This window comes from Streptomyces sp. NPDC019937 (assembly GCF_040631655.1).
In the GTDB taxonomy this organism is placed as follows: domain Bacteria; phylum Actinomycetota; class Actinomycetes; order Streptomycetales; family Streptomycetaceae; genus Streptomyces.
Map to the genome: position 1 here is coordinate 55,552 of NZ_JBEYAL010000021.1, position 57,411 is coordinate 112,962.

A 57,411-nucleotide genomic window follows, 5' to 3' on the forward strand; every position below is an offset into this window, starting at 1 on the left:
GCGCCGCGCGCGCTTCGCCCGGCTGCTCACCCCGGTCGGCAAGGGGGCCCTCAGGCGCCAGGTGCCCGACCCCGAGCTGCGCGCCCGGCTGACACCGGACTTCACCATCGGCTGCAAGCGGCTGCTGCTGTCGAACACCTACCTCCCGGCCATGTCCCGGCCCAACGTCCGGCTCGTCCCGCACGCCCTCGCCGGGGCGGACGGCAGCGAGCTGATCGCGGCGAACGGCGACCGGGTGGAGGCGGATGTGATCGTGTTCGCCTCGGGCTTCGAGATGCGCCATCCGCCGATCGCGTCACGCATCCGGGGGCGCGACGGCCGGCTGCTGTCCGAGACCTGGAAGACCAAGAGCCCCGAGGCCTACCGGGCCACCACCCTGCCCGCCCTGCCCAACGCCTATCTGCTGCTCGGCCCGAACATCGTGATGTACAACTCGCTGCTCGCCCTCGCCGAGGCCCAGCTCGACTACATCGTGGACGCGATACGCACCGCACGCGCCCGGGGCATCGACGCCCTGGAGATCCGGCCCGAGCCGTTCCGCTCGTTCAACGACGAGGTGCAGCGCGGCCTCGCCTCGACCGTCTACAACACCGGCGGATGCAGCAGCGTCTATCTCGACGAAAAGGGCAAGAACTTCGTCACCTGGCCATGGTCCACCAAAAGGCTGCGCAACGACCTGGCCCGCTTCGACATCGAGAATTACGCGACGACCCCTGCGGAGCGCTGAATGTACGACTACACCCAGCCCTTGAGCCGGAGCGAGGCGAGCCGGGCCAAAGTGCGGCAGCAGACCGATATCGACGTGGGCGGCGCGCGATGGGCCCTGCTGCCGGATGTGTTCTCCCCGGCGGACTCCAAGTCCAGCCTGGCCCATCTGTCCCTGCTGGAATTCCCGGTCGGCGGCACGTTCCTCGAAATCGGCTCCGGCATCGGGCTGATCGCCGTCCAGGCCGCTCTCGCCGGCTGCCGTTCCGTATATGCCACCGATCTCAATCCGGCGGCGGTCAAGAACACCGAACTCAACGCCGAGCGCTTCGGCGTCGCGGACCGGGTCACCTGCGTCCATAGCGATCTGTTCGACGCGCTTCACGACGACGCACCCGCGTTCGACGTGGTCTACTGGCACTCCAACAATGTGTGGGCGCCGCCGGAACTCGACCTCACCGCGCACGAGCTGGCCTATGTCGACCCCGGATACGAGGCACACCAGCGGTATTTCCGCGAGGCGAGGAATCATCTCGCGCCCGGGGGCCGGGTGCTGATCGCGCTGAGCAGCCGGGCCGGCCGCGCCGAATTGGACGAGCTGGCGGCGGCCGAGGAACAGCGGCTGATCACCCTCGACTCCACCACCGTGGACGAGCCGGAAGGCCCCGTGGTCTACGAACTGCTGGAACTCGTCACACGGTGACCCGGTCATCCGGAAACCCGGCCCATTCCGAGAAGAGGCCCACCCTTGATCTTCGACAAGCTGCTGAGTCTGCCCAGTGACGCCGAACCCTGGATCGTCGACCACCAGCCGATCGCCGTCCCCGCCGAGGACGAGAAGATACGGCCGGGCGATGTCGCCGACGCCGCCGCCCGGGGCGCGACCGCGCTGCGGTCCCACGGCGTCGAGCCGGGACGGCGGTGCGTCGTCTGGCTGGAGTCCCCGACCGACATCATCGTCGCCTACGCGGCCATCACCGCCCTCGACGCCGTGCCCATCCTGATGAGCCCGACCCTCTCCGGCCCGGACGTCGCCGCCATGCTGGGACACGTCTCCGACGTCACCGCCGTCCTCTCCACCGACGACCGGCTCGCGACGAGCGAGAAGACCTTCCCCGGCATCGGCACGTTCATCGACTGGCGCGACATCGCCGCCGAACTCCCCACCCACAAGCGGATATCCCGGCCCCGCGAGGTCGCCTCCGACGCCCCGTACGTCATCGTCCACACCTCCGGCACCACCGGCACCCCCAAGCTGGCCGAATGCTCCAGCGCCAGCATCCGGTTCAACGCCCGCGTCCAGGCCGTCATCCACTGGCTGTCCCGGCTGGACGGCCATCTCGCCCTCGTCATCTCACCCGTGCACGGCCGGACCGTGGTCGGCATCCTCGCCGCCCTCATGCGCAAGGCGCCGCTGATGCTCCTGGAGGACGACTCCCCGGACAACGTGGACCGGATGCTCAAACGGCACCGCCCCAGCTATCTGGAGACCCACCCCAACACCTTCCGCGCCTGGCAGCACCTCGCGCCCGGCGGCGCGTTCCGCTCGATCCGCTTCTTCGGCGCCGGATTCGACGTCATCCACCCCGACACGGTCAGCGCCCTGCTGAAGGGCTCGGACCACCGCTTCGCCGTCTGCGTGGAGGTCTACGGGCAGAACGAGACCGGGCCCATCGCCATCCGCAGCCACCTCAAGGGCACCCAGAAACCGCTGCGCGCCCTGCGCCGGCTGCGCCGCGGCAAGCTGCTGCGCGGCCACCCGGCCGGGCCCCACTTCCCGTTCTGCCGGGTCCGCATCGTCGACGACTCGGGGCGGCCCGTACCGGCCGGCACCCCCGGGCGCATGGTGGTGCAAACGCCCGGCGTCTTCTCCGGATACATCAACCGGCCCGATCTGACGTCCAAGAACTACCCCGACAAGCGCTGGTGGGACACCGGCGACTGGGGCACCAAATCCCGCACCGGACGCATCACCCTGATCGACCGCCAGGTCGACAAGGTCTCCGGAGCGGTCAGCGGCATCGGCATCGAGGACATCCTGCTGGAGAAGTTCCCCGAATTCCTCGAACTCGTCGTGCTGGAGATGGCCGGCACCCTCCAGCCCGTCCTCTCCCTGCGCCCCGGCGCCGCATTCCGGCGCAGGGCCTGGGAATCGGCGTCCCACCGGCTCGCCCCGATGGCCGAGCCCGTGGTCATCCCCGACAGCGAATTCCCCCGCACCGTCACCGGAAAGATCAAACGGGAGCAGCTGAAGAAATCGCTGACCGCACGGCGCCTTTCCGCCGGCGTCTGAGGGAGGGGTTTCACATGACCGCCACCAGCGCGCCCGACACCACCAGGACACCGGTCGCCACCAAACTCATCGGCTACGTCCAGCTCGGCAAGGTCCGGATCTACCACCACGCCTACGGCTGGATCCTCGCCCTGCTCCTGCTGCGCCTGGACGGCCGGGTCGGCGGCGACACGGCGGCCGCGCTCGCCCTGACCCTGCTCATGGTGTGCGCCACCCAGTGGAGCGGAGGCGCCGCCGACGACCTCGGCGGCTTCCGGGACGGCAGCGACGCCCGCAACTACGCGGGCCGCCCCGCCTCCACCGTCGCCAAGAAGCCGCTGCTCACCGGGGTGCTGACGGAAGGGGAAGCGGTCCGGTTCGGCGTCGTGATGTGGCTGATCGCCATCGCCGCCGGGCTCGGCGCCGTGGCCAGCCTGGACGGCACGGCGCCCCTGGCCGCCGTCCTGGTGATGCTCGTGGGACAGATCGCCTCGGTCCAGTATTCGATCGGACTGAAACTCAGCTATCTGCCCGGCGGCCTGGAAGCCACCATCTTCTACGTCATCGGCTGCATCGGCCTGGTGCCGTACTGGCTGATCGCGGGCCACGTCACCACCGAATCCCTCATCACCAGCGCACTGGTCGGCCTGTGGTTCCTGCTGATCGTGTCCTACGGAAACGCGTCCGACAAAGAAGGCGACTCCGAGGTCTCCCGCTACACCATGGCGGTCCTTCTCCCGCCCAAGGGATTCAAGGTATTCCTCACCCTGCTCTTCGCCGCCAGCGTCACCCTGCTGACCCTGCTGTTCACCACCACCCGATTCGACCCGCTGCTGGGGCTGGCCGTCGTGCCCGTCGTCGTGCTCCACGCCGTACAGCTCTATTACGGTGCCGGAAAGGAAGAGTGGCGAAAGGCGCGTTTCATCGGACTCAGCTCGGTCGACCTGGGATGTCTGGGACTGGCGCTCGCTTTCGTTCTCGCATGACCGCTTCGAGTGGGAGAGCAGTGCAGTGAACGGCGATATGACGGCGGCCTACATCACCGGCTTCGGCGGGGCCGACGACATCCGGACCGGGCCGCTGCCCCGTCCCGTACCCGGGCCGGGCGAAGCGCTCGTCCGCGTCGAGGCGGTGGCGGCCAACCATGTGGACACCTTCGTCCGCTCCGGCGCGTACGCCACCGAGGTGCCCTTCCCGTTCGTCATCGGACGCGACCTGGTCGGTACGGTCGAGTCCGGCGCGGGCTCCTTCGCCCCCGGCGACCGGGTGTGGTGCAACAGCCTGGGCCACGACGGCCGGCAGGGCGCGTTCGCCCAGTACGCCGCCGTCCCCGTGGACCGGCTCTTTTCCCTGCCCGCCGGGGCCGACCCGGTAGCGGCCGTGTCCGTGCTGCACACCGCAGGGACCGCACACCTCGGCCTGTTCCGGGAGGCCCGCCTGCGGGCGGGGGAGACGGTCCTCGTCGAGGGCGCGGGCGGCGGCGTGGGCAGCGCCGTGGTCCAGCTCGCCACCGCGGCCGGGGCGCGCGTCATCGCCGTCGACCGCGCCGAGAACGCCGAGTGGTGCCGTGGCTGCGGCGCGGACCAGGTCCTGGACCGCGCCGATCCGGAGGTGCACGCCGCGGTGCGCCGCCTCGCCCCGGGCGGGGTCGACGTGCTGTGGGACTGCTCCGGGCGCCATGACCTCGAGACGACGATTCCGCTGCTCGCCCGGGGCGGCCGCGTCGTCCTGATGGCCGGGCTGCGGGCGCGCGCCGTACTGCCCGTCGGCGCCGTCTACACCCGCGACATCAGCCTGCACGGCTTCGTCATCAGCAACGCCTCGGTGGCGGATCTCGCGGAGGCCGCCGGGACCATCAACCGCGAACTGGTGAGCGGCCGGCTGCGCGGCCGGGTCCGCGCCCGGCTTCCGCTGACGGAGGCGGCGCGGGCCCACCGCCTGCTGGAGGGCCGCGAGGGCGGCCCCGGCGGCCCGGGCCGCATCGTGCTGATCCCCTGACCGGAAGAGAAAGGAAGGCCGTAGGTGTCCCGTCCGAACAGCAAGCCGCGTCTGCTCAGCAAGGAATGGTGGGAACAGCGAGTCTTGCGGATGTACGACTCCTGGCGGGACCCGGTGACCTGGCATGTCACCGCGACCCCGAACGGCCCCGGTGATCTGCGGCAGTTCAGGCGCCGCCGGTTCGCCCTGCTGGTCACCTACAAGCGCAGCGGCGACCCCGTTCCGTCGGCGATGTGGTTCGGCCTCAAGGACGGCCGCGCCTATCTGCGCACCGGCTGCGACTCCTGGAAGGTGCGGCGGATGCGCAACAACGACCAGGTGCTGTTCGCGCCGTCCAACATCCGCGGCAAGCCGAAGGGCGCGGTCATCCCGTGCACCGCGCGCATCCTGCCGGACGAGGAGAAGCCGGGCGCCGCACAGATCATCGTGGACTCGTACGGCAAGGGCCGGAAGCTCTACGACCGCACGGTGGCGACCGTGTACGAGGAGGCCGCGTACATCGAGATCACCCCGAACACCCTGCTGAAGGCCGAGGCCGAACGGAACGCCCAGCGAGCCCGCGACACCCCCTAGGCGTCCGCGCCTGGGTATCCACCAAGCGCCGGGCGCGTCCGGGACCTCCCCGGACGCGCCCGGCGCTTTCGTACGCCGCCTACTTCTCCCGCAGGCCCACCTTGGCGTGCAGCGCCCGCAGCGGCTTCGGCGCCCACCAGTTGCCCTTGCCGACCAGCCGCATGAAGGCCGGGACCAGGGCGCCCCGGACCAGCGTGGCGTCCATCAGCACCGCGAGCGCCAGCCCGATCCCGATCGCCTTGAGATAGACGATGCCGGAGATCAGGAAGCCCAGGAACACGATGGCGATCAGCACCGCCGCGGCCGTGATCATCGAACCGGTGCGCTCCAGGCCACGGGCGACCGACGCCACGTTGTCCCCGGTTCTGTCGTACTCCTCCTTGATCCGGGACAGCAGGAACACCTCGTAATCCATCGACAGCCCGAACGCGATGCAGAACAGCAGCACCGGCACGGTCCAGGTGATCGAGTCGGTGACCACGAAGTCGCCCACGATCCCCTCCAGATGGCCGTCCTGGAAGCCCCACACCAGCACGCCCAGCGTGGCGCTCAGGCTCAGGCAGTTGAGGACCAGCGCCTTGAGGGGCAGCAGCAGGGAGCCGGTGAAGAGGAACAGCACGGTGAAGGAGCTGGCGGCGATCACCGCGAGCGCCACCGGCAGCCGGGCGTTCATCGAGTCGATGGAGTCGGTCAGCTCGGCCGCGGGCCCGCCCACCTGGACGGGGTAGGGCGCCGGGAGGGCCCTGATGTCCGCGACCAGCGCGCGGCCCTCCTCCGACAGCGACTGGCGGCTCGGCACCACGGACAGATAGGTGCTGTGGCCGGAGCCGAAGCGCGCCGAGAGGGCCGACGGCCGCTGCACCAGCCGCCCGTGGGCGAACGTCCCGGCCTCGCTGTCCACCCGCGACACATCGCCGAGCTTCGACAGCCGCTCGGCGTACGGGGCCACCTTCCGGTCGCCGGGCCCGGACGCCCCGTCGAGCACCACGTTGAGCGCCTGGGTCTCCTGGGCCGGGAAGGCGTCCCGGATGTCGCCGCCGACCTGCCGGGCCTGGCTCGCGGCGGGCAGCACCCGCTCGTCCGGCAGGCTCAGCCGCAGATCGAGGAAGGGCGCGCCGAGCAGCAGCAACAGCGCGGTGACGGCGCCCGCGACCGGCAGCGGGAACCGCATCACGCCGGTGGCCAGCCGGTGCCAGAAGCCCTCCCCGGAGCCCTTTTCGGCCTCAGGTGTGCGGCGGCGCAGGACGCGCCCCTTCTCGATGCGGTGGTCCAGCACCTTCAGCAGCGCGGGCAGGAAGGTGAGCGAGACGAACGCGGCGAGCAGGGCGGTCGGGATCCCGGCGTACGCGAACGAGCGCAGGAAGTAGAACGGGAACACCAGCAGCGCCCCGAGCGCCAGGGTCACCGTCACCGCGGAGAACAGCACGGTGCGGCCCGCGGTGCGCAGCGTCGTGGCGATGGCCTCGTCGGTCCGCGCACCCTGGCCGCGCTCCTCCCGGTAGCGCTTGATGAGGATCAGGCTGTAGTCGATCGCGAGGCCGAGCCCGAGGCCGGTGGTGACGTTGCCGGCGAGCGCGGAGACCTCGGTGAACAGGGTCAGGATCCGGATGACCAGCAGGACGGACAGGATGGTCAGTCCGCTGACCATCAGCGGCACCAGGGCGGCGACCACGCTGCGGAACACGAACAGCATCACGATCAGCAGGACCGGGAAGGTCACCGCCTCGATCTTGATGAGGTCCTTCTCCGTGGTCTCGGACATCTCCTTGTCGGCCAGCGCGTTGCCGCCCACCCGGACGTCGAGCCCTTCGGCGCGGTGCTCGTAGTGGCTCTCCAGCCGCTTGAAGGTGTTCTGGACCTGGTCCTCGTCGCCGGAGATCCGGGCCATCAGCAGCGCCTGCCGGCCGTCCTTCGCGCGCAGCGGCTCGGCCTTGCCCAGCGACCAGTACGACGCGGCCTGCTCGACCCCGGGCTCCTGGGCGACGCGTTGGGTGAGCCGGGCGCCGGCGGCGGCCACGGCGGGGGAGTCCACGCCCCGTTCGTCGGATATGAGCAGGACGAAGTCCGGGGCGCCCGCCCGGAATCTTTCGTCCATGACCTTCGCGGTCTTCGCCGATTCCGTCGAGTCGTCGACGAACCCGCCGGCGGACAGTTCCTGGATCACTCCGCCGCCCAGCGCGCCCGCTATGACCAGCAGCGCTCCGGACAGGTACAGCACCAGTTTGCTGCGGCGGCAGGTGAACCGGGCCAGTGAGGCGAACAATGGGGCTAACCCTTCTCGCGCTGCGGCTTCCCTTGCGAGCGGTTGACGCGCAGGGCGCGCAGCAGCGTGGACGGTGCGGCCAGGGAACTTGGATGGGTGCGCATGTACGTCACCGAGTTGAACCGCACGGCGACGGACCGGTCCGTGATCGAGGCGGCGGCGATCTGCTCGGCGAACCACTTCGAGAGGCGGTAGCCGCGCGGGTACGGGCCCATCACATCCGGGCGGGCCAGATCGGCCGCGGTGGATATCTGCCAGGCCGCGTCCACCACCACGCGCTGCCGGGCGAAGAAGCCGCGGGCGGGGGCGTCGAGGTCCGGCCGGGAGCGCAGGTACTCCGACAGGGCGGAGGCGTGCAGGGTCGCCGAGGACATGCCCTGCCCGTAGATCGGGTTGAACGAGGCGACCGCGTCACCGACGCTGATCAGCCGGGCGGGGAACCGGGTGAGGAGATGGAAGTCCCGGCGGCGGCTGTCGGCCTGGTGGTACGGGAGGATCTCGCCCAGCTGGTCGCCCGCGACCGCCTCGCGGTAGACCGGCGGCAGTTCGCCGCACAGCTTGCGGAACTCCGCCACGTCCCGGATCGGCGGCTGCTTCCCGTAGTTGGCCAGGGTGATCAGCCAGCGGTCGCCCTCGATGGCGGTGATCGCGCCGCTCGCCACCCGGGGCGGGGTCGCGGTGGGGGTCCGGTAGGCGATGGCCGCGGCCAGCTCCGGGTCGGCATCGGTGCGCCGGAAGTAGCCGGTGGCGTAGTCGATGTCGATGGCCATGCGCCGCATCGCGGGCCGCTGCCAGCCGTTGCGCTCCAGCCAGTCGCCGAGCTTGCTGGCCCTCCCCATGGCGTCGACGACGAAGTCCGCCTCCTCGGTCCACTCGTCCCCGTCCGCACCGCACCGCACCCCGGTGACGGCACCCGCACGGAATTCCAGGCCCCGGGCGCGGCAGGTGAGGACCTTCACATTGGGCAGGGCCAGGGTGCGCCGCCGGACCAGCGACTCCAGGAACGGGCGGCTGCTGGAGATCAGCCCCATCGTGCCGTCGCTCACCTTCGGGACGCCGTCGGCGTAGGCGCGGATGGTGTACGGGGACGAAATGATCGCGCCGCCCGCCCGCGCCTCGTCCTCGAACCCCGGGAACAGCCGCCGCAACTGCATCCGGCCGCCGTGCATCAGGGTGTGCAACTGCCCGTCGTGCGGGGTGCCCGGCCGCGGGGCGGCGGTGCCGGGTAACACGTCCCGCTCGACGATCACCACGCTCTCGGCGTGATCGGACAGCACCCGCGCCGCCAGCATTCCGGCCAGACTCCCGCCGAGCACCACGGCCTTGCCCATCAGGACGTCGGTATTCGTGATCGGTTTGTCGGTACTGAGCCGGGCGAACACACGTGCGGCAGACTCCATCACGAAACCTCCAGACTGGTTATATGCATCAACCAGGCACTGCTGGGTAGGCGCACGAATCCGTCCGAGGAAGAGAGAGAAAAGCTTGTGCCTGCCCTGACCGATTCCGATGCCCCCGCCGCAGCCCGGCACCCCATGCTCCACCGCGCCATCAAGCGGCGCAAGAACCCTCCGCTGCGGCGCAGTGACATTACGGTCACCAAGGAGAAGGACGTTCACCGCGCGGTCAAAGCCGCAGCTCTGGGCAACGCCATGGAGTGGTTCGACTTCGGGATCTACAGCTATCTCGCGGTCACCATCGGCAAGGTCTTCTTTCCCGGCGGCAACGCCACGATCCAGGTCCTGTCCTCCTTCGCGACGTTCGCGGTGGCCTTTCTCGTACGGCCGCTGGGAGGTATGTTTTTCGGGCCGCTCGGTGACCGCATCGGGCGGAAGAAGGTGCTGTCCTTCACCATGATCATGATGGCGACGAGCACGCTCGCCATCGGCCTCATCCCGGGCTATCACTCCATCGGCTACGCCTCGCCCGCGCTCCTCATCCTGTTCCGCATGCTGCAGGGATTCTCCACCGGCGGTGAATACGGCGGCGCGTCCACGTTCATCGCCGAATACGCCCCCGACAAGCGCCGCGGCTACTTCGGCAGCTTCCTCGAATTCGGCACCCTCATCGGCTACACCGCCGCGGCCGGACTGGTCACCATCCTGACCGTGACGCTGTCCGACGACACGATGAACTCCTGGGGCTGGCGCATCCCGTTCCTGGTCGCCGCCCCGATCGGACTCGTCGGCCTGTATCTGCGGCTGAAGCTGGACGAGACCCCCGCCTTCCAGAAGCTGGAGGAGGAGGCGTCCGCGGCGCAGGAGCGCACGACGCTGCCGTTCTGGCAGGTGTTCCGGACCCAGTGGCGCGCGATGGTGCTGTGCATGGCGCTGGTCGCCGCGTACAACATCACCGACTACATGCTGCTGTCGTACATGCCGACGTACCTCTCGGAAACCCTCCACTACAGCAGCACCAGCGCCCTGGTCTCGATCATCATCGTGATGCTGGTGCTCATGGCGGCCATCACCTTCGTCGGCCGGCTCTCCGACCGCATCGGCCGCAAGCCCGCGCTGATGGCCGGGTCCATCGGCTTCTTCGTCCTCGCCGTGCCCTCCTTCCTGCTCATCAAGCAGGGCGGCATCGTCCCCGTCTTCGCCGGTCTGCTGCTGTTGGGCATGTGCCTGCTGCCCTACGTCGCCGTGATGTCGGCCTCCCTGCCCGCGCTCTTCCCGACCGACGTGCGCTACGGCTCGCTGTCCATCGCCTTCAACATCTCCGTGTCCCTCTTCGGCGGCACCACCCCGCTGGTCGTCGAGGCCCTGGTCAGCGGCACCGGCGACGATCTGATGCCCGCGTACTACACGATGCTCGCGGCGATCGTCGGCATCATCGCCTCGGCCGTGATGAAGGAGACCGCCCGCAAGCCGCTGGAGGGCTCGCCGCCCTCGGTCGCGACCAAGGAGGAGGCCATCGCCCTGGTCGAGTCCCAGTCCCAGCAGGTCAACCAGCGGCCCTGAGCCGGGCGCCCCGCCCCGACGGCATTACCCCCGCGGTAATCGACCCCCTCCCACCTCCGGCGGCACAGTGAAGGCATCGGGTTCCGGGCCGGCGCACTCCGGCCCGGGACCCGGATCCGAGACGTCGCACAGGCCGCTCGCGGCCGCCCAGGAGGGGACGACATGACCGACTACGACACCGCCGTGGCCCGCTACTTCGAGGCGTGGAACGCCACCGGGCCCGAGGCCCTCGCCAAGGCCGTCGCCGCCGCCTGGACGGAGGACGGCGGCTACACCGACCCGCTGGCCGACGTACGGGGGCACGAGCGGCTGGCCGCCGTCATCGCCGGGGCCCACGAGCAGTTCCCCGGCTTCGAGTTCCGGCAGCTGGGCAACGCCGACGGGCACCATGACATCGTCCGCTTCGGCTGGGAGCTGGTGGCGCCCGACGGGTCCGCGCCGGTCGCCGGATTCGACGTGATCACCCTCGCCGAGGACGGCCGCATCCGCTCCGTCCTCGGCTTCCTGGACCGGGTCCCTACGGCAGCGTGATGCCCTTGAGCACGGCGGCGGTCTCCGGGTCGGCCGGGAGGAACGTCTCGATGGCCAGCTCGGAGACGGTCACGTCCATGGGGGTGTTGAACGTCGCGATCGTCGAGATGAGCGACAGCACCCGACCGCCGTGCTCGATCACCATCGGCAGCGCGATGGGCGCGTGGGCGCCACCGGTGGCCGGCTCCCGGCCGCCCGCTTCGGGCAGCGGATAGCCGGCCACCTCGTCGTACAGCTCGCGCAGCGCGGAGGAACGCATCAGCGCGAGCTGGCGGTCCATCTGGTCCAGCAGATGGCCGCGCCACTCCCGGAGGTTGCGGATGCGCGGGGCCAGCCCGTCCGGGTGGAGGGTGATCCGCATCGCGTTCAACGGCGGGGTCAGCAGATGGTCCGCCACGCCCTCCAGCAGCATCCGGACGCCCCGGTTGGCCGCCAGCACCTGGTACGTCCCGTCCAGCACCAGCGCCGGATACGGCTCGTAGCCGGTCAGCAGCCGCTCCATCCCCTCGCGCAGCGCGCCCATCGACGGATCGTCCACCGCCCGCTCCGGATAGTGCGGGGCGTAACCGGCCGCGATCAGCAGCGCGTTGCGCTCCCGCACCGGCACGTCGAGGTGGTCGGCGAGCCGCAGCACCATCTCCTGGCTCGGGCGGGACCGGCCGGTCTCGATGAAGCTGATGTGGCGGGCCGAGGAGTCGGCGCGCAGCGCCAGCTCCAGCTGGCTGATCCGCCGCCGGTCCCGCCATGCGCGCAGCAGCGCGCCCACCCCGGGCGGCGCGACAGTTGTCATGCCCCGAAGGTAACGGAACCGTGGCGGTGACCGTGGCAGGGTGGAAGACCGGACCACCACCCGAGGAAGGGACGCGCCATGGCAGTCGAGCCGCTGGCCCGCACGGAGATCGAGGAGCGCCTGGAGCAGCTGCCCGGCTGGTCGTTCGCCGACGACCGGCTCTCCCGCGGTTACGTCTTCGACGGGCATCCGCAGGCCGCGGGCCTCGTCGCGGAGATCGCCCGCATCCAGGACGAGCTGGGCCACCACTCCGAACTGACCCTCGGCTACAACAAGGTCACCGTCACGGTGAACACCCACAGCGTCGGCGGCAAGGTCACCGAACTCGACCTCGGGCTCGCCCGCCGCATCGAGGACGCCGCCCCCGGCCACGGCGCGCATGACTGAACCCGCCGCGCACGCGCGGGAATCGTGACCAAACCGCTCCCCGGCCGGCTCCGAATACCCCCATGAGAGGGCGGCGTCGACCGGAGGAGCGGGCATGGGCGGGCAGCGGCAGCGGATCCCCGGCAGCGTCATCCACCCCCCGGCCGTCGACGCCGCCCGCTGGCCCGCCGTGGCCCACCGGCCCGGCCCCTCCCGGTCCCGCGACGCGCTGGCCCGGTCACTGGTCCGCCGGGCCCTGGACCGGCTGCCGCTGCGGGTGCGGTACGGCACCGGGCCCGTGCGCGGCACCACCGGGCCGCTGCTGGAGATCGCCGACCCCGAGACATTCGTCCGGCGCGTCCGCCGGGACGGGCTCGTCGGCTTCGGCGAGTCCTACCTCGCCCACGAATGGGACGCGGTGGACCTGGTGGGCGTGCTCACCGTGTTCGCCGCACACGCCGACCGCATCGTGCCCCGCTGGGCGCAGCGGCTGCGCGGCGCCTGGGCCCCGCGGCGCCCCGCCGGACAGCACCACACCCCGGAGGCGGCGCCCAAACACGTCCACCACCACTACGACCTGTCCAACGAACTCTTCGGGCTCTTCCTCGACCCCACCCTCAGCTACTCGGCCGCCCTCTTCAGCCACCTCCCCGCCACCTGGGACGACCTCGCCGCCGCGCAAGCCCGCAAGATCGACCGGCTGCTCGACCTGGCCGGGGTCGGCCCCGGCACCCGGCTGCTGGACATCGGCACCGGCTGGGGCGCGCTCGCCCTGCGCGCCGCCCTGCGCGGGGCCCGCGTGGTCACCGTCACCCTCTCCGAGGAACAGCGGCGGCTCGCGGCGCGGCGTGCCCTGCGCGACGGGCTCACCGACCGCATCACCCTGCTGCTGCGCGACTACCGGGAACTGGAGGGCCGGTACGACGCCATCGTCAGCGTCGAGATGATCGAGGCCATCGGGGCGGCGTACTGGCCCCGCTACTTCGGCACCCTGCAGGAACTCCTCGCCCCCGGCGGCCGGATAGCCCTCCAGGCCATCACCATGCCCCACGACCGGATGCTCGCCACCCGTCACACCTACACATGGATGCAGAAGTACATCTTCCCCGGCGGCTTCCTGCCCTCCGTCACCGCCCTCGAACAGTGCGCCGCCCGCCACACCCGGCTGCGCGTGGCCCGCCGCGACGCCTACGGCGACCACTACGCGCAGACCCTGCGGCTGTGGCGCGAACGCTTCACCGCCCGTGACGCGGAGGTGGCCGCCCTCGGCTTCGACACCACCTTCCGCCGCATGTGGACCTTCTACCTCGCCTACTCCGAAGCGGGCTTCCGCGCCCGCTACCTCGACGTCCAGCAGATCCTGCTCCAGGAGGCAGACCGATGAGCGACGCGGCCCCCACCATCGCCCCGATCGCCGAACGCCTGCTCGGCGGGCCCCTCCCGGTGCGGCTGCGCGCCTGGGACGGCAGCGAGGCGGGTCCGCCTGACGCGCCCCGCGTCCTCCTCACCTCCCCGCGCGCCGTGCGGCGACTGCTGTGGCAGCCCGGCGAACTCGGCCTCGCCGAGGCGTACATCAGCGGCGACCTCGACGTCGAGGGCGACCTCACCGACGGGCTGCGCGCCGTCCGGCACGCCCTCCGCGAGCGCTCCGGCACCGCCACCCCGCCCCGGGCCACCCTCGCCACCCGCGCCCGGGCCGCCGCCCGCGCCGCCCGGCTCGGCGTCATCGGCCCCCCGCCGCGCGCCGCCGGCCACCACCACGCCTTCCCCAGCGAGTTCTACGAGCGGCTGCTCGACCCGTCCATGGCGTACTCCTGCGCCTACTGGACCAGCCACGACCCCTCCTACGGCCTCGCCGACGCCCAGCGCGACAAGCTGGAGGTCATCTGCCGCAAGCTCGCGCTCGTCCCCGGCGCCCGGCTCCTCGACATCGGCTGCGGCTGGGGCGCCCTCGCCCTGTACGCGGCCGACCGCCACAAGGCGCAGGTCACCGCCGTCACCTCGGTGCCCGAGGAACGCGACTTCGTGCGCGAGCGGGTCGACGAACTGGGCCTGGGCCAGTTCGTCGAGGTCGTCCTGAGCGACCACCGCGACCTGGACGGCGGCATGTACGAGGCCGTGGCGTGCGTGGAGACGGGCGAACGCGTCGGCCACGACCAGTACCCGTACCTCGCCCGCACCCTCCACGGCATGCTGCGGCCCGGCGGCCGCGCCCTCGTCCAGCAGATGTCACGCGCCCCCGGAACCCCCGGCGGCGCCTTCATCGAAACCTACGTCGCCCCCGGCCTCCACACGCGGCCCCTCGGCGAGACCATCGGCCTGCTGGAGGCCGCCGGACTCGAAGTGCGCTCCTCCGAGTCCCTGCGCGAACACTACGTCCGCACGGTCGGCGCCTGGCGCGAGGCGCTGGAGACCCAGTGGGACGCCTTCCGGCTGCTGGCGGGCGAGCACACCGCCCGCAGGTGGCGGCTCCACCTGGCCGGTGGCGCGCTCGCCTTCGAGGAACGGCGCATGGGCGTCGACCAGATCCTCGCCGTACGCCCCACCGCGCGCGGCGTCAGCGGCATGCCCGACACCCCCGCGGACTGGTACCCGGCCCCCGCCCTGGAAGCGGTCTGACCGGTCCCCCGCCGGGGGCGCTCACGTGGTGTGGCGGGCCCGGCGGAAGCGGGCGGCGGCTTCGGTGAGGTCGACGATGGGGGGCGGGTAGGACAGGGCGGAGCGTTCCGCGTCGGGGAGCGTCCAGGGGGTGTGGACGCGTCGGCCGGGGATCCCGGCGAGTTCGGGGACCCAGCGCCGTACGTACGCCCCGCCGGGGTCGAACCGGCGGGCCTGGGCCAGGGGATTCAGGACCCGGTTGGGGCGGGTGTCGGTGCCGGTTCCGGCCACCCACTGCCAGTTCAGCTGGTTGTTCGGCACGTCCCCGTCGACCAGCAGGTCCAGGAAGTGCCGGGCCCCCACCCGCCAGTCCACGTACAGCGTCTTCGTCAGGAAGCTCGCCACCAGCAGCCGGGCCCGGTTGTGCATCCACCCCTCGCCCGCCAGCTGCCGCATTCCCGCGTCGACCAGCGGGTAGCCGGTGCGGCCCGCCTTCCAGGCGGCGACGGCGGCGTCGTCCGACCGCCACTGGTCGCCGCGCGGGCGGTAGTCGGTGCGGGAGGCGTCCGGGCGGGCGGCGAGGACCTGGTAGTGGAAGTCGCGCCAGGCGAGCTGCCGTACGAAGGCGTCGGCGCCGGGCCCGCCGGACTCGCGCGCCCGGCGCACCAGCTCCACCGGCGACAGACAGCCGAAGTGGAGGTAGGGGGAGAGCCGTGAGGTGGCGTCGCCCGCCAGGTCGTCCTGCCGGTCGGCGTACGGGCCCAGGCCCGACCGCAGCCACGCCTGGAGGCGGCGGCGCCCGGCCCGTTCGCCACCCTCGGGCAGTGCGGGGGAGGTGCTGCCCGAGGCCAGCGAGGACACGGCGGCGACCGGCTCGGACCGCACCCCGGACGGCACCCGCACACCGCGCGGCGCGGCGAGCGGCCTGCGCGGCTCGATGCCCTGCCAGGCACGGAAGTACGGGGTGAAGACGGCGAAGTGGGTCTTCCCGGAGGGGGTCAGGGCGCCCGGCTCGGCCGCCGTCACCACGGTTCCGTGGACGCGCAGGGCCCGCTCGCCCAGCGCCTCGCGCAGCCGCGCCTCCCGCCGCCCGGCGAACGCGCTCACCCCGCCCGCGATGTGCACCTCCCCGGCGCCGACCTGCTCGGCCACCCGGCGGATCTCCTCCACCGCGTCACCCGTACGGACGACCAGCCGGCCGCCGCGCTCCCGCAGGCCCGCGTCGAGGTCGGCCAGGCAGTCCCGCAGGAACGCCACCCGGTTGGGCACGGCGAACCCCGCCGCGGCCACCCGGCGGTCCACGACGAACAGCGGAACGACCTGGTCGGCGGAGCGGAGCGCGGCGTGGAGCACGGGGTTGTCGCGCAGCCGCAGGTCGGAGGTGAAGACGGCGATCGAGGTACTGGGTGTGGTCACTCCTCTCCCTTACACCGGGCGCCCTCACCCCGCCGGGAGCGACATCAGCCCGATCGGGTCGGTGGTCGGCGCCCTGGAGCCCCCGGCGGGCTCGACCGTCAGCCCCACGCCGGACGCCTTGCCGACCGCACCGCTCAGCAGGGCGGCCGTGCCGCCGCCGGTGCCGGTGTCGGCGGTGTCCATGAGCCCGGCCGACCGCATCGTGCCGCCGTCGCTGAACCACAGCTGGTACACCCGCCCATCGGGCGGCTTCGGCAGGCCGGAGGCGAGGAAGGCGGCCTTGTCCAGGGCGTGCGAGACCACGACCGTGCCGGTGGCGCCGTTGGTCAGCTTGGCGTTGCGGCTGTGGGCGTCCGGGGCGGCCAGCACCTCGGCCACCGCCTCCACCCGCGCCACCTGCTCCTCGGAGCGGCGGGCCGTATCGCGCGCGTCGGACGCCTGCTGGTTCTGCCAGACGGCGACGCCGCCGAGCGCCACCGCCCCGGCGAGACAGGCCGCCAGCGCGAAGTTCTGCCAGCGGCCGCGCGCGGGACGCCGGGGCGCGCCGCCGCCGGAGAACTCCGGTTCGCTCCTCGCCACCCGCGGCGGGTCCTGGCGGACCGTGGCGATCCGCCGCATCACATCGTCCTTGAGCACCGGCGACGGCGTCAGCGAGGTGGCCATGCCGAGCTTGGCGGCGGTGGCCCGCAGCTCCCGTACCTCCTGGGCGCATGCCTCGCAGTCGGCCAGATGCCGCTCGAAGGCCAGCAGTTCCCGCCCGGAGAGGGCGTACACCGCGTAGGCGCCGGTCAGCGTGTGCAGATCCGCTCGGTCCGCTCTGGTCATGCCCCGACCCCCATGCAGTCGCGAAGCCGGATGAGTCCGTCCCGGAGTCTGGTCTTCACCGTGCCGAGCGGCAGCTGCAGCAGCTCCGCCACCTCGCGGTAGGTCCGGCCACGGTAGTAGGCGAGCGTCACGGACTGACGCTGTAGTTCGGTGAGCGTCTGCAGGCAGCGGCGCACCTGCTCACGCTCCAGCCTGGCCTCCACCTGCTCCGTCACCTCGTCGAAGGCCGGGGTGCGGTTCAGCAGCGCGGCGCGCTCCTCGCGGTCCGAGGCGGACTGCGCGGACCGTACGCGGTCCACGGCGCGCCGGTGGGCGAGCGTCATGATCCACGCCATGGCGCTGCCCCGGGCGGGCTCGAACCGGGCCGCGGTCCGCCACACCTCGACCAGGACCTCCTGGGTGACCTCCTCCGCCTGGGCGGGGTCCCGCAGCAGGCTGCGCGTCAGACCGAGGACGGACCCGCTCACGGCGTCGTAGAGCGCCGCGAAGGCGTTCTGGTCCCCCCGCGCCACCAATCCGAGCAACTCCTCGAGGTCCGGGCCCCTGGGGGCCGGTCCACCGATGAACACGGGCTCTCTCACTGGCCGTCCTTCCGGATGAGCTGTACGACACCACGCAGGTGTCGTATCTCATTCGTCGCCCGGACGGGTGCGGATTGGTCAACAAAGCGCGGAGACCGGCGAATTTGCCGATCCGGCAAGGGAATTTGGCGGTACGGCCGCGATGCGGGCAGGCTCACGGCCATGAACGCACACGACCACGGGCACAAGCACGCACGCGACCACGGCCACCAGCCCGACTGGGAGGAGTTCGCCCCGGTCCTCGAACGGGGTGCCGAAGTGCACGCCCCGATCTACGAACAGGCCGCCGCCTGGCTGCGCGAGCGGTTCGCCGCGGCCGGCGTCCCCGTACGCCGCGTCCTCGACGTGGGCAGCGGCCCCGGCGTGGTGACGTGTCTGCTCGCCCGGGCCTTCCCGGACGCCGAGGTCGTCGCCGTGGACGGTACGCCCGCCCTGCTGGAGCGGGCCCGGGAGCGCGCCGCCCGGCTCGGGCTCGCCGACCGCGTCACCACGCTGACCGTCGAGATGCCGGACGGTCTGGACCCGGCCACGATCGGCGCCGCGGATCTCATCTGGTCGACCCGGGCCGTGCACCATGTGGGTGATCAGCTCGAGGCGCTGCGCAGGCTCGCCGCCGTGCTGCGTCCCGGCGGGCTGCTGGCGGTCGGGGAGGGCGGGCTGCCGCCCCGCTTCCTGCCGCGGGACGCGGGCCTCGGCCGCCCCGATCTGCTGGCCCGGCTCGACGCCGTCCAGGCTGAGCGGTTCGCCGAGATGCGGGCGGAGCTGCCGGGCGCGACGGAGACCGTCGAGCACTGGCCGGGGCTGCTCACGGAGGCCGGTCTGACCGGCGCCGCCAGCCGCAGCTTCCTGCTCGACCTGCCCGCGCCGCTGGACGCGGCGGCACGCGAGTTCCTGCGGACCGAGCTGGCCCGTTGGCGCGAGGGCGCCGCCGACCGTCTCGACGGCGGCGACCTCGCCGCGCTGGACCGGCTGCTCGACCCGGACGACGAGGCCGGGATCGCGCGGCGGCCGGATGTCTTCCTGCTGACCGCGCACACGATCCACGTGGCGGCCCGGGCGGAGTGAGGGGAGGCGTCAGCCGGTGGTGAGGGTGAGCCCGTAGGCGCTGAGGATCGGGTTCACCGGCTGGTAGTACGTCGTACCGCCGACGGTGCAGTTGCCGGAGCCGCCGGAGAGGACGCCCTGCGCCTCGGTGCCGGAGACGAACGAGCCGCCCGAGTCGCCGGGCTCGGCGCACACATTGGTGCGGGTCACGCCGCGAATGGTGCCCTCGGGGTAGACCACGCTGGTGTCGTGCTGCTGGATCGTGCCGCAGTGCCAGCCGGTGGTCGACCCCGAGCGGCAGACGGACGAGCCGACCGGCGCCTCCTGGGAGCCGGTGACCGTGACGGTGGTGGAGCCGGGGCCGATCACCAGGGGCGTGGGCGTCCAGTCGGCGTTGGTGGCCACCCACGCGTAGTCGCTGCTGGGGAAGACCGAACCCTGGAAGGTGCCCTGCGCGACCCGGTTGAAGCCGGCGGTGGTGTCGCCCTGGTCGCCGCAGTGCCCGGCGGTGACGAAACCGGCCTGGGTGCCCTGGGTGACGGAGAAGCCGATGGAGCAGCGGGCGGTGGCGTTGATGTAGTACGCCTCGCCGCCCCGCAGGTCATAGAGGGGAGCCGGGCGCTCGGCCGACTCCACGATCCGCACCAGGCCGCGGTCGACGCCGCCGGCGTCGATGAACCGCTGGGCCGCGGCGGGCTGCGCCGACTGGACGACCACGCTGTTGCTCTTCACGTCCACGTACCACAGGGAGGCGGTGGCGGCGGACGGGGGGTGTTCCTCGGCCGTCCGGTCCAGCGCGTCCTTCGCGGCGTCGAGTTGTTCGAGGCTGTGGCCGACGACGGCGGCCTTGGCGCCGGCGGCGCTGATGGCGCCGCTCTGGGCCTGGTCGGTGGTGCCGACGGTCAGCTCGGCGGTGTTCCCGCTGACCCAGCTGCCCGCGTAGGCGCTGCCGAGGTTCTTGCGCAGGCCGGGTTCGGCCTGGCCGGCCTTGTATTCGTTCGCTATGCGGGTCCGCGCCTCCTCGGCCGTCAGGCCCAGGTCGCGTTGCATGGCGGCGAGCACCTCGGGCGGGACGTCCCGGTGGGAACCGGGCGGCGGGGACGGGTTCGCGGCGGCGGGTATGCCCGTGCCGGCGAGGAACAAGGCGGCTAGGGCGACGGTGCAGCCCGTGGCGAGCTCAAGACCATGACGACGTCTGCGGCGCATAGTGCGTTCTCCTGTCGCGAATCACGCTGCGTGTCTTACTGAGCGCCAAGCGTAATTGCGGTGCCAGGGGACCGCTCGGCGGGCGCGGGCATGACACCGCCCCGCCGCGCGGTGCGCGACGGGGCGGTGCGGGACCCGCCTGGGATCAGGCGTCGGTCAGGTTGAAGGTGTCCGGGTTCGGGCCCAGACGGTTGCCCGAGTCCAGGGCGCCGATCGCGGACAGGTCGTCGGAGTCCAGCTCGAAGTCGAAGACGTCGATGTTCTCCTTGATCCGGGACGGCGTCACGGACTTCGGGATCACCACGTTCCCCAGGTCGAGGTGCCAGCGCAGCACGACCTGCGCCGGGCTCTTCCCGTGCTTCGCGGCGATCTCGACGAGCTTCGGCTCCTCCAGCAGCCCCTTGCCCTGGCCCAGCGGGGACCAGGCCTCGGTGGCTATGTCATGGCGGGAGTTGAAGGAACGCAGCTCGGACTGCTGGAGCTGCGGGTGCAGCTCGACCTGGTCGATCACCGGGGTGACCGAGGACTCGGAGAGCAGGCGCTGGGTGTGGGCGGGGTGGAAGTTGGACAGCCCGATGGCCTTGGCGCGGCCGTCGGCGTAGATCTTCTCGAACGCCTTCCAGGTGTCCAGGTACTTGTCGACCTCGGGCAGCGGCCAGTGGATCAGGTAGAGGTCCACGTACTCCAGGCCGAGCTTGGTCAGCGAGGTGTCGAAGGCGCGGAGCGTCGAGTCGTAGCCCTGCTCGGAGTTCCAGAGCTTGGTGGTGACGAACAGCTCGTCGCGCGCGATGCCCGACGCGGCGAGCGCCTTCCCCGTGCCCTCCTCGTTGCCGTATATGGCCGCGGTGTCGATGTGCCGGTATCCGGCGTCCAGCGCGTTGCGCACCGCGACCTGTGCCTCGTCGTCGGGGATCTGCCAGACGCCGAAACCGAGCTGGGGGATCCGAACGCCGTTGTTGAGGGTGATGAAGGGGACCTTGCTCACGAGCAGTCGATCCTTACGTCGCTATCGGATACGTACTCTTCGGATCAACGGTCAACCGGAGGCACGCATTCCCGATCCGCGAGCCGCACCGGATGCGCGATCTCCGCGCGATAGCGGTGCGGGGTGTGTCCCTCGCGTACCGTCGCGCCCACCGCGACCGCCGCCCAGGTCACCGTACCGCGCGGCGCCCGCACCACCATGACCAGCCGGTATGTACCCCCGATGGGGACCGTGCCGGTGCGGCGGATCTCCCAGCCGGGGTCGGAGCGCAGCTCCCGCCGCGCCTCCACGCAGACCCGCTCGCCGGCCGGTGGCGCGTGGTGGTCGTCCCGGAGCCCCAGCCGGGGCCCGAGGCGGACCGGTGCGGACGGGTCGGCGGTCCCGGTGAGCTGACGCGGGGCCATGGACCAGGCGATCGGCCCGGAGGCCGGGGGCCCCTTGATGTCCGCCGACAGGGTCAGATCGAGGTTGATCGTGTGCAGAGCGGGTTCCGGCGCGTCCTGGGCGCAGGTGACCGCACAGTGCAGCAGGTGGTAGACGACGGTGTGCGTCTCGGCCTCCAGGAAGGCCGGCAGTTCGGGGTCCCCGGCGACCAGCTCGGACGTGACCGGGACGGACACCGGTCCGCCCAGGGTGAGGTGTCCGGTCAGCGCCGGGGACTGGGGAGTTTCCTCGGAGACCAGCGTCAGTTCGCGCTCGGGAAGTGCGGGGAGAATGACGTCGATCATTTCGTGCCCCCTTCGCGGCTCGGTGGTTCCCAGGGAGTGCGCCCGTCCCGTATGCGCCTAGGCGTTGTACAGCGCCTCGACCTCGACGGCGTACGCCTGTTCGATCGCCTTGCGCTTCAGCTTCAGGGACGGTGTCAGGAGACCATGCTCCTCCGTGAACTGGGCGGCAAGTATGCGGAACGTACGAATCGACTCGGCCTGCGAGACGGTGGTGTTCGCCGCGACCACCGCGCGCCGGATCTCGGTCTCCAGATCCGGGTCCCGGACCAGCTCGTTCGCCGCCATCGACGGTTTGCCGCGCATCGTCAGCCAGTGCGAGACGGCCTCCGGGTCCAGGGTGACCAGCGCCGCGACGTACGGGCGGTCGTCGCCGACCACGATGCACTGGGCCACCAGCGGATGCGCCCGCACCCGCTCCTCCAGCCCGCCCGGGGAGACGGTCTTGCCGCTGGAGGTCACCAGGATCTCCTTCTTCCGTCCGGTGACCGTCAGATAGCCGTCGTCGTCCAGCGTGCCCAGGTCGCCGGTGGCCAGCCAGCCGTCGCGCAGCACGGCGTCGGTCGCCTTCGGATCGCCGAGGTAGCCGTTGAAGATCTGGCCGCCGCGCAGCCAGATCTCGCCGTCGTCGGCGATGTGGACGGTGGTGCCGGGGATCGGCCGGCCGACCGTGCCGTACCGGGTGCGCTCGGGCGGGTTGGCGGCGGCGGCCGCGGTCGACTCGGTGAGTCCGTACCCCTCGTAGATGGTGACGCCCGCGCCCCGGAAGAACAGCCCGAGCCGCCGCTCCATGGCCGAGCCGCCCGACATCCCGTGCCGGACCCTGCCGCCCATCGCGCCGCGCACCTTGCTGTACACGAGCTTGTCGAAGAACTGGTGCTGCATGCGCAGCGAGGCGCTGGGGCCCGTGCCCAGGCCGAACGCCTTCTCCTCCACCGCCTCCGCGTACCGCACCGCGATGTCGACCGCCCTCTCGAACGGCCCCGACCTGCCCTCCGCCTCCGCCCGGCGGCGCGCCGCCGAGAACACCTTCTCGAAGATGTAGGGCACGGCGAGGATGAAGGTCGGCTTGAAGGACTGCAGGTCGGGCAGGAGCGCGGACGCCGCGAGCTTCGGCTGGTGGCCCAGCTTGACCCGGCCGCGGATCGCGGCCACCTCCACCATCCGTCCGAAGACATGCGCGAGGGGGAGGAAGAGCAGGGTGGCCGCCTCGTCGCCGCGCTTGGAGTGGAAGGCGTCCTCGTACCGCTCGACGATGTTGTCGCACTCGGCCATCAGATTGGCATGGCTGATCACACAGCCCTTGGGGCGGCCGGTGGTTCCCGAGGTGTAGATGATGGTCGCGGTCTGCTCCGGGGTCATCGCCAGCCGGTGCCGGTCGACCAGGTCGTCGTCGATGGACTCGCCGTCGCCGAGCAGCTGCTCCAGCGCCCCGGCGTCCAGCTGCCACAGCCGCTTGAGGTACGGCAGCCGGCCGATCACCGAGCCGACCGTCATGGCGTGGTCCTCGTGCTCGACCACGCACGCCGTGACCGACGCGTCGTGCAGCATCCAGAAGACCTGCTCGGCGGAGGAGGTCGGATACAGCGGCACGCTCTGCGCGCCCACGGTCCACAGCGCGAAGTCGAAGAGCGTCCACTCGTAGCGGGTGGGACACATGATGCCGACCCGGTCGCCGAACCGGACGCCCTGGGCCAGCAGCCCCTTGGCGAGTGCCACCACCTCGTCCCTGAACTGGGCCGAGGTCACGTCCACCCAGCGGCCGTCAGGCGTCTTGCGGGCCAGCGCCACCCGATGAGGATCGGATTCCGCATGCTCGAAGACGACATCCGCCAGTCCTCCGGCCTGGGGCGCCGACGCCATCGGGGGGACGGTGAACTCGCGCAATACCTGCTCCTTGAAGCCGCTCCGCACAGCGCCGCGACCGTACCCGATCCCGGCCCCCGGGCGGGAGAGGTGTTTCGTCGGAGAATGGTCGGAATGTGCGCTCGCCAGTGAGGTGAAAGGGTGTCAAACGGTCACGGCGGTGGCCGGTTTGTGCGCAGTCTGCCCCTATGCGCCGCATGTGTGGCTGATATGTGACGACTTTCTGCACGGAATCTCTCCGATCACGGCACACGCTATGACGCCGGTCACGCAACAGGTCACGGCACGGGCCCGGCGAGGATCGCTTCCGCCAGCCGCTCCGCCGCCGCGCGGGTCGCGGTGTCCCGCTGCCGCTCCCCGTACAGCAGGACGAAGTCCACCGGCCCCAGCTCCGGCAGCCCGGCCCGCTCCGGAACCGGCACCAGACCCGGCGGGATCAGGCCATCGGTGTGCGCCATCACCCCGAGCCCCGCACGCGCCGCCGCCACCAGCCCGTTGAGGCTGCCGCTCGTGCACGCGATCCGCCACGCCCGGCCGTGCCGCTCCAGTACGTCCAGCGCCCGGGCCCGGGTCAGCCCGGGCGGCGGGAAGACGATCAGCGGCAGCGGGCGGCCGGGCTCCAGCCGCAGCCCCTCCGCGCCGATCCACACCAGCCGGTCCCGCCACACCAGCTGCCCCTGAGGCCGCTCCTCCGACCGCTTGGCCAGCACCAGATCCAGCTTCCCCGCCTCCAGCCGCTGGTGCAGGGTGCCCGACAGCTCGACCGTCAGCTCCAGATCCACCTCGGGATGATCGCGGCGGAACCCCTTCAGGATCTCCGGCAGCCGGGTCACCACGAAGTCCTCCGACGCCCCGAACCGCAGCCGCCCGCGCAGCCGGGTACCCCGGAACCAGCTCGCCGCCCGCTCGTTCGCCTCCAGGATCGAGCGCGCGAACCCGAGCATCGCCTCGCCGTCCTCGGTCAGCTCCACCCCGTGGGTGTCCCGGCTGAACAGCTGCCGCCCGGCCGCCTCCTCCAGCCTGCGGACGTGCTGGCTCACGGTGGACTGGCGCACCCCGAGGCGGTGGGCGGCCTGGGTGAAGCTCAGGGTCTGGGCGACCGCGAGGAACGTACGCAGCTGGGCGGGATCGAACACGCCCTCCACTGTAGGCACGGCCATCACGGAACGCGATAGCAGTCAGTGCGGTATGCGGGATTCCCGATGGGGTCGATCGCGGGCAGGCTGGAGAGGGCCCCGTCCGGGCCCGTTCGTACGTCACGCAAGACCGAGAAAGAGAGTTCATGCTCCGCCCGCGCCACCTGCTCCGTCGCACGATCACGCTCCCCTCCTGGCTGCCCCTGGACGGCTTCATCCTCGGCCTGGTCGGCACCGTCGCCCTCGCCGCGCTGCTCCCGGTCAGCGGCCGGGCCGCCACCGTGACGGACGGGGCCACCACGGTCGCCGTCGCCTTCCTCTTCTTCCTCTACGGCGCCCGGCTCTCCACCCGTGAGGCGCTGGACGGGGTGCGTCACTGGCGCCTCCACCTGACCGTGCTGGCCTGTACCTTCGTGATCTTTCCGGCGCTGGGCCTGGCGGCCCGCGGGCTCGTCCCGTACGTCCTCACCCAGCCCCTCTACACCGGTCTCCTCTTCCTGTGCCTGGTGCCCTCCACGGTCCAGTCCTCGATCGCCTTCACCTCGCTCGCCCGGGGCAACGTCGCCGCCGCGATCTGCGCGGGCTCCTTCTCCAGTCTGATCGGCATCGTCGTCACCCCGGTCCTGGCCGCGCTGCTCCTCGGCGGCAGCGGCGGCGGGTTCTCCGCCGACTCGATGATCCAGATCGCGCTCCAGCTGCTGGCCCCCTTCCTGGCCGGTCAGCTCCTGCGCCGCTGGATCGGCGGCTTCATCTCCCGCCACCGCGCGGTCCTGCGCCTGGTCGACCGGGGCTCGGTCCTGCTCGTCGTCTACGCGGCCTTCAGCGAGGGCATGACCCGGGGCATCTGGCACCAGATCACCCCCGCCCGGCTGGCGGTCCTGCTCGCGGTGGAGGCGGTGCTGCTCGCGCTCATGCTCACGCTGACCACGTACGGTTCCCGGAAGCTGGGCTTCCGCCGGGAGGACCGCATCACGATCACCTTCGCGGGCTCCAAGAAGAGCCTGGCCGCGGGGCTGCCCATGGCCAGCGTCCTCTTCGGCGCCCAGGCGAGCCTGGCCGTCCTGCCGCTGATGCTCTTCCACCAGATGCAGCTGATGGTCTGCGCCGTCCTGGCCCGCCGCTTCGCGGACCGGGCCCCCGAACCCGCCCCGGAGCCCGTGGCGTCAAAGACCCCGGAGACTCCGGAGCCCGCTGCCGCCGTCCGCTGAGCGATTCTTCCGGCAGCTCCGCTAATCTCCGCACATGTCGAACACTCTTACCCATGGGGCCTTTCGTACGGAGCGCCTGTGGGCCGGGGCCGGTGTGTCGTCCCTCCTCCTGTTCCTCTCCTTCGTGGTGGCCTGGGTGGACGCCATCGAGTTCGACGAGCGGTGCAGCCAGGGAATGGTGGAGGGCCCCGGGTGGCTGGGCGACATCCGGCACCAGGCGTTTCCCCCGGCCATCATCTGCGAGTACGACGGGGGAGAGGTCTCCGCGGGCGGCACCGGGGTGCTGGGCGCGGTGATCTGGTGCGCCTTCGCGGGGCTCGCGCTCTGCGTGCTGCTGGCACTGCTGGCCGAATGCGTCGAACTGCCCGCCGGAACCGGTCTGCAGATCTCCCGCGGGGAGCGGCTGCGCCGCACGGGGACGGCCTTCTTCGTCACCGGCTCCGTCTTCGCCCTGGTGTACGGCCTGGCGGCCTGGCCGCTGCTCACCGGCCCGTCCTCGGCCTGTTCGGCGGGCGGGGAATGGGGCGAATACCCGCCGAAGACGCTGGAGTACGGCCTGTTCCCGCCGCAGGCCACGTGCATGACCCACAGCGGGAGCACCTCGCGGCTGAACGCGGGCTGGGTCGAGAACCTGACCGTGATGCTGGCCGTCCCCGCGCTGATCTCCGCGGCCGGACTGGCGCTCGCCTGGCGGCGCGGGCGGCGTGAGGCACACGCCGCCCGCGCCGCGAGCGAGGCGTCAGCGGGATGACCGGACGTGGTCCAGGGGGAGGTGGGCGGTGGCGGACTTCCCGTCGACCGGGGCGTTGGACTCGCGGATCCGGCGCAGTTCGGTGTCGGTCAGCGCCCGGCCGTAGACGCGTACCTCGTCCAGGGCGCCCGTCATCCGGGAGCGGCCGTCGACCGCCTCGCCGAGGTGGAGGGCGAAGGGGGAGGAGCGGCTGATGGTGCCGGGCGCGTCGGGTGCGGAGGCCGGATCGGTGCCGTCCACCGTGAGGGTGAGGTGGCCGTCGGCGCGGGTGAGGGCCAGGTGGTGCCATGCGCCGTCGTTGTGGGCGGTGGTGGTGGCGACCGAGGCCGAGGTGTAGGTGGCCGGGCCGTTGACGGTGGTCATCAGGGCGCGGACGCGGTTCGAGGACGGTTCGCCGCGCACCCAGACCTGGGCCTGTTTGCCGCCGATGCCGCCCATCCAGAGGAACGGGTGCTGCCCGGAGGCGGCGGAGTAGCGGAACCACAGGCTGATGGTGAAGTCACGGGTGCCGAGCGGCAGCGACGGGCGGTACGGGAGGCGTACGGCGTCGTCCGTACCGTCGAAGGCGAGCGCTCCGCCGAAGCGGCCGTCGGTCCCGGTGGCGCCGCCGAGGACGGTCGCGGGGCGGGCCCGGGGCGCGCGGTCGTCCGTGACCGGCGACGGGGCGGCGCGCGGGCCCAGCCAGTCCTCGGTGAAGCGGGCGAAGCGGATCTCGTCGCGGGCGTCCACCGCGCCGCCCTCGTACATCAGCCCGACCGTGCCGGGCGCGATGAGGGCCATGTCGGAGTAGCCGGACCAGTCGGTGGTGACCACCTTGCCGCGGTCGGTGCCCTCCCAGCTGCGGGCCTCGTCCCAGGAGGAGCGGATCATCATGGTGCGGCGCCGGTCGGGGTCGGCGGGCGCCGAGAACAGCAGCCGCCCGGGGCCGTCGCGGCCCGGGGCGCGCAGCCGGAGGACCGAGCCCTGCACCATCGGCGTGGACAGGTCGGGGATGGTGCGGAAGGGCGCGGCGAAGCTCTCGCCGCCGTCGCGGCTGAGGGCGTAGTCGCGGTGGCCGAGGTCGGTGCCGTCCTGTTCGCGCCCGTTGACATAGACCGAGCCGTCGGCCCGCTCCACCAGCGTCATCTCCGAGGGCTTCTGGCGGAACGTCCCGTCCTGCGCTATCGGGTACGAGTCCACCGCGCCGATCTTCCAGCGCCTGCCGCCGTCGTCGCTGTAGGCGAGCGCCGCGTGGTTGGCGGTGATGCGGGTGCCGTCGTGGCTCTCGGTGTTGACGGTGAAGAGCAGCCGCCCCTTGTGCCGCCCGTGCTTGAGCTGGATGCCGTGCACCGGGCCGGTGGCGTACCAGGAGTTCCACGTCGGCGGCAGCAGGGTGGGGCTCAGATCGCGCGGGGCGGACCAGGTGGCGCCGTCGTCGTCGCTGTACTGCAGGTGCGGGGTGCGGTCACACGGCACGTCGCAGCTCTGGGAATCGTCGCGGCCGGTGTTGTACGTGCTGGCCAGCAGGATGCGGCCGGTGCGCGTGTCCACGACGGGCGCCGGGTTGCCGTGGGTGTCGCCGCCGCCCTCGTTGATCACCTGTAACGGGCCCCAGGTGCGGCCCCCGTCGGTGGAGCGCTTGAGCACCAGGTCGATGTCCCCGGCGTCGCCGCAGTTGTCCTTGCGGCCCTCGGCGAAGGCGAGCAGGGTGCCGTCCCTGGAGGTGACGATCGCGGGGATCCGGAAGCAGAAGTAGCCCGCGTCCTGGCCGGACTTGAAGAGGGTCCGCTGGTCGAAGTCCGGGGCGGAGCCGGCGGAGCCGGAAACGGTACGGGCCGCGGACACGGTGTCGTCCGTGTCCGCGGCCCATGCCGGAAGTGAGGTCAGGGCCAGCGCCGCGGCGGCGAGGAGCACCGAGGCGCGGCGCCGCCGACGTCTGGTTCGGGGGCGATTGCGGGGATCTGACGCCATGGTCACGACCTGCCCTTCAGAGCCATGTGGACATCAGAAGCATCAAGACATCAAGCCATGAAGACATCACGACATCCCATGTCTCATGGAGACTGTCGCAGAAGTGTCCCGCTTTGTGACCCGGTGAAACAAGGACCGTGCGTCACGGGATGAGGACGACCTTTCCCTGGTTGGTGCGGGACTCGACGATGTCGTGGGCCTTCGGCGCCTGGTCGAGCGGCAGTTCGGCGTGCACGGCGGGGCGCAGACGGCCCTCGGCGAGGAGCCGCCACAGCTCCGCGCAATGCCGTGCGTACAACTCGGGTCGCGTCTGCGAGAAGTGAGCCATGGTCAGGCCGGTGATGGTCTTCGCGCCGGACAGCAGGGCGTGCGCGGGGACGGTGCCACCGCCGGAGTTGAAGAAGATCAGCCGGCCGGCGGGGGCGAGGGCCGCGAGGGCGCGGGGGAGGAGGTCGCCGCCGACGCCGTCGAGCACCGTGTCGACCGGCTCGCCCCAGGACGCGTCCCCGTACGCCACCACCTCGTCCGCGCCGAGGCCGCGCAGGAACGCGGCCTTCGCCGGGGAGCCGGCGGCCGCGACGACCCGGCGCACCCCCTGAATGCGGGCCAGCTGGACCGCCAGATGGCCGACGCCACTCGCGGCGCCCGTGATCAGCAGGGATTCGGCGGGGGACGCTGCGGCCGCCGCGAGGGCGGCGAGGGCAACATGGCCGCCGCGCACGAGGGCGACCGCCTCCACGGCCGTCACGCCGTCCGGGATGGGCGAGGCGGTGACGACGGGGGCGGTGGTGAGGTCGGCGTAGGAGTCGGAGAACGAGATCGCGGTGACCCGGTCGCCGACGGCGAAGCCGGTCACGCCGTCGCCGAGCCCGGCCACCCGGCCCGCGACCTCGCCGCCGAAGGTCCCGGGGAGCGGGGTGCCGGTGTCCCGGACGCGGCGGACCCCGGGCAGGCTCACGCCGATCGCCTCGGTACGGATCAGCAGCTCACCGAGGGCGGGCGTGGGCGGGTCGGCCTCTTCCAGGCGGAGGACGTCCGGGCCGCCGTGGGCAGGAAAACGGACGCGACGCATGGGGCCTCCCGGAGTGCGGCTGAATTCATTGGGCGGCCCAACGGTAGCGGGAATCGTTGGGGTTGCCAACGTTGGGTGCCCCAACGATGTGCCGGGTACGCTGAGGCCATGCCCGAGACCCCGTTCGCCCCCGCCCGCATCCGCTCCCTGCCCAGCTGGCTCCTCGGCCGCGCCGCCGCGCGCGGGCACCGCCTGGTGGCGGAGGCGCTGGCCCGGGAGGGGATGCGGATGATGCATCACGCGGTGCTGTCCGCCGTCGCGGAGCTGGGGCCCGTATCGCAGGCCGAGTTGGGGCGCAGCCTGGGCATCGACCCCAAGGACATGGTGGGGATCGTCGGCGACCTGGAGGGCGAAGGGCTCGTCACCCGCAGCCCCGATCCGCGCGACCGCCGGAAGAACGCGATCGCGATGTCGGAGGAGGGTGAGCGGCGGCTGGCGCGTACGCGGCGGCTGGGCGACGAGGCGAACGACGAGCTGACGGCGGGGCTGAGCGCTGCGGAGCGCGATCAACTGGTGGCGCTGCTGCGGCGGGTGGCCGAGCCGGACGAGCCGTGCCGGGGGGAGTAGCCGGCCGCCCGCGCCGTCGCAGGCCGCGTGAGAGCTTCCGTCAGGGTTTCCGTCAGCGCTCCGTCAGGGTTTCCGTCCGCACATCACGTCGTCGAGCAGCGACTGAACGGCCCGCTCGCCCGTCAGGAGCCGTTTGGCGTCGTACGTCGTGCCCGTGGTCATGACCACGACCGAGCGTCGCCCGTCCGGGGCCACGGCCGTCCTGATCGTGCCGCCGTCGAGGTCGCCGCCGTGCCCCCAGCGGTAGCCGCCGCAGCTCAGCGGCTGCCGGTCCAGACCGAGGCCGTAGCGCATCCCGGGGAAGGCCTTCTGGTACTCCGCGCTGACGGGGACGGTACGGCGCATCGCGGCGAGCTGCGCCGGTGGCAGCAGCCGCCCGCCCAGCAGCGCGGTGAGGAACCGGTCCAGATCGCGGTCGGTGCTGATCAGGGCGCCCGCGGAGCCCGCCGAGGCCACATTGCGGGCGGTGGTGTCGGTCCACGTCGTGGAGCCGGGGAAGCGGTGGTACGTATGCGCGTGCGGGCCGCGCACCCGCGGATCGTCCCCGGGGTCGTAGGTGCCGGTCAGGCCCAGCGGGCGGACGATCCGGTCGCGCACCTCCGCGGACCACGGCCGCCCGGTGGCCTTCTGGATGATCATCCCGGCGAGGACATAGCCGGGGTTGGAGTAGTTCCACCGCGGACGCGGGTCGTCCTCGGCGGCGGGCGGGAAGTCGGGCCGGTGCTTCATCGCCCCGGCGACGATGTCCTCGGGGCCGAAGTGGCGGTACCGGCTCTTCTCGAAGGCGGCGGCCGTGCTTCCGGTGTCCTCCGTGGTGTCGTAGCGGTAGATCCCGCTGGTGTGCTGCAGCAGGTTCCGGATGGTGATCCGGCGGCCGTCGTTACCCTTGCCGCGCACCACGCCCGGCAGCCACTTCTCCACCGGATCGCTCAGCGACAGCCGCTTCTCGGCGGCCAGTTGCAGCATCACGGTGGCCACGAACGTCTTGGTGACGCTGGCGGCCCGGTAGTTCGCCCCGTAGGGCATGGGGCGGCCGGTGTGCAGTTCTTCCTCGCCGGCGCGGGCGTGGGTCCGGCGGCGGCCGTCCCGCACCTCCACGGTGATGCCGGTGTACCGGGCCTCCTTGAGTACCCGGGTCACCCGCTGGTTCAGCTGTGTCGAGGTGAGCGGGGCGGGGGAGGGGGCGGTGGCGGTGGGCGCGGCGCGTGGGGTGTGGTGATCGGCCGTGGCCGCCAGGACGGCGGTGACGCCGATGAGGAGGGCGGCGGCCGCCGTGGCGACGGCGGCGAGGCGTAAACGGGCCGGCCTGATGCGTCGGTTCATATCCCCCCAGCCTGCCGGGGCGAGGGGGCCGCGACCACATGGTGGCGACCCCCTGCCCGGGTGGTGCCCGCACCACCTGTAGGGGGGAGCCGGCTGTCGGCGCCGGGGTGGTGTCAGCGCTGCCTCGGCCGGGCCGTCAGGCCCCGCCGACCGCCGTCGGCAGGGCGAGCCGGTGCTCGCCCGCGTACACGTTCATCGACGTGCCGCGCAGGAAGCCGACCAGCGTGAGCCCCGCCTCGTTCGCCAGGTCCACGGCCAGCGAGGACGGCGCCGAGACCGCGGCCAGCACCGGGATCCCCGCCATGACCGCCTTCTGCGCCAGCTCGAACGAGGCCCGGCCGGACACCAGCAGCACGGCCCCGGACAGCGGCAGCGACCCCTGCTGGACGGCCCGCCCGACCAGCTTGTCCACCGCGTTGTGGCGCCCCACGTCCTCCCGTATGTCCAGCAGCTCGCCCTCCGGCGTGAACAGCGCCGCCGCGTGCAGCCCGCCGGTGCGGTCGAAGACCCGCTGGGCGGCGCGCAGCCGCTCGGGCAGGTCGGTCAGGGTCTCCGGGGTGATACGGACCGGGGTGTACTCATCGGCCGGCTCGTCCAGCCGCCAGCGCGCCGTCGTACGGACGGCGTCCAGGCTGGCCTTGCCGCACAGACCGCACGACGAGGTCGTGTAGACGTTGCGCTCGAGGGTGATGTCGGGGACGGGGACGCCCGGCGCGAGCTTCACGTCCACCACGTTGTAGGTGTTGGAGCCGTCCTCGGTGGCGCCCGCGCAGTAGACGATGTTCGCCAGTTCGTCCGCGCTGCCGAGCACTCCCTCGCTCACCAGGAATCCGGCGGCCAGCGCGAAGTCGTCGCCCGGTGTGCGCATGGTGATCGCCAGTGGCCGGCCGTTCAGCCGGATCTCCAGCGGCTCCTCGGCCACCAGAGTGTCCGGGCGGGTGCCGACCACCCCGTCGCGGACGCGGATGACGCGGCGTCGCTCAGTGACCCGTCCCATGTCGATCAGTCCCGGTTCTGTGCGTGGTTTCCGTACGTGCTGGGACGTCTCATTGTCCCGCACGCGGTTGTGAAGACCGTAGCCCACGGTGTGCGTAAACTGTAGACAATAGCCAATCCGGGAACCCGGCCGACACCGATCCACAGGGGGCGCGATGCTGTCCAAGGGACTGCCGCAGGGCGCGGTGCCGAGGCTGGAGCGGCCCGGGCCGCTGCGCGAGCGCGTCTACGAGGCCCTGCTCGAGCTGATCACCACCCGCGCCCTCCGCCCCGGCCAGCACCTCGTCGAGAGCGAACTGGCGGGCCAGCTCGGGGTTTCCCGGCAGCCGGTGCGCGAGGCGCTGCAGCGGCTCAACACCGAGGGGTGGGTCGATCTGCGCCCGGCGCAGGGCGCGTTCGTCCACGAGCCCACGGAGGAGGAGGCCGATCAGCTCCTCACCGTCCGCACCCTGCTGGAGGCCGAGGCCGCGCGGCTGGCCGCCGTGGGCGCGGGACCGGAGGGGATCGCGGCGCTGGAGGAGGTGTGCGCCACCGGTGAACGGGCGGTCCTGGCCGACGACGTGGACGGCGCCGTGGCCGCGAACGCTGAATTCCACGCCACGGTGATGGCGCTCGCCGGGAACGCGGTGCTGGCGGACCTGGCCGCCCAGGTGCACCGCCGGGTCCGCTGGTACTACACCCCGGTGGCCCGGCAGCGCGGCAAGCAGTCCTGGATCGAGCACCGTGACCTGATCGCCGCCATCGCCGCGCGCGACGAGCGGCGCGCCACGGAGATCATGCGCGCCCACACCGAGCACACGCGCCGCAGCTACCACGAGCGCCCGAGGGACTGACCGCGCCCTCCGCGTGGCGCCCGGGCTTCAGCCGCGGGTGCCGTCCATGCGGTCGACCGCCTCCTTGGCCTCCTTGAGATCGGCGTCCGTGATCTCGCGGTACTCCTTGATGGCCTGGATCTTCTTGTTCTCGCGCAGCAGCGCTGTCACCCGCTCCATGCCCGGCTCCTCCTGACGCACGCCCAGGTGCTCGAGGATCAGGTCCGCCTTGCGCTCCAGCCGGGCGGCCCGGCGCTCCATGCGCTTGAGGCGGGCTTCCAGGCCGCCGTAGATCACGATGACGGCCACGAGGGTGGCGTAGCTCGCTATTTCCATGATCGGCATGCTAGCGGGTGGCGCCGACGGCGACTGACGGAAAATCGCCCCTGGCTGCCCGTAAGTTTGTCCTTCCGCAGGAGAAAGTCCGCATGGATTGCGGCGCAAGTTCTTCCCACCCCCGACAACCGCTGCTACGTTCCCCGTGAAAGCCCGACCATGTGCATGCCGATGACGGCGGGAGGGGCGGCGTGAGGCGCATGACGGCACGACCCGCGAACGCGCACCAGGCCCGGCTGCTCCGCCTGTTGCGCGACGGCGGCCCCAACTCCCGGGCCCAGCTGGGCGATCAGATCGACCTGTCGCGTTCCAAGCTCGCCGTCGAGATCGACCGGCTGCTGGAGACCGGACTGGTGGTCGCCGACGGGCTCGCCGCCTCACGGGGCGGGCGCCGCTCGCACAACATACGGCTCGCGCCCGCCCTGCGGCTGCTCGGCGTCGACATCGGCGCCACGTCCGTCGACGTGGCGGTGACCAACGCGGAACTGGAGATTCTCGGCCACCTCACCCAGCCCATGGATGTCCGCGAGGGCCCGGTCGCGGTGTTCGAACAGGTCCTGGCCATGGCCGCCAAGCTCCGCGCCTCCGGCGTCGCGGAGGGGTTCGACGGCGCGGGCATCGGAGTGCCGGGCCCGGTCCGGTACCCCGAGGGCGTGCCCGTCGCGCCACCGATCATGCCGGGCTGGGACGGCTTCCCCGTACGGGAGGCACTCAGCCAGGAACTGGGCTGCCCCGTCATGGTCGACAACGACGTGAACCTCATGGCCATGGGGGAGCAGCACGCCGGGGTCGCCCGCTCCGTCAAAGACTTCCTCTGCGTCAAGATCGGCACCGGTATCGGCTGCGGCATCGTGGTCGCCGGTGATGTCTACCGCGGTACGACCGGCAGCGCGGGCGACATCGGGCACATCCAGGCCGAGCCCGACGGCCGCCCCTGCGCCTGCGGCAACCACGGCTGCCTGGAGGCCTACTTCGGCGGCGCGGCTCTCGCCCGCGACGCCGAGGCCGCCGCCCTCGACGGCCGCTCCGCCGAACTCGCCGCGCGGCTGGAGGCCGCGGGGCACCTCGCCGCCACCGACGTCGCGGCGGCGGCCTCGGCCGGTGACGCCGCCGCCCTCGAACTCATCCGCGAGGGCGGCATGCGCACCGGCCAGGTCATCGCCGGTCTCGTCAGCTTCTTCAACCCGGGCCTGGTGGTGATCGGCGGCGGCGTCACCGGCCTCGGCCACACGCTCCTCGCCGCCATCCGCACCCAGGTCTACCGCCAGTCCCTTCCGCTCGCCACCGGCAACCTCCCCATCGTGCTGGGCGAACTTGGCCCCGCCGCGGGGGTCACCGGCGCGGCCCGACTGATCAGCGACCACCTCTTCTCCCCCGCCTGACCTTCCCGTCGCCGGGCGCCTACCGCCCACGACCCCCGTCCCTACGGCCCGCGCTTGGGGCACGGCCGTACCGAGGCACAGCGCGTGGCCCGTGCGGTACCCCCGGACGTGGCCTTTCCCCACCCCGCCCCTTCCCGCTGTATCCGATATGCGGCTCCGCCACGTGGAGGCTCCGCCCCGGCCCCCGACCCGCACGTGAGCCCGGACCCGAGCGCGGCCCGCCCCCTCGACCCTCCACCCTCGACCCTCGACCCCGGACTCGGACCTGGCCTCGAGCTGGGCCCTGGTTGGCCTCGGAGACCCGGACCCGGGCTCCGGACCAGACCCCGAACTCGGGCCTGGCCACCCGGACCCGGCCACCCGGACCCGGCCACCCGGGCCTGGCCCCGGACCTCGCCCCGGACTTCGGCCCGGACCCGAGCGCGGCCCCGCCCCCTCGACCCCCGACCCTGACCCCCGACCCCCGACCCCCGACCCCCGACCCCCGGACTGTGGCCCGGACTCGGCCCCGAGCTGGGCCCTGGTTGGGCCCCGGAGACCCGGACCCGGGCTCCGGACCAGACCCCCGACCCCCGACTGCGGCCCGGACGTGCACCCGAACTGGGCCCCGAACTGGGCCCTGGTTGGCCCGGAGACCCGGACCCCAGCTCCGGGCCGAGACCCTGGACTCGGGCCTGGCCACCCGGACCTGGGCCTGGACTTCGGCCCGGACCCGAATGCCGCCCCGCCCCTTCGACCCTTGACCCCCGACCCCCGACCCCCGGACTCGGACTCGGACCCGAGCTGGGCCCTGGTTGGCCCCGGACTCGGACCTGGCCACCCGTGCCCGGACCCGGACCCGGACCTGGAACGGGGCCCGGACTTGGCCCCGGGGCCCGGGCCCCGGGACTCGGGACTCCAGGACCCGGCGCCCCGGGCCTGCCCCCGGCCCGGAGCCCCAGGGGCACCGGCCTCGGCCACCCGGCCGTCCGGGTCTGGTGCTCCGGTCACCTGCCAGCCCCTCCGGCGTTTGAGGAGCGGGGGCGGGGGCGGAGCCCCGGGTCGGGAAGGGGCGGGGTGGGGGAGAGGCACCGCACCGCCGCACCGCACCGCACCGTCACAGCGACCAGCGACCAGCGACCAGCGACCACCGCGACCCGGCCGAGGAGGCTCGCATGGCACCACCCGAACCGCGTCCGGCAGACCAGCCCCCGCTGCTCACCATGTCCGGCATCACCAAGTCCTTCCCCGGCGTACGGGCCCTCGACGGCGTCGACCTCGACGTCCAGGCGGGCGAGGTGCACTGCCTGCTGGGGCAGAACGGCGCGGGCAAGTCCACGCTGATCAAGGTGCTGGCGGGGGCCCATCAGCCGGACGGCGGGGAGATCGTCTGGCAGGGCGCGCCGGTGGTACTGAAGTCACCGGTCGCCGCCATGCGGCTCGGCATCGCCACCATCTACCAGGAACTCGACCTGGTGGAGGGCCTGTCCGTGGCCGAGAACATCTTCCTCGGCCATGAGCCCGCCACCGCCGGCTTCGTACGGTCCCGGGCCGCCCGGGCAACCGCCGCCGAGTTGCTGGCCCGCCTCGGCCACCCGGAGATCGACCCGAGGCGGCTGGTGGGCGAACTCTCCGCCGCCGCGCAGCAGATCGTGTCGATGGCCCGCGCCCTCTCCCACGACGTGCGGCTGATCGTCATGGACGAGCCGTCCGCCGCGCTCGACCCCGACGAGGTGGACAACCTCTTCCGCATCGTCGGCGACCTCACGACCGGCGGCGTGGCGGTGGTGTACATCTCGCACCGGCTGGAGGAGATCCGCCGCATCGGCGACCGCGTGACCGTGCTGAAGGACGGCCGCGCCGCCGCCCGCGGGCTGCCCGCCCGTACGACGCCCACCCGCGACATCGTCGCGCTGATGACGGGCCGGGACGTCGAGTACGCGTTTCCGCGGCGCGCGGGGACGCTCACCCCCGCCACACAACCCGTGCTGCGGCTCGAAGGGCTGGCCAGGGCGGGGGAGTTCGAGCCCGTCGACCTGGATCTGGCGCCCGGCGAGATCGTGGGGCTCGCCGGACTCGTCGGCTCCGGCCGGTCCGAGATCCTGGAGACCGTGTACGGCGCCCGCCGCCCCACCGCGGGCCGCGTCCTGGTCGACGGCCGCCCGCTGCGCCCCGGCAGCGTGACCGCCGCCGTGCGCGCCGGGCTCGGGCTGGCGCCCGAGGAGCGCAAGGCGCAGGCGCTGCTGATGCTGGAGTCCGTCACCCGTAACGTCTCCGTCTCCTCCCTCGCCCGCTTCTCCCGGGCCGGATGGCTGGACCGCGGCGCGGAGCGGGACGCGGCCCGCCGCGGCGTGCGCGACCTGTCGCTGCACCCGGACGACCCGGAGCGGCCGGTGCGCACGCTGTCCGGCGGCAACCAGCAGAAGGCGGTCCTCGCGCGCTGGCTGCTGCGCGGCTGCCGGGTGCTGCTGCTGGACGAGCCCACCCGCGGGGTGGACGTCGGCGCCCGCGCCGAGCTGTACGCGGTGATCCGCCGCCTCGCCGACGACGGCATGGCGGTGCTGCTGGTCTCCAGCGAACTGCCGGAAGTCCTCGGCCTCGCCGACCGGGTGCTGGTGCTCCGCGAGGGGCGTGTGGTGCATACGGCGCCCGCGGGCGAACTGGACGAGCACCGCGTCCTCGATCTCGTGATGGAAGGGAGCCCGTCGTGCTGAACTCAACGGGAGACACCGGCGCCGACGCCGTCCCCGGCGCCGCGGCCACGCTGACCAAGGCGGCCGGGCCCGCCCCCGGCCCACCCGCCAGGACCACCGGCCTCAGACGCCTCGCCGACCTGCGCAACCTCTCCCTCCTCGGCGTGCTGGCCGTCCTCGTCATCGTCGGCGGCGTCACCAAGCCCGACGAGTTCCTGAGCACCGACAATCTGCAACTCGTCCTCACCCAGGCGTCCGTCATCGGAGTCGTCACCGTCGGCGTCACGTTCGTCATCACCAGCGGCGGCATCGATCTGTCCGTCGGGGCGATCGTCGCGCTCGCCTCGGTGTGGGCCACCACGCTCGCCACCCAGGACTACGGATTCGGCGGCATCCTGCTGTGCGCCGTGCTCGTGGGGCTCGGCTGCGGACTGGTCAACGGGGTGCTCATCGCGTACGGCGGCGTGGTGCCGTTCATCGTCACCCTCGCGATGCTGGCCTCCGCGCGCGGCCTCGCGCTGCAGATCAGCGACGGCAGGACGCAGGTCGTCACCGTCAAGCCGGTGCTGGACCTCGGGCTCCGCGACTCCTACGTCCTGGGCGTCCCACCGCTGGTGTTGATCTTCGCCGCGGCCACGGTCCTCGGCTGGCTGCTGCTGGGCCGTACGACGTTCGGGCGGCGCACCGTCGCCATCGGCGGCAACCCGGAGGCGGCCCGGCTCGCGGGCATCGACGTACGGCGCCAGCGGCTGCTGCTGTACCTGCTGTCCGGGCTGTGCTGCGGCATCGCCGCGTTCATGCTGGTCGTCCTCACCGGCTCCGGCCAGAACACCAACGGCAACCTGTACGAACTCGACGCCATCGCCGCCGCCATCATCGGCGGCACCCTGCTCAGCGGCGGCCGCGGCACCATCACCGGCTCCGTCCTCGGCGTCCTCGTCTTCACCACCATCACCAACCTCTTCGCCCTGAACAACCTCCAGACCGATGTCCAGCAGATCGCCAAGGGCGCGATCATCGTCGCCGCCGTCCTGGTACAGAAGGGTCGTTCGACGTCATGAGCCACACCCCGAGCACGACCAGTCGCAGAAACCTCCTCCTGGGCACCGCCGCGGCGGGCGCGCTGTTCGCGGCGGGCTGCACCAGCAACGAGAACAACGACAGCAAGGACGAGGGCAAGCAGCCCGCGGGCAACGCCGACACCAAGCCCGGAAGGAAGGTCACCGTCGGCTTCGCCGGGCCGCAGGCCGACCACGGCTGGCTCAACGCCATCAACGAGCAGGCCAAGCGGCGCGCCAAGGAGTACGAGGACGTCACGCTGGAGGCCACCGAGGGCTCCAACGACACCGCCCAGCAGATCGGCCAGATCGAAACCCTCATCAACAAGAAGGTCGACGTCCTGGTCATCCTGCCCGCCGACGGCAAGGCGCTCACCCAGGTCGGGCTGAAGGCCATGAAGGCGGGCATCCCCGTCGTCAACCTCGACCGCGTCTTCGCCTCCCCGCAGGCGTACCGCTGCTGGATCGGCGGCGACAACTACGGCATGGGGCTCAACGCCGGGCGCTACATCGGCGAGCGGCTCAAGGGGAAGAAGAACGCCAAGGTGGTGGAGCTGGCCGGGCTGGACAACCTGGAGCTGACCCGCCAGCGCACGGCCGGGTTCGACGACGCCCTCAAGAACTACCCCAACATCAAGAAGGTCGGCCGCCAGGCCGCCGAATTCACCGTCGAGTCCGGCCAGTCGAAGATGGCCCAGCTGCTCCAGGCCCACTCCGCCTTCGACGCCCTGTGGAACCACGACGACGACCAGGGCGTCGGCGCCGAACGCGCCATCCAGCAGGCCGGGCGCGACGACTTCCTGATGGTCGGCGGCGCGGGCGCCAAGCGCGCCATGGACGCCATCAAGGCCGACAACACCGTCCTGAAGGCCACCGTCCTGTACCCGCCGACGATGGCCGCCTCCGCCATCGACCTGGCCCGCGCGCTCGGCCAGGGCAAGGGCGTCGGGGGCCTGGCCGAGCTGGAGATCCCCGCCTCCCTCACCCTCTACTCGGCCGTCGTGACCAAGGACAACGTGGACCAGTACCTGCCCACAGGATTCAGCTAGGGGGTGTCTTGCCGATCAGGCCGGATCAGCGAGCGGCGTCTGGTGCAGGGGGCACCTCCCAGCGGTAGCTGGGGGAAGCTCGCAACCCGCGTGAGGAGAGCGCAGCGGCGCTGCGTGCGACGAGCGCGGGGCCGCGAGGTGCCGCCCGCCGCGGCAGCGGCTGATGTCACAGCGACGTCGGGAGCCCGGCATGATCGGCGAGACACCCCCTGGGCCCGTCTCCACCTCGCATCCGCCGCGATCTGAGAGGAGCCTCATGGAACACCCCGAAGCGCAACGCAAAGCCCACGGCCTCGGCGTCGGCATGGTCGGCTACGCCTTCATGGGCGCCGCCCACTCCCAGGGCTGGCGCACCGCGGGCCGCGTCTTCGACCTCCCCCTCCGCCCGGCCATGGCCGCCATCTGCGGCCGTGACCCGGACGCCGTACGCGCCGCCGCCGACAAACACGGCTGGGCGGCCGCCGAGACCGACTGGCGCGCGCTGATCGCCCGGGACGATGTGCAGCTGGTCGACATTTGCACCCCCGGCGACAGCCACGCCGAGATCGCGATCGCCGCGCTGGAGGCGGGCAAGCACGTGCTGTGCGAGAAGCCCCTCGCCAACTCCGTCGCCGAGGCGGAGGCCATGGCCGACGCGGCACGCCGGGCCCGGACGCGCGGACAGCGCGCGATGGTGGGCTTCAACTACCGCCGTACGCCCGCGATCGCGCAGGCCCGCCGCATGGTGGCCGACGGCCGGATCGGCGTGTTACGCCACGTACGGGTCAGCTACCTCCAGGACTGGATCGTGGACCCGGAATTCCCCCTGGTGTGGCGGCTGCGCCGGGAACTGGCGGGCTCCGGCGCGCTCGGCGACCTCGGGGCGCACATCGTGGACCTCGCGCAGTACCTGGCGGGGGAGCGGCTGGTCGGCGTCTCGGCGCTCACCGAGACCTTCGTACGGGAACGCCCGCTGCCCGCCGGGGCGGTGGCGGGCCTGGCGGCTGACGCTACCGGTGTGGCGGCGCGCGGACCGGTCACCGTCGACGACGCGGCCCTGTTCACCGGCCGCCTCGCCTCCGGCGCGCTGGCGTCCTTCGAGGCCAGCCGCTTCGCCGCCGGGCGCAAGAACGCGCTGCGCATCGAGCTGAACGGCGACCACGGCTCGCTCGCCTTCGACCTCGAACGGCTCAACGAGCTGTCCTTCCACGACCACACCGCGCCCGCCGCCGACTCCGGCTTCCGCCGCATCCTGGTCACCGAACCCGACCACCCCTACCTGGAGGCCTGGTGGCCCCCGGGCCACGCCCTCGGCTACGACCACACCTTCGTCCACCAGGCGCGCGACATGGTGGCCGCCATCGCCACCGGAACGGACCCCGAGCCGTCCTTCGAGGACGGGCTCCAGGTGCAGCGGGTGCTGGCCGCGGTCGAGGAGAGCGCCGAGAAGAACTGCGTCTACACCCCCGTGCCCGCCTGAGGAGGAGGCCCCGCATGCCCAGACCCTTCACCCTCTTCACCGGCCAGTGGGCGGACCTGCCGCTGGAGGAGGTCTGCCGCCACGCCCGCGACTTCGGCTACGACGGCCTCGAACTCGCCTGCTGGGGCGACCATTTCGAGGTCGACCGCGCCCTCGGCGAGCCCGGCTACCTCGACGGCCGCCGCCGGCTCCTCGACAAGTACGGCCTCCAGTGCTGGGCGATCTCCAACCACCTGGTGGGCCAGGCCGTCTGCGACCACCCCATCGACGAACGCCACCGGGCCATCCTCCCCGCCCGCATCTGGGGCGACGGCGACGCGGAAGGCGTACGGCAGCGGGCCGCCGCCGAAATGGCGGACACCGCCCGCGCCGCGGCCGCCTTCGGGGTGCGCACCGTCATCGGCTTCACCGGCTCGTCCATCTGGCACCTGGTCGCCATGTTCCCGCCGGTGCCGCCCGGCATGATCGACCGTGGCTACGAGGACTTCGCGACCCGCTGGAACCCCATCCTGGACGTCTTCGACGCCGAGGGCGTGCGCTTCGCCCACGAGGTCCACCCGAGCGAGATCGCGTACGACTACTGGACGACCCACCGCGCCCTCGAAGCCGTCGGCCGCCGCCCCGCCTTCGGCCTCAACTTCGACCCCAGCCACTTCGTCTGGCAGGACCTGGACCCGGTCGGCTTCCTGTGGGACTTCCGCGACCGGATCTACCACGTCGACTGCAAGGAGGCCCGCCGCCGCCTGGACGGCCGCAACGGCCGTCTGGGCTCCCACCTCCCCTGGGGCGACCCCCGCCGCGGCTGGGACTTCGTCTCCGCCGGCCACGGCGACGTGCCCTGGGAGGACGTCTTCCGCATGCTGCGCTCCATCGCGTACGACGGCCCGGTCTCGGTGGAGTGGGAGGACGCGGGCATGGACCGCCTCACGGGCGCCCCCGAGGCCCTGCGCCACCTGAAGTCCTACGACTTCGACCCCCCGACGGCCTCCTTCGACGCCGCCTTCGGCGGCGGCTGACCGGCCGGGCCTGCCCCGCCACACGGCGGAGCGGCATATCGGATGCCGCGGGAAGGGACGGGGCGGGGGCAACGCCCCGTCCCTTCCCCCTCGGCTTTGTCCTTCCCGCGGACCAAGCCGACCCACCCCATGTCAAAGGGGTTTCCGAACCGGACAAACCCCGCTACCGTCCTTGAGATGTACCGGTCACACGGGCCCCCTCGCCCCGAACCGGTCACCGAACGGCGCGACGGCGCGCGCCTGTGCAAGGCCGGGCGGCCAACGGCCCCCGTCCGTACACCCCCTCTTTTCCCGGAGGATCAGCGTGCACAGGAAACGGCATGGACTGCGCGGCTCCCTCGCGCTCCTCACGAGCTCCCTGCTCGTGGGCACGGGGCTCGCGTTCACCGCACCGCCCGCACAAGCGGGCGCAGATCAGGCGGAGGAGAAGTTCCAGCAGGTCACGCTCGCCAAGGGCGAGGTCGAGACCGGTGAGCCCATGTCGCTCGCCGTCCTCCCCGACCGCTCGGTGCTGCACACCTCCCGCGACGGCACCCTGCGCCTGACCGACGCGGCCGGCGACACCAAGGTGTCCGGCAAGCTCGCGGTCTACTCACACGACGAGGAGGGGCTCCAGGGCGTCGGCATCGACCCCGGGTTCCAGCAGAACCGCGCCATCTACCTCTACTACGCACCCCAGCTGGACACCCCCGCCGGCGACGCTCCCAACAACGGCACGGCCGCCGACTTCGCCAGGTTCGACGGCGTCAACCGCCTCTCCCGCTTCACCCTCAATCCGGACGGCACCCTGAACACCGGCAGCGAGAAGAAGGTCCTCGACGTCCCCACCGCCCGCGGCATCTGCTGCCACGTCGGCGGCGACATCGACTTCGACGCCGACGGCAACCTCTACCTCTCCACCGGCGACGACACCAACCCGTTCGCCTCCGACGGCTTCACCCCCATCGACGAGCGCCCCGACCGCAACCCCGCCTACGACGCCCGCCGCTCCGCGAGCAACACCAACGACCTGCGCGGGAAGATCCTGCGGATCAAGGTGGCGGCTGACGGCTCGTACACCGTCCCGGACGGCAACCTCTTCCCGCCCGGCACCGCCAAGACCCGCCCCGAGATCTACGCGATGGGCTTCCGCAACCCGTTCCGGATGAGCGTCGACAAGCCGACCGGCACGGTCTACGTCGGCGACTACGGCCCGGACGCGGGCGCCGCCGACCCCCAGCGCGGCCCGGGCGGCGCGGTCGAGTTCGCGCGCGTCACCAAGCCCGGCAACTTCGGCTGGCCGTACTGCATCGCCGACAACAAGCCGTACCGGGACTACGACTTCGCCACCGGCACCTCCGGCCCGGCCTTCGACTGCGCCGCGCCGGAGAACACCTCGCCGCACAACACCGGGCTGACCGAGCTGCCGCCCGCCCAGCCCGCCTGGATCCCGTACGACGGCGGCTCGGTGCCCGAGTTCGGCACCGGCTCCGAGTCGCCGATGGCCGGCCCGGTCTACCGCTACGACGCCTCGCTCGACTCCCCGGTGAAGTTCCCGGAAAGCTATGACGGGGACTTCTTCGCGGGCGAGTTCGGCCGCGAGTGGATCAAGCGGATCGAGCAGGGCCCGGACGGCACCGTGCAGAAGATCAACGACTTCCCGTGGACCGGTACCCAGGTCATGGACTCCGCCTTCGGCCCGGACGGCGCGCTGTACGTCCTCGACTACGGCCTCGGCTACTTCAACGGTGACGAGCACTCCGCGCTCTACCGCATCGAGAACGCCACCGGCGGATACTCGCCGATCGCCGAGGCCACCGCCGACCGTACGTCCGGCAAGGCGCCCCTGAAGGTGGCGTTCAGCTCGGCGGGCACCGCCGACGCCGACGGCGACACGCTCACGTACCGCTGGGACTTCGGCGACGGCCACACCTCCACCGCCCCCAACCCCACCCACCGCTACACCAAGAACGGCACCTACACCGCCACCGTCACCGCCACCGACCCCTCCGGCCGCAGCGGCAGCGCCGGCGTGCACCTCACCGTCGGCAACACCGCCCCCACGGTGACGCTGCAACTTCCCGGCGACGGCCAGCTGTTCACCTTCGGCGACGAGGTGCCGTTCAAGGTGAAGGTGACCGACCCCGAGGACCGCACCATCGACTGCGCCAAGGTCAAGGTCACCCATGTCCTCGGCCACGACAGCCACGGCCACCCCATCACCTCGGCCACCGGCTGCTCCGGAACGCTCAAGACCAGCGCCGACAGCGAGCACGACCCCAACGCCAACGTCTTCGGGGTCTTCGACGCCGAGTACACCGACAACGGCGGGGGCGGCCAGCCGCCGCTGACCACCCACGACCAGAACATCGTCCAGCCCCGGCACCGCCAGGCCGAGCACTACGGCGACTCCCAGGGCGTCGACGTCATCAACCACGCCCCGGCGAACGGCGGCAAGACGGTCGGCAACATCGACAACGGCGACTGGATCGCCTTCACCCCCTACCTCCTCGGCAACGCCAAGGACCTCACCGCACGCGTCTCCTCCGGCGGCGCGGGCGGCACCCTCGAAGTGCGCACCGGCTCCCCGACCGGGCAGCTGCTGGGCCAGGTCACCGTGCCGGTGACCGGCGGCTGGGAGACGTTCCAGGAGGTCAAGACGGCGCTGCGGAAGCCCCCGGCCCGTACCACCACGCTCTGCCTCGTCTTCAAGGGCGGTGCGGGAGCGCTGTACGACGTTGACGACTTCACCATCGGCACCGGCTGACCGCTCGCGGCCCGGTCCCGGGGCGGCACGCCCGCCCCGGGACCGGGTCCGCACCCGGAGGAAGGAGTACCCGCCCATGCCCCCGCACCGCTCCAGACGCACTCCCCGCTTCCGCTTCCCCCTTCTGCGCACCGCCGCCGTGGCCGCCCTGCTGCTCGCCGCCACGGCCCACCCCCCGGCGGCGGCCTCCGGCCCGGAGGAGGACCGCGTCCTCGTCTTCTCCAAGACGGCCGCCTTCCGCCACGACGCGATCCCCGACGGCATCGCCGCCATCCGGGAACTCGGCGCCCAGCACGGCTTCGCCGTCGATGCCACCGAGGACGCCGCCGCCTTCACCCGCGCCAACCTGGCCCGCTACGACGCCGTCGTCTTCCTCTCCACCACCGGCGACGTCCTCGACGGCAAGCAGCAGTCCGCCTTCGAGCGCTACATCCGGGCGGGCGGCGGCTACGCCGGAGTGCACGCGGCCGCCGACACCGAGTACGACTGGCCGTTCTACGGCGGCCTCGTCGGCGCGTACTTCAAGACCCACCCCGCGATCCAGCAGGCCACCCTCGCCGTCGAGGACCGCGCCCACCCGGCCACCGCGCACCTGGGCGCGGCCTGGCAGCGCACCGACGAGTGGTACGACTACCGCAGCAACCCGCGCGACCGGGCTCACATCCTCGCCACCCTCGACGAGACCTCGTACCAGGGCGGCGGGATGGGCGAGGACCACCCCATCTCCTGGTGCCAGGACTACCGCGGCGGCCGCGCCTTCTACACCGGCCTCGGCCACACCAAGGAGTCCTACGCCGACCCCGCCTTCCGGCAGCACCTGCTCGGCGGCATCCGCTACGCCACGGGTGCGCTCCGGGCGGACTGCCGCCCGGAGCGCGGCTACCGGCCCCTGTTCGACGGCACGTCGGTGGCGGGCTGGAAACAGGCCGGGCCCGGCGGCTTCACCCTCGACCCGGCCACCGGCACCCTCACCTCGACGGGCGGCATGGGCCTGCTCTGGTACGAGGCGCGCGAGCTGGGCTCGTACTCGCTGAAGCTGGACTGGCGCATGTCGGGGGCCACGGGGGACGACAACTCCGGTGTCTTCGTCGGCTTCCCCGCCTCCGACGACCCCTGGTCGGCGGTCGACCGGGGCTATGAGATCCAGATCGACGCGACGGACGCCCCGGAGAAGACCACCGGCGCGGTGTACGGCTTCCAGTCCGCCGACCTCGCCCGGCGGGACGCGGCGCTGAACCCGCCGGGGGAGTGGAACACGTACGAGATCCGGGTGCGCGGCGAACGGCTCCAGGTCTGGCTCAACGGCGTACCGATCAACGACTTCACCAACCAGGACCCGGTGCGCAGCCTGCGCAGCGGCTATATCGGCATCCAGAACCACGGGGACGGCGACGCGGTCGCCTTCCGCGACATCCGCGTCAAGGAACTGCCGTCCTGACCACCTGACCGGTCCTGATCGGCCGCCCATCGGCCCGAGGGGAGCCGGAGGGCGGCGTCAGGCGGCGGGGAGGAGTACGCCGCCTCCTCCCCGCCGCCGCCGTGGGGCCTCCGGCCCGGCAGCAGAAGGGGTGGTCGGGCGTGGCCACTCGCCCGACGGCCCCGGGCGGTGGCCGACGAACACGGCACCGAACGCGGCACCGCACCAGAGCCACCGCACCCGCGCCACCAAACCCTGCACCCGACCCGCATCGCACCCCCGCACCCGCACCAACGCACCGCGTACCCGCACCTGACCGTCATCCGGGAGGCAGCCAGTGACCACCGGCCCCGACACCACCCACCCCGACCCCATTCGCACCCCGGGCGGCGGCCTCCGCACCGGCATCTGGCTCATCGGCGCGCGCGGTTCGGTCGCCACCACCGCCGTCGCCGGGTGTGCCGCCGTCGCGGCCGGGCTGCAACCCGCCACCGGGATGGTGACCGAGACCGCGCCGTTCGCGGACAGCGCTCTGCCCGCGCTCGGCGATCTGGTCTTCGGCGGCCACGACACCGCCACCACCCCGCTCCCCAAGCGCGCCGAGGCGCTGACCGCCGAAGGCGTTCTGCCCTACGGGCTGCCCGACGCCGTACGGGCCGAGCTGACCGCCGCCGACGACGCGATCCGCCCCGGGGGACCGCAGCCCGGGGACACCCGCGGCGACGACGAGCTGATCGACGCCTTCGCCGACGACCTCGACGCGTTCGTCCGTACGCACCGCCTCGCCCGCGCCGTCGTCGTCAACGTGGCCTCCACCGAACCGGCCCCCACCGCCGGTGGCGACCGGCTGCCGCCCAGCTCCCTCTACGCCTCCGCCGCGCTCCGCGCCGGGTGCCCGTACGTCAACTTCACCCCCTCCACCGGGCTGCACCACCCCCGGCTGCGCGGCGAAGCGGCCCGCTCCGGCCTGCCGCACGCCGGGCGCGACGGCAAGACGGGGCAGACCCTGCTGCGGTCCGTGCTCGCGCCGATGTTCGCGCAGCGTGCCCTGCCCGTACGGGCGTGGTCCGGCACCAACCTGCTGGGCGGCGGCGACGGCGCCGCGCTCGCCGACCCCGCCGCCGCGGCCGCGAAGAACGCGGGCAAGGCGCGCGTCCTCGCCGACACCCTCGGCGAACTCCCCGACGGCCGGCTGCACATCGACAACGTGCCCGCGCTCGGCGACTGGAAGACGGCCTGGGACCACGTCGCGTTCGAGGGCTTCCTCGGCTCGCGTATGGTCCTGCAGACCATCTGGCAGGGCTGCGACTCGGCCCTCGCCGCGCCCCTCGTCCTTGACCTGGCCCGTCTCACGGCCCGCGCCCACGAGGCGGGTCTCACCGGGCCGCTCACCGAACTCGGCTTCTACTTCAAGGACCCGGACGGCGGCCCGTCCGGCCTCGCCGACCAGTACGCGGCCCTGACCGGCTTCGCGGCCCGGCTGCGGGAGCGGTCGTGACGCCGTCACGCGCCCGGGCCTGGGCGGAACTCCTCAGGGTCTCCGCGCTGTTCACCGTCCCCGGCGACGCCCTGGCGGGCGCGGCGGCCACGCGGACCGCCCCGAACCGGGGCACCGCGCTCGCCATGGGCGCGTCGCTGTGCCTGTACGAGGCGGGTATGGCGCTCAACGACTGGGCGGACCGCGACATCGACGCCGTCGAACGCCCCGGGCGCCCCCTGCCGTCGGGCCGTATCGCCCCGGCCGCCGCCCTGACCGCCGCGACCGGCCTGACGGCCGCGGGCCTGGTGTGCGCGGCGTCGGCGGGCCGCCGGGCGCTCGCCACGGCCACGGCCCTGGCGGGCACGGTGTGGGCGTACGACCTGGGGCTGAAGAACACCCCGGCGGGCCCGTACGCGATGGCCACGGCCCGATCGCTGGACCTGCTCCTGGGCGCCACCGCCACCGCGCCCACACCCACCCGGCACACCCTTCTCCCGGCCGCCCTCCTGGGCGCCCACACCCTCGCCGTGACGGCGGTCTCCCGCCACGAGGCCACGGGCGGCACCTCGAAGACCCCCCTGGCGGCCCTGGCCACGGCCACGACGATCGCCTGGGCGGCCACCAGACCCCCCACCCGCCCGGCCCTACCGGGCCTGGCCACGGTGGCGATCGGCGCCGCCTCCCCGGGGCGTGCCCCGGCGGCCGGCCCGCGCTCGGGCGTTGTTCCCGCGCCCGGCCGCCGGGCGACGCCCACCGCGGTGGCCGCGGCGGCTCACCCGCGGTCGAACCGAGCCCCGGCGGTTGCGCGGCGTGGCCCCGCACCCTCGCACGCCACCCACATACGCGCCCGCACCCGCCCCCTCGCCTCCGCCGCGCTCGCCGCCGCCTACCTCGCCACCGCCGCCCGCCCCTTCGCGCACGCCGCGCTCAACCCCTCCCCCCACCTCCTCCAGCGCGCCGTCGGTGGCGGCATCCGGGCGATGATTCCGCTGCAGGCGGCGCTCGCTCAGCGGGCCGGGGCGGGGCGGGCCGGGGCGGGGTTGCTGCTGCTGGTGCCCGTCGCGCGGCGGCTGTCCAGAAAGGTCAGCCCGACATGAGCGACCTCCGCTTCGCGTACGGCACCAACGGCCTGACCGACCTCCGGCTCGACGACGCGCTCACCCTGCTCGCCGACCTCGGCTACGACGGGGTGTCGCTCACGCTCGACCACATGCACCTCGACCCGCTCGCCCCGGATCTGACCGCCCGCACCCGCAGCGTCGGGCAGCGCCTCACCCGTCTCGGGCTCGGCGTCGCCGTCGAGACCGGCGCCCGATACGTGCTCGACCCGGCGCGCAAGCACCACCCCACGCTGCTCGACCCCGACGCCGGGGCCCGCGCCGCCCGCGTGGATCTGCTGTTGCGCGCCGTGCGGGTGGCCGCGGAGCTGGGGGCACGGGCGGTGCACTGCTTCAGCGGGGTGCTACCGCCGGGGACGGCCGAGGACGCCGCGTGGCAGCGGCTGGCCGACGCCCTCCACCCCGTGCTGGAGGCCGCCACCTCCGAGGGCGTGCCCCTGGCCGTCGAGCCCGAGCCGGGGCATCTGCTGGCCGATCTGGCCGGGTTCCACCGGCTGCGCCGGACGCTGGGCGATCCGCCCGCCCTCGGGCTGACGCTCGACGTCGGCCACTGCCAGTGCCTGGAGCCGGAGCCGCCCGCCGACTGCGTACGGGCCGCCGCGCCGTGGATCCGCCATGTGCAGATCGAGGACATGCGGCGCGGTGTGCACGAGCATCTGCCGTTCGGGGAGGGCGAGGTGGACGTCCCGCCGGTGCTGGAGGCGCTGCACGCCATGGACTACCGGGGCCTGGTGGGCGTCGAACTGCCCCGCCACTCGCACGCCGGGCCGGCGCTGGCCCGCTCGTCCCTGGCGTACCTCAAGGCGGCGGAGCCGGCCACCGCCGAGGGAGGCGTCCCGTGCTGAGCGCGACCGTGCGCGCCCACCTGGACGGCGACGCCCGCGCCTGGCTGGACCGGGCCCTCGCCGAGGCGGCGGCCCAGGGCCCCACCGCCGCCTGGGAGGCGGACTTCGCCGCCGCGGGACGCCACTGCGGCCGCGGCCGCGAACTCACCGACGCCACCCGCGTCCTGCTCCTCACCGCGGCCCGCCCCGACGTGCCCACCCTCACCCGCCTCTACACCCACGGCACGGCCGCCGAACGCCGGGCCGTCCTCCTCTCCCTGCCCCACCTCGACCCCGGCCCGGACGCGCTCCCGCTGGTCGAGGACGCGCTGCGCACCAACGACACCCGCCTGGTGGCCGCCGCCGTCGGCCCGTACGCGGCCCGCCATCTCGACGCGCACGGCTGGCGGCAGGCCGTACTGAAGTGCCTGTTCACCGGGGTGCCCCTGGACGCCGTGGCCGAGTGGCCCGCCCGCGCCCGGGGCGACGCCGAGCTGGCCCGCATGCTGACCGACTACGCGCGTGAACGCACCGCCGCCGGGCGGGACGTGCCCGCGGACCTGAACCGCGTCCTGGCGCTGGCCGCCCACACGAACCGCGAGGAGCCCTGATGCGCATCTTCGACCCGCACATCCACATGACCTCCCGCACCACGGACGACTACGAGGCCATGTACGCCGCGGGCGTGCGCGCCGTCGTCGAACCGTCCTTCTGGCTCGGCCAGCCCCGCACCTCGCCCGCCAGCTTCTACGACTACTTCGACGCGCTCCTCGGCTGGGAGCCCTTCCGCGCCGCCCAGCACGGCATCGCCCACCACTGCACGCTCGCCCTCAACCCCAAGGAGGCCAACGACCCCCGCTGCCGCCCCGTCCTGGACGAGCTGCCGCGCTATCTCGTCAAGGACGGAGTGGTCGCCGTCGGCGAGATCGGCTATGACGCGATGACCCCCGCCGAGGACACCGCGCTCGCCGCGCAGCTCCAGCTCGCCGCCGACCACGGGCTGCCCGCCCTCGTGCACACCCCGCACCGCGACAAGGCCGCGGGCCTGGCCCGCACGCTCGACGTCGTCCACGAATCCGCCCTCCCCGCCGACCGCGTCCTGCTCGACCACCTCAACGAGACCACCGTGAGGGCGGCCGCCGACAGCGGCTGCCGGCTCGGGTTCTCGATCTACCCGGACACCAAGATGGACCCGGACCGCATGGTGCGCGTGCTGCGCGAGTACGCCGGTGAACGGGACCGCATCCTGGTGAACTCCGCCGCGGACTGGGGCCGCAGTGATCCGCTGACGACGCGCCACGTCGGGGAGGCGATGCTCGCGGCGGGCTTCACCGACGACGACGTCGACCGGGTGCTGTGGCGCAACCCGGTGGCGTTCTACGGGCTCAGCGGGCGGCTGGACCTCGACGTCGAGGACACCACACCCCACGCCACCCACGAGGGGAACTCCATCCTCCGCGGCGCCCCGGTCACGACCGCCGCCACCCCCGAGGGCCGGTGACCCCATGCGCTTCCGCCACCCCGACGGCTCCACCGTCCACCTGGCCTACTGCACCAACGTCCACCCCGCCGAAGACCTCGACGGCGTCGTGGACCAGCTCCGCCACCACTGCGAGCCGGTACGCCGCCGCCTGGGCCGCGACCGGCTCGGCATCGGCCTGTGGCTGGCCCGCGACGCCGCCCGCACCCTGACCGCCGACCCGGCCGCCCTCCGCCGGCTGCGCACCGAACTCGACCGGCGCGGCCTGGAGGTCGTCACCCTCAACGGCTTCCCGTACGAGGGATTCGGCGCCCAGGAGGTCAAGTACCGCGTCTACCGGCCGGACTGGACGGAGACCGAGCGGCTGACCCACACCGGCCATCTGGCCCGGCTGCTGGCCGCCCTGCTCCCGGACGACGTCACCGAGGGCAGCGTCTCGACCCTGCCGCTCGCCTGGCGCACCCCGTTCGACCCCGCCCGGCGGCGGGCCGCGCTCGGCCACCTCACCACGCTCGCCACGCGGCTCGACGCGCTCCAGGACCTCACCGGCCGCTCGATCCGCATCGGCCTTGAACCCGAGCCGGGCTGCACCGTGGAGACCACCGCCCAGGCCATCGACGCGCTGACCGCGCTCCCCGAGGGACCGCCCCGGCGCCGCGTCGGCCTCTGCCTGGACACCTGCCACCTCGCCACGCAGTTCGAGGACCCGCACACCGCGACCGCCGCCCTCACTGCGGCCGGTGTGCCCATCGTCAAGGCGCAGCTCTCGGCCGCGCTGCACGCCGAGGAGCCGCACCGCCCCGCCGTACGCACCGCCCTGGCCGCGTTCGCCGAGCCGCGCTTCCTGCACCAGACCCGCACCCGCACCTCCACCCACGGCGTATGCGGCACCGACGACCTCGACCAGGCCCTGGCACCGGGCGGGCTCGACGCCACCGCCCCCTGGCGCTCCCACTTCCACGTGCCGCTGCACGCCCCGCCCGAGCCGCCGCTCACCTCCACCCTGCCCGTCCTCACCGACACCCTCGCCCGGCTGGTCGGCGGCCCGGCGCCGCTCACCCGCCACCTGGAGGTCGAGACGTACACCTGGCAGGCGCTCCCACCCGAGCTGCGGCCCCGCAACCGGGACCGGCTGGCCGACGGCATCGCCGCCGAACTGGCCCTCGCCCGCGACCTGCTGACCGACCTCGGCCTCAAGGAGCTGCCATGAGCGCCACGACAAGCCAGGGCCCCACCCCCCTCCTCGTCCTCGACGTCGTCGGCCTCACCCCGCGCCTCCTGGCCCACATGCCCCGGCTGCGCGCCCTGGCCGACTCCGGTTCGTACGCCCCCCTCGGCACCGTGCTGCCCGCCGTCACCTGCGCCGCCCAGTCGACGTTCCTCACCGGCGCCACCCCCGCCGAACACGGCATCGTCGGCAACGGCTGGTACTTCCGCGAACAGGGCGACGTCCTGCTGTGGCGGCAGCACAACGGCCTGGTCGGCGGCGACAAGCTGTGGGACGCGGCCCGCCGCGCCCACCCCGGTTACACGGTCGCCAACATCTGCTGGTGGTACGCGATGGGCGCGGACACCGACATCACCGTCACCCCGCGCCCGGTCTACTACGCCGACGGCCGCAAGGAGCCCGACTGCTACACCCGGCCGCCCGCCCTGCACGACGAACTCACCGCCGCCCTCGGCACCTTCCCCCTGTTCCACTTCTGGGGCCCGGGCGCCGACCTGGTGTCCACCCGGTGGATCATCGACGCGACCCGCCACATCCTGCGCCACCACCCCACCGACCTCACCCTCGCCTACCTCCCCCACCTCGACTACGACCTCCAGCGCTACGGCCCCGACGACCCCCGCTCCCACGCCGCCGCTGCCGCGCTGGACACCGCCCTCGGGCCGCTGCTCGACGACGCGCGGGCCCGGGGCCGCACCGTCGTGGCGCTGTCCGAATACGGCATCACCCGGGTGTCCCGCCCCGTGGACATCAACCGGGCGCTGCGCCGCGCCGGGCTGCTGGAGGTGCACACCCAGGACGGCATGGAGTACCTGGACCCGGGCGCCTCCCGCGCGTTCGCGGTCGCCGACCACCAGCTCGCGCACGTCTACGTACGCCGCCTCGAAGACCTGGCCGCCACCCGGGCCGCCCTCGACGGCCTGCCCGGCGTCGCCGAACTCCTGGACGACGAGGGGAAGAAGGCGCACGGCCTGGACCACCCCCGCGCCGGGGAGCTGGTCGCGGTGGCCGAGCCGGACGCCTGGTTCACGTACTACTACTGGCTGGACGACGCCCGCGCGCCCGACTTCGCCCGGCTGGTGGAGATCCACCGCAAGCCCGGCTACGACCCGGCCGAACTCTTCCTCGACCCCGTCGACCCGTATGTGCGCGTGAAGGCGGCCACCGCGCTGGCCCGCAAGAAGCTCGGGATGCGCTACCGGATGGCCGTCGTCCCGCTCGATCCGTCCCCGGTGCGCGGCAGCCACGGACGGCTGCCGGAGCGCGACGAGGACGGGCCCGTGTTCATCTGCTCCCGGCCCGGCGCCGTACCCGGCCGGGTGGCCGCCACCGACGTCAAATCGCTGCTCCTCCGCCTCGCCGGACCGCACACCACCGAGGACCACAACCGACAGGAGACACGCCCGTGAAGAGCGCCCCGAACCCGGAACTCGCCGCCGCCCTCCGCCGCCGCGGATTCCTCGGCGTCGCCGCCGGAGCCACCGCGGCCACCCTGCTCGGCACGACGCCCGCACAGGCCACCACGAGGGGGAAGCACGGTCCGATCGTCCCGCGCGGCCACCTCGGCATCCAGCTCTACACCCTCCGCGACCAGGTGCAGTCCGTCGGCTTCGCCCGCGTCTTCGAGGAACTGGCGGCCTACGGCTACGACCAGGTGGAGTTCGCCGGATACACCCAAGGATCGGCGGGCGCTATTACGCTCAAGCAGCTGAAGCGGCTGCTGCGGGACAACGGGCTGCGCGGCATCGGCAGCCACGTCGGCTACTACTCCGACGACCCGAAGGCGTACACCTTCGCCACCAACCTCACCAAGGTGCTGGACGAGGCCCAGGCCCTCGGCCTGCCGCACATCGGCACCGCGTCCGGCCCCTGGCGCTACGGCACGACGGTCGACGGCTGGAAGCGCTGCGCCGAGGACTTCAACACCTACGGCGCGGCCGCGAAGGCGCGCGGGATGAAGTTCTACCAGCACAACCACGCCGAGGAGTTCTCCTTCGCCACCGACCGGCCGGACGTCCGCCTCTACGACGTGCTGCTCGCCGAGACCGACCCGGAGCTGGTGCACCTGGAGATGGACATCTACTGGGCGTACGTCGCCCAGCACCGCTTCGGCAGACGGGCCGACGGCACCCCGGCGCCGTTCGAACCGCTCGATTACGTGCTGGCCGACCCGGACCGCTATCCGCTGTTCCACGTCAAGGACGGCGAGCGCGACGACACCGTCCCCGACGGCTACCGGATGGTGGACGTCGGGGACGGTGACATCGACTACGTACGGTTCCTCGGCAAGGTCGGCAGGACCCCCGCAGGGCGCCGGAACCACCAGTGGATGGTGGAGCACGACAACCCGGCGAACTCGCTCACCACCGCCCGCCGCTCCGCCCGCTACCTGCGCACGGGCCGGTGCGGCGACTGAGCGCGCGGAGGGCCCTCACACCGCCTCGCGGCTGATCGGCCGCGGGTTCGGGGCGATGTCCCGGACCCGCGGCCGGCCCGGCTGCCGCAGCAGCAGGGCGACGGCGGCCGCCACCATGGAGATGCCTCCGGCGAGCGCGTACGCCCCGTCGTAGCCCCAGTCGTCGACCACCATGGAGCCGAGCCCGCCGCCGAACAGCCCGCTGATCAGCTTTCCGCTGTAGACCAGGCCGTAGTTGGTGGCGTTGTAGTTCTCGCCGAAATAGTCCGGGGTCAGGGCCGCGAACATCGGGTAGAAGGCGCCGCCGCCGAATCCGGAGAGGAAGGCGAAGACCAGGAACAGCCACTCACTGCGGATGTTGCCCGCCCAGATCACCCCGAACTGCGCCAGCCCCAGCACCACGATGACGAACACCAGCGTCGTCTTGCGGCCCCAGAAGTCCGACAGCCAGCCCACCACCCCGCGGCCCACGCCGTTGATGACGGACATGATGCCCATCGAGGAGGCCGCGACCAGCGGGCCGAAGCCCACTTCCTTGGCGTAGTCGACCTGGAAGGAGATGCCGAAGATGGACACCCCGGCGGTCAGCACGAGCGAAAGCCACATCAGGGGCAGCATGCCCGAGCGGATGGCCTCCTTCGGGGTGTACTGGCGTACCGCGGGCGGATTCTTCGCCAGGCTCTTCGCGCCCTTGGCGTTGCCGCCGAAGGTGAGCGGATCGATGTGCACCGGCCACCAGTTCTTGGGCGGGTCCTTGAAGAACCAGCCGCAGACGGCGACGACGGCCAGCACGTAGACGCCGATGAAGTCGAGTATCCCGTGGTAATTGCCGGTGTCGAACCAGTAGTTGAAGATGAAGATGAAGGGCAGCGAGCCGTAGGCGAAGCCGCCGTTCACGAATCCCGTCTTCGCCCCGCGCCGCTCCGGGAACCACTTGCCCACCATGTTGATGCAGGTGGCGTAGACGAGCCCGGAGCCCAGCCCGCCGATCACGCCGAAGCCGCAGATCGCGGCGAAGACGTCGTCCAGGTGCGACAGGGCGAGGAACCCGACCAGGCAGAGCCCCGCCCCGGTCAGCATCGCCCGGCGGGCGGTCAGCAGGCCTCTCTCCCTTAACCAGCCGGCCGGAAAGGCGATGCCGGCCTGGAAGAAGACCCAGACGCTGAGGATCCAGAAGGTGTTGCTCTGGGTCCAGCCGTGGGCCTTGGAGAGGGTGTCCTCCGCCGAACCGTACGCGTACTCGGACACGCTGATGGCCATCATCGCGATCCACGGCAGATACACCATCAGCTTCCGGCTGAAGCCGAGAATGTCGCGGTCCGTCTCGCCGACGCGGTACACGCGCCCCTTACCGTCGTGCACTTCCCGGAAGGCGGCTGTTCCCTCCGGTCGTTCTTCTGTGCTCATGTGCGTCCCCTTGGCTTGGAAGTAACCCGGCCAGGCGCCCCCTGTTCCAGCCCTTCGTGCTGCGGAGAACGGGTGCGTTTACGTGAGCAGCCCCGCCGACCGGGCCCAGCGGTATTTCGCGCCGAGAGCGGCCACCGGCTTCTCCGTGGTGTACGGATAGGCGACGACGCCGCGCTCGAAGAGGTACTGGCTCGCCTCCTCGACCTCGGTGTCGCCCGCGAGCGAGGCCACCACCGGTTTCGCGATGCCGCGCTCCCGGAATTCCGCCACGATCCGCGCGGTCAGCTCGGCGAAGACCATGGGCGGGGTGACGATCGTGTGCCAGTAACCGAGGACGAGCGCGTGGATGCGCGGGTCCTCAAGGCCCAGTCGGATGGTCGCCTCGTACGTGGACGGCGGCTCGCCGCCGGTGATGTCCACCGGGTTCCCGGCCGCGCCGAACGGCGGGATGAAGCGGCGGAAGGCGGCGTCCAGGTCCGCGGGGATCTCCATCAGCGACAGCCCGTTGTCCACGATGGCGTCCGACAGCAGCACGCCCGAGCCCCCGGCGCCGGTGATGACGACGACGTTGTCACCCTGGGGCGTGGGCAGCACCGGCAGCGCCCGCGCGTACTCCAGCATCTCGTTCAGCCCCGGCGCCCTGATCACCCCGGCCTGCCGCAGGATGTCGTCGTACACCGCGTCGTCCCCGGCCAGCGCGCCGGTGTGCGACCCGGCGGCCCGCGCGCCCGCCGCCGTACGGCCCGCCTTCAGCACCACCACCGGTTTGCGCGGCACGGTCGCGCGCGCCGCCTCCACGAAGGC

General features: G+C 72.6%; 50 protein-coding genes (2 of these 50 cut by a window edge). 32 read left to right on the forward strand and 18 right to left on the reverse strand.

The window, feature by feature from the left end:
• The 6 genes in view from ABZ562_RS21765 to ABZ562_RS21790 are tightly spaced (at most 45 nt apart) and all read left to right on the forward strand, a layout consistent with a single transcriptional unit that may run on beyond the window.
• On the forward strand, positions 1-727 hold the 3' end of the coding sequence (locus ABZ562_RS21765; protein WP_361482080.1) for an NAD(P)/FAD-dependent oxidoreductase. Its footprint begins 776 nt before the window's first position; the window shows 727 of its 1,503 coding nt (coding positions 777-1,503); its start codon lies beyond the left edge, outside the window; the stop codon is at positions 725-727.
• On the forward strand, positions 728-1,408 hold the full coding sequence (locus tag ABZ562_RS21770) for a methyltransferase (RefSeq protein WP_361482083.1): 681 nt from the start codon (positions 728-730) through the stop codon (positions 1,406-1,408).
• 45 nt (positions 1,409-1,453) lie between these two features.
• Positions 1,454-2,998, forward strand: coding sequence for a class I adenylate-forming enzyme family protein (locus ABZ562_RS21775; protein WP_361482086.1), 1,545 nt, complete (start codon positions 1,454-1,456; stop codon positions 2,996-2,998).
• Between the two features lie 14 nt (positions 2,999-3,012).
• Positions 3,013-3,963: a UbiA family prenyltransferase gene (locus tag ABZ562_RS21780; RefSeq protein WP_361482089.1), complete on the forward strand. Its 951-nt coding sequence runs from the start codon at positions 3,013-3,015 to the stop codon at positions 3,961-3,963.
• Between the two features lie 37 nt (positions 3,964-4,000).
• Positions 4,001-4,975 (forward strand): NADPH:quinone reductase, encoded by a 975-nt coding sequence (locus ABZ562_RS21785; RefSeq protein WP_361482092.1) that lies wholly within the window; start codon positions 4,001-4,003, stop codon positions 4,973-4,975.
• A gap of 24 nt (positions 4,976-4,999) precedes the next feature.
• Positions 5,000-5,548 (forward strand): PPOX class F420-dependent oxidoreductase, encoded by a 549-nt coding sequence (locus ABZ562_RS21790; protein ID WP_361482095.1) that lies wholly within the window; start codon positions 5,000-5,002, stop codon positions 5,546-5,548.
• 79 nt (positions 5,549-5,627) lie between these two features.
• Here ABZ562_RS21790 and ABZ562_RS21795 read toward each other — a convergent pair whose 3' ends face one another.
• Positions 5,628-7,811, reverse strand: coding sequence for an MMPL family transporter (locus tag ABZ562_RS21795; protein WP_361482098.1), 2,184 nt, complete (start codon positions 7,809-7,811; stop codon positions 5,628-5,630).
• 5 nt (positions 7,812-7,816) lie between these two features.
• Positions 7,817-9,211: a hypothetical protein gene (locus tag ABZ562_RS21800; protein ID WP_361482101.1), complete on the reverse strand. Its 1,395-nt coding sequence runs from the start codon at positions 9,209-9,211 to the stop codon at positions 7,817-7,819.
• A gap of 135 nt (positions 9,212-9,346) precedes the next feature.
• Here ABZ562_RS21800 and proP point away from each other — a divergent pair, with 135 nt between their 5' ends.
• A complete protein-coding gene (proP, locus tag ABZ562_RS21805) occupies positions 9,347-10,771 on the forward strand; it encodes a glycine betaine/L-proline transporter ProP (RefSeq protein WP_361482367.1) in 1,425 nt (474 codons plus the stop codon).
• A 162-nt stretch (positions 10,772-10,933) separates the two neighbouring features.
• The gene (locus ABZ562_RS21810) at positions 10,934-11,302 is read left to right on the forward strand and encodes a nuclear transport factor 2 family protein (RefSeq protein ID WP_361482104.1); all 369 of its coding nucleotides are present in this window, start codon (positions 10,934-10,936) and stop codon (positions 11,300-11,302) included.
• Here ABZ562_RS21810 and ABZ562_RS21815 read toward each other — a convergent pair.
• Positions 11,289-12,092 (reverse strand): helix-turn-helix transcriptional regulator, encoded by an 804-nt coding sequence (locus tag ABZ562_RS21815; RefSeq protein ID WP_361482107.1) that lies wholly within the window; start codon positions 12,090-12,092, stop codon positions 11,289-11,291. The two genes, ABZ562_RS21810 and ABZ562_RS21815, sit on opposite strands and share 14 nt — an antisense overlap.
• A 78-nt stretch (positions 12,093-12,170) precedes the next feature.
• Here ABZ562_RS21815 and ABZ562_RS21820 point away from each other — a divergent pair, with 78 nt between their 5' ends.
• From ABZ562_RS21820 to ABZ562_RS21830, 3 genes are all read left to right on the forward strand, one after another.
• On the forward strand, positions 12,171-12,479 hold the full coding sequence (locus ABZ562_RS21820) for a 4a-hydroxytetrahydrobiopterin dehydratase (RefSeq protein ID WP_361482110.1): 309 nt from the start codon (positions 12,171-12,173) through the stop codon (positions 12,477-12,479).
• A gap of 94 nt (positions 12,480-12,573) precedes the next feature.
• The gene (locus tag ABZ562_RS21825) at positions 12,574-13,842 is read left to right on the forward strand and encodes a cyclopropane-fatty-acyl-phospholipid synthase family protein (RefSeq protein WP_361482113.1); all 1,269 of its coding nucleotides are present in this window, start codon (positions 12,574-12,576) and stop codon (positions 13,840-13,842) included.
• Positions 13,839-15,077, forward strand: coding sequence for a cyclopropane-fatty-acyl-phospholipid synthase family protein (locus ABZ562_RS21830; RefSeq protein WP_361482116.1), 1,239 nt, complete (start codon positions 13,839-13,841; stop codon positions 15,075-15,077). The genes ABZ562_RS21825 and ABZ562_RS21830 overlap by 4 nt, the downstream gene beginning before the upstream one ends.
• Positions 15,078-15,098: 21 nt before the next feature.
• Here the strand turns inward: ABZ562_RS21830 and ABZ562_RS21835 are convergent, their stop codons facing one another.
• From ABZ562_RS21835 to ABZ562_RS21845, 3 genes are read right to left on the reverse strand one after another with little or no spacing between them, the layout of a single operon-like run.
• Complete coding sequence (locus ABZ562_RS21835) at positions 15,099-16,472, reverse strand: deoxyribodipyrimidine photo-lyase (protein WP_361482119.1); 1,374 nt, start codon at positions 16,470-16,472, stop codon at positions 15,099-15,101.
• Between the two features lie 24 nt (positions 16,473-16,496).
• The gene (locus tag ABZ562_RS21840) at positions 16,497-17,297 is read right to left on the reverse strand and encodes an anti-sigma factor (RefSeq protein ID WP_361482122.1); all 801 of its coding nucleotides are present in this window, start codon (positions 17,295-17,297) and stop codon (positions 16,497-16,499) included.
• The gene (locus tag ABZ562_RS21845) at positions 17,294-17,878 is read right to left on the reverse strand and encodes a sigma-70 family RNA polymerase sigma factor (RefSeq protein ID WP_055549044.1); all 585 of its coding nucleotides are present in this window, start codon (positions 17,876-17,878) and stop codon (positions 17,294-17,296) included. Before ABZ562_RS21845 ends, ABZ562_RS21840 begins: the two co-directional genes overlap by 4 nt.
• Before the next feature lie 162 nt (positions 17,879-18,040).
• Between ABZ562_RS21845 and ABZ562_RS21850 the strand changes: the two genes are divergently transcribed.
• On the forward strand, positions 18,041-18,943 hold the full coding sequence (locus tag ABZ562_RS21850) for a class I SAM-dependent methyltransferase (protein ID WP_361482125.1): 903 nt from the start codon (positions 18,041-18,043) through the stop codon (positions 18,941-18,943).
• 9 nt (positions 18,944-18,952) lie between these two features.
• Here the strand turns inward: ABZ562_RS21850 and ABZ562_RS21855 are convergent, their stop codons facing one another.
• The 5 genes from ABZ562_RS21855 to ABZ562_RS21875 all read right to left on the reverse strand — a co-directional run bounded on the left by ABZ562_RS21855 (position 18,953) and on the right by ABZ562_RS21875 (position 24,840).
• Positions 18,953-20,128, reverse strand: a complete 1,176-nt coding sequence (locus tag ABZ562_RS21855) for a S1 family peptidase (protein ID WP_361482128.1) — start codon at positions 20,126-20,128, stop codon at positions 18,953-18,955.
• A gap of 145 nt (positions 20,129-20,273) precedes the next feature.
• Positions 20,274-21,113, reverse strand: a complete 840-nt coding sequence (locus ABZ562_RS21860) for an aldo/keto reductase (RefSeq protein WP_361482131.1) — start codon at positions 21,111-21,113, stop codon at positions 20,274-20,276.
• Between the two features lie 44 nt (positions 21,114-21,157).
• Complete coding sequence (locus ABZ562_RS21865; RefSeq protein WP_361482133.1) at positions 21,158-21,841, reverse strand: hypothetical protein; 684 nt, start codon at positions 21,839-21,841, stop codon at positions 21,158-21,160.
• Positions 21,842-21,898: 57 nt separating this feature from the next.
• Positions 21,899-23,725, reverse strand: coding sequence for an AMP-dependent synthetase/ligase (locus tag ABZ562_RS21870; RefSeq protein ID WP_361482136.1), 1,827 nt, complete (start codon positions 23,723-23,725; stop codon positions 21,899-21,901).
• A gap of 257 nt (positions 23,726-23,982) precedes the next feature.
• The gene (locus tag ABZ562_RS21875) at positions 23,983-24,840 is read right to left on the reverse strand and encodes a LysR substrate-binding domain-containing protein (RefSeq protein ID WP_361482139.1); all 858 of its coding nucleotides are present in this window, start codon (positions 24,838-24,840) and stop codon (positions 23,983-23,985) included.
• A gap of 146 nt (positions 24,841-24,986) precedes the next feature.
• On the opposite strand from ABZ562_RS21875, the gene ABZ562_RS21880 reads away from it, so the two are divergent.
• Together ABZ562_RS21880 and ABZ562_RS21885 are read left to right on the forward strand one after the other, a co-directional pair.
• A complete protein-coding gene (locus ABZ562_RS21880) occupies positions 24,987-26,048 on the forward strand; it encodes a bile acid:sodium symporter family protein (protein ID WP_361482142.1) in 1,062 nt (353 codons plus the stop codon).
• Positions 26,049-26,082: 34 nt separating this feature from the next.
• Positions 26,083-26,799, forward strand: a complete 717-nt coding sequence (locus ABZ562_RS21885) for a hypothetical protein (protein WP_361482145.1) — start codon at positions 26,083-26,085, stop codon at positions 26,797-26,799.
• Here the strand turns inward: ABZ562_RS21885 and ABZ562_RS21890 are convergent.
• Both ABZ562_RS21890 and ABZ562_RS21895 read right to left on the reverse strand, forming a co-directional pair.
• Positions 26,788-28,749, reverse strand: a complete 1,962-nt coding sequence (locus ABZ562_RS21890; RefSeq protein WP_361482148.1) for a sialidase family protein — start codon at positions 28,747-28,749, stop codon at positions 26,788-26,790. The genes ABZ562_RS21885 and ABZ562_RS21890 overlap by 12 nt on opposite strands.
• Positions 28,750-28,891: 142 nt before the next feature.
• The gene (locus ABZ562_RS21895; RefSeq protein ID WP_361482151.1) at positions 28,892-29,821 is read right to left on the reverse strand and encodes a zinc-binding dehydrogenase; all 930 of its coding nucleotides are present in this window, start codon (positions 29,819-29,821) and stop codon (positions 28,892-28,894) included.
• 108 nt (positions 29,822-29,929) lie between these two features.
• On the opposite strand from ABZ562_RS21895, the gene ABZ562_RS21900 reads away from it, so the two are divergent.
• Positions 29,930-30,388 carry a MarR family transcriptional regulator gene (locus ABZ562_RS21900; protein ID WP_361482154.1) on the forward strand — a complete coding sequence of 153 codons (459 nt, stop codon included), beginning with the start codon at positions 29,930-29,932 and terminating at the stop codon, positions 30,386-30,388.
• A gap of 63 nt (positions 30,389-30,451) precedes the next feature.
• On the opposite strand, the gene ABZ562_RS21905 is transcribed toward ABZ562_RS21900, so the two are convergent.
• Positions 30,452-31,711, reverse strand: a complete 1,260-nt coding sequence (locus tag ABZ562_RS21905; RefSeq protein ID WP_361482157.1) for a serine hydrolase domain-containing protein — start codon at positions 31,709-31,711, stop codon at positions 30,452-30,454.
• A gap of 136 nt (positions 31,712-31,847) precedes the next feature.
• Positions 31,848-32,708 carry a formate dehydrogenase accessory sulfurtransferase FdhD gene (gene fdhD, locus ABZ562_RS21910; protein ID WP_361482160.1) on the reverse strand — a complete coding sequence of 287 codons (861 nt, stop codon included), beginning with the start codon at positions 32,706-32,708 and terminating at the stop codon, positions 31,848-31,850.
• A gap of 154 nt (positions 32,709-32,862) precedes the next feature.
• On the opposite strand from fdhD, the gene ABZ562_RS21915 reads away from it, so the two are divergent.
• Entirely contained in the window at positions 32,863-33,540 is a 678-nt protein-coding gene (locus ABZ562_RS21915) for a GntR family transcriptional regulator (protein ID WP_361482163.1), read from the forward strand.
• A gap of 27 nt (positions 33,541-33,567) precedes the next feature.
• On the opposite strand, the gene ABZ562_RS21920 is transcribed toward ABZ562_RS21915, so the two are convergent.
• Entirely contained in the window at positions 33,568-33,855 is a 288-nt protein-coding gene (locus ABZ562_RS21920) for a ribosomal protein L7/L12 (protein ID WP_361482166.1), read from the reverse strand.
• A gap of 200 nt (positions 33,856-34,055) precedes the next feature.
• Here ABZ562_RS21920 and ABZ562_RS21925 point away from each other — a divergent pair, with 200 nt between their 5' ends.
• From ABZ562_RS21925 to ABZ562_RS22000, 16 genes are all read left to right on the forward strand, one after another.
• Complete coding sequence (locus ABZ562_RS21925; protein WP_361482169.1) at positions 34,056-35,237, forward strand: ROK family transcriptional regulator; 1,182 nt, start codon at positions 34,056-34,058, stop codon at positions 35,235-35,237.
• Between the two features lie 1,154 nt (positions 35,238-36,391).
• On the forward strand, positions 36,392-37,930 hold the full coding sequence (locus tag ABZ562_RS21930) for a sugar ABC transporter ATP-binding protein (protein ID WP_361482172.1): 1,539 nt from the start codon (positions 36,392-36,394) through the stop codon (positions 37,928-37,930).
• 50 nt (positions 37,931-37,980) lie between these two features.
• Positions 37,981-38,970 carry an ABC transporter permease gene (locus tag ABZ562_RS21935; RefSeq protein WP_361482370.1) on the forward strand — a complete coding sequence of 330 codons (990 nt, stop codon included), beginning with the start codon at positions 37,981-37,983 and terminating at the stop codon, positions 38,968-38,970.
• Positions 38,967-40,016, forward strand: a complete 1,050-nt coding sequence (locus tag ABZ562_RS21940; RefSeq protein ID WP_361482175.1) for a substrate-binding domain-containing protein — start codon at positions 38,967-38,969, stop codon at positions 40,014-40,016. Before ABZ562_RS21935 ends, ABZ562_RS21940 begins: the two co-directional genes overlap by 4 nt.
• A gap of 256 nt (positions 40,017-40,272) precedes the next feature.
• Positions 40,273-41,475: a Gfo/Idh/MocA family oxidoreductase gene (locus ABZ562_RS21945; RefSeq protein WP_361482178.1), complete on the forward strand. Its 1,203-nt coding sequence runs from the start codon at positions 40,273-40,275 to the stop codon at positions 41,473-41,475.
• 14 nt (positions 41,476-41,489) lie between these two features.
• Entirely contained in the window at positions 41,490-42,491 is a 1,002-nt protein-coding gene (locus ABZ562_RS21950; protein WP_361482181.1) for a sugar phosphate isomerase/epimerase family protein, read from the forward strand.
• A gap of 304 nt (positions 42,492-42,795) precedes the next feature.
• Positions 42,796-45,237, forward strand: coding sequence for a PQQ-dependent sugar dehydrogenase (locus tag ABZ562_RS21955; RefSeq protein ID WP_361482184.1), 2,442 nt, complete (start codon positions 42,796-42,798; stop codon positions 45,235-45,237).
• Positions 45,238-45,313: 76 nt separating this feature from the next.
• The gene (locus ABZ562_RS21960) at positions 45,314-46,675 is read left to right on the forward strand and encodes a ThuA domain-containing protein (RefSeq protein WP_361482187.1); all 1,362 of its coding nucleotides are present in this window, start codon (positions 45,314-45,316) and stop codon (positions 46,673-46,675) included.
• 352 nt (positions 46,676-47,027) lie between these two features.
• Entirely contained in the window at positions 47,028-48,152 is a 1,125-nt protein-coding gene (locus tag ABZ562_RS21965; RefSeq protein ID WP_361482373.1) for an inositol-3-phosphate synthase, read from the forward strand.
• Complete coding sequence (locus tag ABZ562_RS21970) at positions 48,149-49,231, forward strand: SCO3242 family prenyltransferase (protein WP_361482190.1); 1,083 nt, start codon at positions 48,149-48,151, stop codon at positions 49,229-49,231. Before ABZ562_RS21965 ends, ABZ562_RS21970 begins: the two co-directional genes overlap by 4 nt.
• On the forward strand, positions 49,228-50,097 hold the full coding sequence (locus tag ABZ562_RS21975) for a sugar phosphate isomerase/epimerase family protein (protein ID WP_361482193.1): 870 nt from the start codon (positions 49,228-49,230) through the stop codon (positions 50,095-50,097). The genes ABZ562_RS21970 and ABZ562_RS21975 overlap by 4 nt, the downstream gene beginning before the upstream one ends.
• The gene (locus ABZ562_RS21980; protein ID WP_361482196.1) at positions 50,091-50,687 is read left to right on the forward strand and encodes an EboA domain-containing protein; all 597 of its coding nucleotides are present in this window, start codon (positions 50,091-50,093) and stop codon (positions 50,685-50,687) included. Before ABZ562_RS21975 ends, ABZ562_RS21980 begins: the two co-directional genes overlap by 7 nt.
• A complete protein-coding gene (locus ABZ562_RS21985) occupies positions 50,687-51,577 on the forward strand; it encodes a TatD family hydrolase (RefSeq protein ID WP_361482199.1) in 891 nt (296 codons plus the stop codon). The genes ABZ562_RS21980 and ABZ562_RS21985 overlap by 1 nt, the downstream gene beginning before the upstream one ends.
• A 4-nt stretch (positions 51,578-51,581) precedes the next feature.
• Positions 51,582-52,766, forward strand: coding sequence for a metabolite traffic protein EboE (gene eboE, locus ABZ562_RS21990; protein ID WP_361482202.1), 1,185 nt, complete (start codon positions 51,582-51,584; stop codon positions 52,764-52,766).
• Positions 52,763-54,193 (forward strand): nucleotide pyrophosphatase/phosphodiesterase family protein, encoded by a 1,431-nt coding sequence (locus ABZ562_RS21995; RefSeq protein ID WP_361482205.1) that lies wholly within the window; start codon positions 52,763-52,765, stop codon positions 54,191-54,193. The genes eboE and ABZ562_RS21995 overlap by 4 nt, the downstream gene beginning before the upstream one ends.
• A complete protein-coding gene (locus tag ABZ562_RS22000) occupies positions 54,190-55,200 on the forward strand; it encodes a sugar phosphate isomerase/epimerase (RefSeq protein ID WP_361482208.1) in 1,011 nt (336 codons plus the stop codon). The genes ABZ562_RS21995 and ABZ562_RS22000 overlap by 4 nt, the downstream gene beginning before the upstream one ends.
• Positions 55,201-55,215: 15 nt before the next feature.
• Here ABZ562_RS22000 and ABZ562_RS22005 read toward each other — a convergent pair whose 3' ends face one another.
• Positions 55,216-56,607 (reverse strand): OFA family MFS transporter, encoded by a 1,392-nt coding sequence (locus ABZ562_RS22005; protein WP_361482211.1) that lies wholly within the window; start codon positions 56,605-56,607, stop codon positions 55,216-55,218.
• 78 nt (positions 56,608-56,685) lie between these two features.
• Positions 56,686-57,411, reverse strand: partial view of an acetate--CoA ligase family protein gene (locus ABZ562_RS22010; RefSeq protein ID WP_361482214.1) — the 3' end only. 1,413 nt of this gene lie beyond the right edge of the window; 726 of the gene's 2,139 nt are visible here — the last part of the coding sequence; its start codon lies off the right edge, out of view; it ends in the stop codon at positions 56,686-56,688.

Excerpts from the sequence above, each read along its gene's own strand:
- ABZ562_RS21985 (WP_361482199.1), top strand. The coding sequence starts at position 50,687 with ATGCGCATCTTCGACCCGCACATCCACATGACCTCCCGCACCACGGAC.
- ABZ562_RS21855 (WP_361482128.1), bottom strand. The coding sequence starts at position 20,128 with ATGCGCCGCAGACGTCGTCATGGTCTTGAGCTCGCCACGGGCTGCACC.
- ABZ562_RS21850 (WP_361482125.1), top strand. The coding sequence starts at position 18,041 with ATGAACGCACACGACCACGGGCACAAGCACGCACGCGACCACGGCCAC.
- ABZ562_RS22005 (WP_361482211.1), bottom strand. The coding sequence starts at position 56,607 with ATGAGCACAGAAGAACGACCGGAGGGAACAGCCGCCTTCCGGGAAGTG.
- ABZ562_RS21995 (WP_361482205.1), top strand. The coding sequence starts at position 52,763 with ATGAGCGCCACGACAAGCCAGGGCCCCACCCCCCTCCTCGTCCTCGAC.
- ABZ562_RS21810 (WP_361482104.1), top strand. The coding sequence starts at position 10,934 with ATGACCGACTACGACACCGCCGTGGCCCGCTACTTCGAGGCGTGGAAC.
- ABZ562_RS21925 (WP_361482169.1), top strand. The coding sequence starts at position 34,056 with ATGACGGCACGACCCGCGAACGCGCACCAGGCCCGGCTGCTCCGCCTG.
- ABZ562_RS21865 (WP_361482133.1), bottom strand. The coding sequence starts at position 21,841 with ATGATCGACGTCATTCTCCCCGCACTTCCCGAGCGCGAACTGACGCTG.
- ABZ562_RS21930 (WP_361482172.1), top strand. The coding sequence starts at position 36,392 with ATGGCACCACCCGAACCGCGTCCGGCAGACCAGCCCCCGCTGCTCACC.
- ABZ562_RS21960 (WP_361482187.1), top strand. The coding sequence starts at position 45,314 with ATGCCCCCGCACCGCTCCAGACGCACTCCCCGCTTCCGCTTCCCCCTT.
- ABZ562_RS21950 (WP_361482181.1), top strand. The coding sequence starts at position 41,490 with ATGCCCAGACCCTTCACCCTCTTCACCGGCCAGTGGGCGGACCTGCCG.
- ABZ562_RS21905 (WP_361482157.1), bottom strand. The coding sequence starts at position 31,711 with ATGAACCGACGCATCAGGCCGGCCCGTTTACGCCTCGCCGCCGTCGCC.
- ABZ562_RS21785 (WP_361482092.1), top strand. The coding sequence starts at position 4,001 with ATGACGGCGGCCTACATCACCGGCTTCGGCGGGGCCGACGACATCCGG.
- eboE (WP_361482202.1), top strand. The coding sequence starts at position 51,582 with ATGCGCTTCCGCCACCCCGACGGCTCCACCGTCCACCTGGCCTACTGC.
- ABZ562_RS21815 (WP_361482107.1), bottom strand. The coding sequence starts at position 12,092 with ATGACAACTGTCGCGCCGCCCGGGGTGGGCGCGCTGCTGCGCGCATGG.
- ABZ562_RS21885 (WP_361482145.1), top strand. The coding sequence starts at position 26,083 with ATGTCGAACACTCTTACCCATGGGGCCTTTCGTACGGAGCGCCTGTGG.
- ABZ562_RS21770 (WP_361482083.1), top strand. The coding sequence starts at position 728 with ATGTACGACTACACCCAGCCCTTGAGCCGGAGCGAGGCGAGCCGGGCC.
- ABZ562_RS21890 (WP_361482148.1), bottom strand. The coding sequence starts at position 28,749 with ATGGCGTCAGATCCCCGCAATCGCCCCCGAACCAGACGTCGGCGGCGC.
- ABZ562_RS21900 (WP_361482154.1), top strand. The coding sequence starts at position 29,930 with ATGCCCGAGACCCCGTTCGCCCCCGCCCGCATCCGCTCCCTGCCCAGC.
- ABZ562_RS21945 (WP_361482178.1), top strand. The coding sequence starts at position 40,273 with ATGGAACACCCCGAAGCGCAACGCAAAGCCCACGGCCTCGGCGTCGGC.
- ABZ562_RS21975 (WP_361482193.1), top strand. The coding sequence starts at position 49,228 with ATGAGCGACCTCCGCTTCGCGTACGGCACCAACGGCCTGACCGACCTC.
- ABZ562_RS21920 (WP_361482166.1), bottom strand. The coding sequence starts at position 33,855 with ATGGAAATAGCGAGCTACGCCACCCTCGTGGCCGTCATCGTGATCTAC.
- ABZ562_RS21940 (WP_361482175.1), top strand. The coding sequence starts at position 38,967 with ATGAGCCACACCCCGAGCACGACCAGTCGCAGAAACCTCCTCCTGGGC.
- ABZ562_RS21840 (WP_361482122.1), bottom strand. The coding sequence starts at position 17,297 with ATGACCAGAGCGGACCGAGCGGATCTGCACACGCTGACCGGCGCCTAC.
- ABZ562_RS21820 (WP_361482110.1), top strand. The coding sequence starts at position 12,171 with ATGGCAGTCGAGCCGCTGGCCCGCACGGAGATCGAGGAGCGCCTGGAG.
- ABZ562_RS21780 (WP_361482089.1), top strand. The coding sequence starts at position 3,013 with ATGACCGCCACCAGCGCGCCCGACACCACCAGGACACCGGTCGCCACC.
- proP (WP_361482367.1), top strand. The coding sequence starts at position 9,347 with ATGCTCCACCGCGCCATCAAGCGGCGCAAGAACCCTCCGCTGCGGCGC.
- ABZ562_RS21895 (WP_361482151.1), bottom strand. The coding sequence starts at position 29,821 with ATGCGTCGCGTCCGTTTTCCTGCCCACGGCGGCCCGGACGTCCTCCGC.
- ABZ562_RS21800 (WP_361482101.1), bottom strand. The coding sequence starts at position 9,211 with ATGGAGTCTGCCGCACGTGTGTTCGCCCGGCTCAGTACCGACAAACCG.
- ABZ562_RS21915 (WP_361482163.1), top strand. The coding sequence starts at position 32,863 with ATGCTGTCCAAGGGACTGCCGCAGGGCGCGGTGCCGAGGCTGGAGCGG.
- ABZ562_RS21830 (WP_361482116.1), top strand. The coding sequence starts at position 13,839 with ATGAGCGACGCGGCCCCCACCATCGCCCCGATCGCCGAACGCCTGCTC.
- ABZ562_RS21825 (WP_361482113.1), top strand. The coding sequence starts at position 12,574 with ATGGGCGGGCAGCGGCAGCGGATCCCCGGCAGCGTCATCCACCCCCCG.
- fdhD (WP_361482160.1), bottom strand. The coding sequence starts at position 32,708 with ATGGGACGGGTCACTGAGCGACGCCGCGTCATCCGCGTCCGCGACGGG.
- ABZ562_RS21880 (WP_361482142.1), top strand. The coding sequence starts at position 24,987 with ATGCTCCGCCCGCGCCACCTGCTCCGTCGCACGATCACGCTCCCCTCC.